Source organism: Streptomyces prunicolor NBRC 13075 (genome assembly GCF_000367365.1).
GTDB lineage: Bacteria > Actinomycetota > Actinomycetes > Streptomycetales > Streptomycetaceae > Streptomyces > Streptomyces prunicolor.
In genome coordinates, this window is the sequence record NZ_BARF01000135.1 from 1 (window position 1) to 49,567 (window position 49,567).

Sequence of the window (49,567 nt, forward strand, 5' to 3'; positions counted from 1 at the left end):
CTCGGGGTGGGGGCGAGTTTCGCGGCGAGCGGTGCGTGAACGGCTGGCGGTGTGTGAACGGTGGGGGCGGTGTTCGCGGGCGGAGCCGTGTTCACAGGGGATGCGGTGTGCACGGGGGATGCGGTGTTCACGGGGGCCGGGGGCGTTGTCGGGCCGGCCGGGGTGTTCACAGCGTTCGGGGTGTTCGGGGCGTTTCGGGCGGCGTGGGTGTTCGGCGTGTTCACAGCCTCCGTGGCGCTTCCCTCCCGCCCCCCGTGAACTCCCCGTCCGCGCACCGCACCGAAGCGCGGCACGATCACCTGCTCCAGCGCGCCGGGCAGCATCGCGGCCATCCGCTCGTCCGAACCGGCGCTCACGTCCAGCCAGACGGTGGGGCGTTCATGGATGAGCAGGAGGGCGCAGCCGGCGTAGACCAGGGCGGTGACCGGGCCCTCGGGGTGGCCGACGAGTTGTTGCCAGACCCGTTCCCGCAGCGGGACTTCGGCGAGTTTCCCCTGCTTGCGCAGCCAGGACTCGACCTCGGTGAGGGCGAAGGCGGGGCTGGTCTCGGTGCCGCCGACCGGTTTGGGGAAGTCCGCGTGGCGGCGGCGCCAGTTGCTGACGGCGGCACGGCCCACACCGGCGAGCCGTGCGATACCGGCGGCGGTCACCTCTGTCGCGTTGTCCTGCACCCGCCCCACTCCTCTCGTCCCGCCGTCCCGCGGACCCCGTTGCGCCTGCTGTCGGCCTGCTGTTCCGTCTGTGACGCCGAGCATACCGACGCACGCAAGATCTACCCCTTCACGGCCGTGTACATGCGAACATGCGTGAACCGTGTTGACTCGGTTCACAGTCTCTGCTCTTATTGACCCAACGAACGAGCGACCGCCGGAGGGAGGCGGTCGCCGCATCGGGGAGGGGACAGCCATGGGGATGAAGGGCAAGGTCGCGCTGGGCGCCATCGTGGGGGTCGTCGTCATCGGGGTCGTGTCGGCGAACGCCGGCGGCAACGGCGGGGACAGCGGTTCGGGCAGCAGCGGCAAGGGCTCTTCGGCGTCCGCGGAACACAAGGACGCCGGGAAGAAGAGCTCGGACAAGAAGGGCTCGACCGAGGCCGTCGAGACCAAGAAGGCCGCGTTCGACGGGGACGGCGACTTCCAGGTCGGCACGGACATCAAGCCCGGCACATATCGCACCAGCGGCAACACCGACGGCATGTGCTACTGGGAGCGGGCCAAGAACGCCTCGGGCGACACGGACTCGCTGCTGGCCAACGACAATGTGAGCGGCGCCAGTTACGTCACTATCAAGTCCACCGACAAGATCTTCAAGTCGAGCGGCTGCAAGGACTGGGAGGCCGTCGACGCGAAGGCGCAGGGCTCCCCCGCCACGAAGTTGGCCGGCGACGGCGGCATGTTCAAGGTCGGCGTCGACATCGCCCCCGGCACCTACAAGTCCACCGGCAACACGGACGACATGTGCTACTGGGAGCGCACGAAGGACGCCGAGCAGGGGCTGGACTCGATCCTCGCGAACGACAACGTGACCGGCACGGCCGTCGTCACGATCAGCGCGAAGGACGCCTACTTCAAGACGACCGGCTGCAAGGACTGGAAGAAGACGGCCTGACGTTCTGACGCTCAGGTCAGGTCAGGTCAACGCTCTCGCGCCGCACCGGCAGAACCGACGGCACCTCTCCGGACCCCGCTTCGGGGCACCCCCCTCATCTCGTCACCGCTCGCCACTTCATCCAAGGAACTGCCATGCGTCGAACCGCACTTGCCGCCCTCTGCCTCACCACCGTGGCCGCCGCGGGACTCACCGGGTGTCTGCCCGGTGAGGACAAGGCGGACAGCAAGCCGAAGGGCCCGTTCGCCGGGCTGACCGGTGGCGAGATCGCCGACCGGTCCCTGACCACCACCACCGCCGCCTCGTCGCTGCGGCTGAAGGGCGACATACCCGACGACGAGAGCGGCGGCACGATCCTGATCGACATGGCGCTGAACAAGAAGGGCGAGTGCGCCGGCACGCTGAGCTTCAAGGGCCAGGGCAAGGCCGACATGGTCAAGACCGGCGACACCATCTACATGAAGTACGACGAGGCGTTCCTGCGTGCGCAGAGCGACGGCGAGTCCAAGGCGGACACCGACGCGGTCGTGGACATGATGGCCGGGAAGTGGACCAAGATGTCCGCGAAGGGCGAGGACGCCAAGGACATAGCCAGCTTCTGCGATCTGAAGTCGATGCTCGGCGGCGCCGAGGACGGCAACTCGGACGCGACGCGCGGGAAGACGACCACCCTCGACGGCACTCCGGCGATCGCCCTGCACGAGAAGGACGGCAAGGACACCTACACGCTCTACGTGGCGACCGAGGGCAAGCCGTATGTGCTGCGCATCGACAGCGTCTCCTCCAAGGACCCCGGGACGCTCACGTTCGGCGAGTACGAGAAGCCGGTGCCGGCGAAGAAGCCCACCGGCAAGATCCTGGACCTGGACGCGCTGGGCAGCTGAGCGACTGGGCAGTTGAGCGGCCGAGCAATTGAACGGCCGAGACCCCAAGTCTCCTGTGGCTACGGCACGTTCACGGGGCGTGCCGTAGCCGCAGGTCAAAGCCGTGTCACCTCAGTTCGCGTGGAACCTGGCCGGCGCGTTCGTCGGGTTGCCCCCGGTCGGCAGGGCCTGCTTCGAGCAGGTGGAGAGGACCCTGACCATCGCGGCCTTCTCCGCCGAGGTGACCCACAGCCCGTACTTCTTCTTCACGGCGACCTGCGCGGCGACATACGTGCACCGGTACGCCTTGTTGGGCGGCACCCAGGTCGCCGTGTCGCCGTCGCCCTTGCTGCGGTTGGCGCTGGCGCCGGCGGCGAGGAGGTTGAGCGGGTCGTTGGCGAGAGCTATGCGCTTGCTGGCGTCCCAGTACTTGGCGCCCTTCTGCCAGGCGTCGGACAGGGCGACCAGGTGGTCGATGTCGACGAGGCTGGCGCCGCGCTTGTATATGACTTCCTTGCCGGAGTAGGGATCGGATTCGAGGACGCCGTACGACACCTTGCAGTCGCCGTCGGTGAACTTCACCTGCTTCAGATCCCGTTTGAGGATGTCGTCCCTGGTGTCACAGCTGTTGGAGTCCGTGTCGGCCCAGGCCGCGCCGAACCGTTCACGGGAGTAACCGGTCTTCGGTGCCCGCCCCTTGACGGTCAGTGACTCGGCGGCGGTCAGGGCCGCGCCCCCGCCGGAGCCCGTGCCGGAGCCTCCGCCTGCCGTCGCCCCGGGCCCGGAGTCGCCCGTTCCCATCGTGTCCTGCTTGCATCCCGCGACGGACAACATGACCAAGGCGGCGATGGCCGCCCCACTCCTCAGACGCATCACGTGCGCCCCTCCCCTTGCTCACCCGGCCCCGCCCCGACAGGGACGGATAGTGACCTGGTGCCCACGTTAGCGGCGGAGATGTTGCGGATATATAGGGCCCGGAGGCACATGGCGCACAAGTAGGGTGTATGGCCGCGACCGAGTTGGCGAAGGCGCCCCTACTTCGCACCCCCTCCCCACACTCCCTCCCCAACACCCGCCTCACGCACCACCGCAGACAGTGCCTCAGGCAGCACTTCGGACACCGCTTCGGACACCACTCCACTCACCGCCTCAGACCTTGCCGATGCCGAGCGTCGACTCCGAGGGCAGCAGCCCGGAGCCCAGTACGGCGACCCAGAACTCCCCCAGCAGGTCGGCGAGTCGGTCGGTGTCGGTCCGGCCGAGGAACTGCCACGGTGCGGCGGCCAGTTGGTCGGTGCGGCGCTCGACCTCCTGACGCAGGTCACGGCCCGCCCTGGTCGCCGTACCCCTGTCGTCTATGACGCCTCGGGCGACCAGGCGTTCGCGGGCGGCCGCCCACTCCTCCGGGCTCCAGCCCCGGCTCTCGAAGCGCTGGACGGAGGCGGCTCCGATCGCGGCGAAGGAGACCAGGGACTCGACGGGGTCGAGGCCGGCGACGAGCAGGGCCGCGAGGTGGCCGTCGCCGCGGTGCTCGCGCAGGATCGTCGCCGCCTGCCACAACTGGAGGTGAGGTTCGGTGGGCCAGGCCAACTCGGCGTTGGCCGCGGCGAGGGGGCGGCCCGCGGTGTTCGCCGCCTCGGCGGCGCGGCGGGCGAGGGCGGCGGCCTCGGCCAACTCCGGGCTGTCGACACGGTCGCCGAATATCGCGCGGTACGCCCGGTCCATACCGCGCAGCCTCGCCTTCAGTACGGCGTCCGGGCTCGCGATGCTCCACGCCGAGTCCATGTGCTCGGCGACCATGCGGGGGCTGAAGCTGTAGAAGGCGGAGGCCACTCGTTCACCGCCGACCGGCCCCAAGGGCGCGGCGCGCAGCGGGAAGTAGCTCGGCCAGCGCTCCTCGGTGTCGTATCCGAGCGCCGCCGCCTCCTCGAAGACCTCCGGCGCGTAATACAGCACCGCGTGGAGGGGTTCGAGCAGGTGCCAGAGCTGACGCACACGGCTCAGCTCCACGGGGGCGGGGCTTTCCGCGAAGGCAGGGCCTCCCGCAGTGGCGCGGCTTTCCGCGGTCTCCACTCCACGCACGTTCTCCGACATGGCGTAACTCCTCGTCGCGTCCCGGCAGTTCCATAACTTGACACTGACAAGATTGCACCAACCGCCCGAACTTGTCAATGCCTAGATTCGGCGTACGCTGCTGACCATGAGCACAGCCAAGACTTTCGGTGACAGCCGCCGCCCGTACCACCACGGCGATCTGCGCCGCGCCATCCTCACCGCCGCGCTCGACGTCATCGCCGCCGACGGCCCGTCCGGGCTGAGCCTGCGGGATCTCGCCCGCCGTGCCGGTGTCTCGCACGCGGCGCCGGCGCATCACTTCAAGGACCGCACCGGGCTGTTGACGGTGATCGCGGCGGAAGGATTCGGGTTGCTGGCCGGCGCGATCGGCGAGGCGGCGGACCTGAAGGACGCGGGCGTGCGGTACGTGCGTTTCGCGCGCGAGCATCCGGCGCACTTCCAAGTGATGTTCGCGCCCGAGCTGTTGCGCGAGGGCGACCTCGAACTCGCCACGGCCCGCGCCCTCGCCACCGATGCCCTGCGCCATGCCGTCTCCGCCGTACCGCCCGAGGGACGTGGCGCCGACGCCCGCCTCGCCGGTGTCGCCGCGTGGTCCCTGGCGCACGGCTTCGCGACGCTGCTGCTGGGTCACAACCTGGACGGGGCGGTGGGTGAGCGGGATCCGGAGGAGGTGTTCCGGGTGCTGGCGTCGATGTTGTTCCGGGTGGCGGCCGACTGAGCGGGCTCGGCTCAGGGAAGCGGTGCCGCCACCGGGTGCCGCGAGGTTCGGACCACGCACCCGGCCCGACGGTCCGATGGCGGCCACATTGCCCCAGGACGGAGGCGCGTGACCTGGGTTTCAGCCTCGTCCTACGACCCCAGGATCGAAGCCAGGAACTCCCCCACCCAGCCCAGCAACTCCCGCCCGACGAGCGGCTTCCCGCCCACTTTGGCCGTCTTCGGGCGCGGTACCAGCACCTGGTGGGCGGCCGGCTTGATGACGGTGCCGGGGTAGAGGCGCTTGAGGCGCAGCTCCTGGGACTCCCTCAACTCCACCGGTGCGAAGCGGATGTTGGTGCCCTGGAGGACGATGTCGCCGACACCGCACGCGCGCGCGAGCATGCGCAGGCCCGCCACCAGCAGCAGGTTCTCCACCGGCTCGGGCAACTTGCCGTAGCGGTCGACGAGTTCCTCGCGTACGGCCTTGATGTCCTCCTCCGTGTTGGCGGAGGCGATGGACCGGTAGGCGGAGAGGCGCAGGCGCTCGCCGGGGGCGTAGTCGTGCGGAACGTGGGCGTCGACCGGGAGCTCGATCTTGACCTCCAGGGGCGGCTCCTCCTCGACACCGCCCTCCAGGGAGGCGCGGTAGTCCGCGACGGCCTCGCCGACCATGCGGACGTACAGGTCGAAGCCGACGCCCGCGATGTGGCCGGACTGTTCGCCGCCCAGGAGGTTTCCGGCGCCTCGGATCTCCAGGTCCTTCATCGCCACGTACATGCCCGCGCCCATCTCCGTGTGCTGGGCGATGGTCGCGAGGCGCTCGTGGGCGGTCTCCGTCAGGGGCTTCTCCGGGGGGTACAGGAAGTACGCGTAGCCGCGTTCGCGGCCACGGCCCACCCTCCCGCGCAGCTGGTGCAGCTGCGACAGACCGAAGTTGTCGCCTCGTTCGACGATCAGCGTGTTCGCGTTGGAGATGTCGATGCCCGACTCGACGATCGTCGTCGACACCAGGACGTCGAACTTCTTCTCCCAGAAGTCGACGACCACCTGCTCCAGGGACTGCTCCGTCATCTGGCCGTGGGCCGTGGCGATGCGCGCCTCCGGGACGATCTCGCGCAGTCGTGCCGCCGCGCGGTCGATCGATTCGACGCGGTTGTGGATGTAGAAGACCTGGCCCTCGCGCAGGAGTTCGCGGCGGATCGCGGCGCCGATCTGCTTCTCCTCGTAGGGGCCGACGAACGTCAGCACAGGGTGACGCTCCTCCGGGGGCGTCGTGATCGTCGACATCTCGCGGATGCCGGTCACCGCCATCTCCAGGGTTCTGGGAATCGGGGTGGCGGACATCGTCAGGACGTCGACGTTCGCGCGCAGCTTCTTCAGCTGCTCCTTGTGCTCGACGCCGAAGCGCTGCTCCTCGTCGACGATGACCAGGCCGAGGTCCTTGAACTTGGTCTCGGAGGAGAACAGACGGTGGGTGCCGATGACGAGATCCACGGAGCCCTCGCGCAGGCCCTCCAGGGTCGCCTTCGCCTCCGTGTCGGTCTGGAAGCGGCTCAACGCCCGTACGTTGACCGGGAATTGCGAGTACCGCTCGGTGAACGTCCCGAAGTGCTGCTGCACGAGCAGGGTCGTCGGAACGAGGACGGCGACCTGCTTGCCGTCCTGTACGGCCTTGAAGGCGGCCCGTACGGCGATCTCGGTCTTGCCGTAGCCGACGTCGCCGCAGACCAGCCGGTCCATCGGGATCGACTTCTCCATGTCGTCCTTGACCTCGGCGATGGTCGTCAACTGGTCGGGCGTCTCCACGTACGGGAAGGCGTCCTCCAGCTCCCGCTGCCAGGGCGTGTCCGCGCCGAACGCGTACCCCGGGGCGGCCATCCGGGCCGAGTACAGCTTGATGAGGTCGGCCGCGATCTCCTTGACGGCCTTCTTGGCGCGCGCCTTGGTCTTCGTCCAGTCGGCGCCGCCCAGGCGGTGCATGGTCGGGGACTCGCCACCGACGTACTTGGTGATCTGCTCCAGCTGGTCGGTGGGGATGTAGAGCCGGTCGCCGGGCTGGCCGCGCTTGGCGGGGGCGTACTCGACGACCAGGTACTCGCGCGTGGCGGTCTGCACCGTGCGCTGCACCATCTCGATGTAGCGGCCCACACCGTGCTGCTCGTGGACGATGTAGTCGCCCGCCTCCAGGGTGAGCGGGTCGATGGTCTTGCGGCGGCGGGCCGGCATCCGGACGCCGTCCTTGCCGGCGGCCTTCTGCCCGGAGAGGTCGGTCTCGGTGAGGACGGCGAGCTTGAGCGCCGTATCGACGAAGCCGTAGTCGATCGAACCGGTCGCCACGTGCACTACGGAGGGGGCGATCTCCCCCAGCTCCGTCTCCAGGCGGGCCGCCACGCCCTCGGTACCGAGGACCTCGACCGTGCGGGCGGCGGGGCCGTGGGCCTCGGTCACGAAGACCGTGCGCCAGCCGTCGGCGAGCCAGCCCTTGGTGTCGGCGAGAGCCTTCGCGGTGTCGCCGCGGTAGGTCTCGGGGGCGTGCATCCCGAGCTTCAGGGTGTCCCCCGCCGCGTCAGCGGCAAATGTCTCCGTCAGCTCTTCGTCGGCCGCGAACGGCGACACCGACCACCACATCATGTCCAGCTCGCGCGCCCGGTCCCGTACGTCCGCGATGGCCCACAGGGAGGCCGCGCCGACGTCGATGGGCGCCTCGCCGCCGCCCGCGGTCGCGGCCCAGGAGGCCTGTAGGAATTCCTGCGAGGTGGCGACGAGATCGGACGCACGCGTGCGTACCCGCTCCGGATCGCATACGACGGTCATCGCGCCCTTGGGGAGCACGTCGAGCAGCAGCTCCATGTCGTCGACGAGCACCGGGGCCAGCGACTCCATGCCCTCTACGGCGATGCCCTCGGCGATCTTGTTGAGCAGCTCGCCCAGTTCGGGGTGCTGTTCGGCGAGGGTACGCGCACGCGTGCGGACGTCTTCCGTCAACAGGAGTTCACGGCACGGGGGTGCCCACAGGCCGTGTTCGGCGACCTCCAGGGAGCGCTGGTCGGCGACCTTGAAGTAGCGGATCTCCTCGACGTCGTCGCCCCAGAACTCGATGCGCAGGGGGTGTTCCTCGGTGGGCGGGAACACGTCCAGGATGCCGCCCCGTACGGCGAACTCGCCGCGCTTCTCGACGAGCTCCACGCGTGCGTACGCGGCGGCGCCGAGCGCGTCCACGATCGCGTTCAGGTCGGCGGTCTGGCCCGTCCTCAGGGCAACCGGCTCCAGGTCTCCGAGACCCTTGACCTGCGGTTGCAGCACGGACCGCACAGGCGCCACGACGACGGAGACCGGGCCCGTCTCCGGGTCGTCCTCCCTGGGGTGGGCCAGGCGGCGCAGGACGGCGAGGCGGCGGCCCACGGTGTCGCTGCGCGGGCTGAGGCGCTCGTGCGGGAGGGTCTCCCAGGACGGGTAGTCCACGACGCCGTCCGGCGGGAGCAGTGAGCGCAGGGCTGCCGCCAGGTCCTCGGCCTCCCTGCCCGTCGCGGTCACCGCGAGGACGGTACGGCCGGTCTCCCTCGCCAGCGCTGCCACGGCGAAGGGGCGCGTCGCCGGGGGGCCCACCAGGTCGACGTGCATGCGGTTGCCGTCGGTCGCGGCGCGGGTGGCTTCCGCGAGGGCGGGGTCCTTGACTACGGCGTCGAGCAGACCGTGCAGGCTCATGGAGGGGCGCTTCCGTCCGGGGGGTGGGCAACACGAAGGGCCCGACGCGGGTAGTGGGCCGGGGGGTATCCAGCGTACGTCGGTGCGCTGCCGTATGCCGGGGCCTGTGGATAACCCTCGCTTCCTTGGCACCCCGCGCTGCCGAAAAAGCCTTTCCAACAGAGAAGTGGACCTCAAAGACAACAGACAAACGACAAGAAAAAACAAGCCCGGCGCCAAGAAGTCCCCCGTGACTTCTCGGCGCCGGGCCTGCCCCCGTTCCCCCGTTGGACAGTGGCTCGGTTGGCTATTCGGTGGCGATCGCGTTCAGGACGTTCATCCGCCCCGCCCGGAACGCCGGGATCAAGGCAGCGAACAGACCCACGAACGCCGACCCGACGAACACCGCGATGATCGTCCCCCAGGGAATCTCCAGGACCTTCAAGCCCTCCAGGGCGAGCAGCTGCTGAGCGGTCGCGCCCCAGCCCATCCCCAGCCCCAGGCCGAGCAACGCTCCGAAGAGGGCGATCACGACCGACTCCATGCGGATCATCCGGCGGAGCTGGCGACGGGACATCCCGATCGCCCGCATCAAACCGATCTCCCGGGTCCGCTCGACGACCGACAGCGCGAGGGTGTTCACGACACCCAGGACCGCCACGATGATCGCCAGAGCCAGCAGCCCGTAGACCATGTTCAGGAGCTGGCCGATCTGGTCCTTCAGTTCCTGCTTGTAGTCGGTCTGGTCGCGCACCTGGTACTGCGGGTACGGAGCCATGGCCTTCTTCAGGGCCGCGTACGCCTGCTTCTCCTGGCCGTCCTTGGCCTTGGCGAACATGATCTCGTTCGGCGGGATCTTGTTCGCGGGGACGTACTTCTGCATCGTGGCGATGCTCGTGTACCGCGCACCCTGGTCGATGGCCACGTCGTCGTCCGTGATCGCCGCGATCTTCAGCTTCGCCGTCTCGCCGCCCTTGAAGGCGACGCTGATCGTGTCGCCGACGTGGACGCCGTGCTTCTTGGCGTACTTGGAGCCCACCGACATCGCGTTGGTCCCGTAGGCGGCGGACAGTTCGCCGGCCGTGGTGGCGCGGCGCAGGTCCTGGGCGTAGGACGGGTCGGCGGCGGTGATGCCGTCGGTGTCCTTCTGTCCGTCGGGCGAGGTGAGGGTGGCGTCGAGGTCCTTGTAGCGGGTGACGTGGACGAGGTCGGGCGACCGTTCCATCGCCTTCTCGGCCTGCGGCACGATCCGCTGGTTGCCCTGGACGATGAAGTCGGCGCCGACGGACTTGTCGAGCTCGCTCGTCGCCGAGGCGACCATCGAGGAGCCGACCACCGACAGACAGGCGACCAGTGCGAGGCCGATCATCAGGGCCGCACCCGTAGCACCCGTACGCCTGGGGTTGCGGAGCGCGTTGCGTTCCGCCAGGCGCCCCACCGGTCCGAAGGCCCGCAGCAGGACCGCACTGATGACCCGTACGACCCCGTTGGCCAGTAGTGGGCCGATGATGACGAAGCCGATCAGGGACAGTACGACACCCGCCCCTAGTACCAGCGAACCGTCCGCCGCCTTCTTCGCGGTCGCCGCCGCGAACAGGGCGGCCACACCGGCACCCGTCAGCACCAGGCCGATCAGACCCCGTACCCAACCCGCCTTGCCGTCGGCCGGTGTACCGGCGTCGCGCAGTGCGGCCATCGGGGAGACCTTGCCGGCGCGGCGGGCCGGGAGGTAGGCGGCCAGGATCGTGACGATGACACCCAGCAGAAGACCGAGCACCGGGGTGGTCCACTTCACCGTCAGGTCCCGGGTCGACAGGTCCATGCCCGCCGCGCTCATCAGCTTCATCAGGCCTACGGCGATGCCGACACCGGCGCCGACACCGAGGATCGAGCCGACGATCCCGAGCAGGGTCGCCTCGACCAGCACCGAGCGGTTGACCTGGCCGCGGGAGGAGCCGACCGCCCTCATCAGGCCTATTTCGCGGGTCCGTTGGGCGACCAGCATCGAGAAGGTGTTGATGATCAGGAAGATGCCCACCAGGAACGCGATCCCGGCGAAGCCGAGCATGGCGTACTTGATGACGTTCATGAACTGGCCGACGCCCTTGCGGTTCTCGTCGGCGTTCTCCTTGGCCGTCTGGATCTTGTACGTCCCCGACGAGGCGAGGGTCTGTGCCACGTTCTGCTTGAGCTGGCTGTCCGTCACACCGCTCGCGGCGGTGACGCCGAGCTGGGTGAACCGGCCGGTGGCGCCCAGGAGTTCACGCTGCGCGGTGGCGGTGTCGAAGTAGACGACGGCCGCACCGGGGTTGGTCACCTTGAAGGTGGCGATGCCGACGATCCTCGCGGTGAAGTCACCGGTCTGCGAGATGGTGCGCAGCGAGTCGCCCATCTTCAGGTGGTGCTTGTCGGCGGTGTCGGCGTCGACCATCGTCTCGGTCGGACCACGCGGGGCGTGGCCTGAGGTGATCTCCATCGAACGCAGGTCGTTCTTCGTCCAGTTGCCCGCGATGGTGGGCGCGCCGGTCGAGGAGCCCATGTTCTTGTTGGCGCTGTTCACGACGGTCACGTTCATCGAACTGACGCCGCCCTCAACGGACTTGACGCCCTGGGCCTTCGCCACCTGCGCGACCGTGGAGGCCGGCAGCGACTCGGGCAGTCCGTTCTGCGGGGTGCTGCCGTCGGCCTTGGCCGCCTTCGGCAGGACCGTCACGTCGGACGCGGTGGCCGTGAAGAGCTTGTCGAACGTCGTGTTCATCGTGTCGGTGAACACCAGCGTGCCGCACACGAACGCCACCGACAGCAGCACGGCTATCGCGGAGAGCGCCATCCGCCCTTTGTGCGCGAAGAAGTTGCGCCTCGATGTCTTCATGACGGTCATGACGTACGCCCCCGCGCGTCGAAGTCCTTCATGCGGTCGAGAACGGTGTCGGCGGTCGGCTTGAACATCTCGTCGACGATTCGGCCGTCCGCGAGATACAGGACACGGTCCGCGTACGACGCGGCCACCGGGTCGTGCGTGACCATCACGATGGTCTGGCCGAGGTCGTCGACGGACCGGCGCAGGAAGCCCAACACCTCAGCGCCCGCACGGGAGTCGAGGTTTCCGGTCGGCTCGTCACCGAAGATGATCTCGGGGCGGGCCGCCAACGCCCGTGCCACGGCGACGCGTTGCTGCTGGCCGCCGGAGAGCTGGTTGGGCCGGTGCTTGAGCCGGCTGGAGAGTCCGACCGTCTCCACGACCTGCTCCAGCCAGCCCTTGTCGGGCTTGCGGCCGGCTATGTCCATGGGGAGGGTGATGTTCTCCAGCGCGTTCAGCGTCGGCAGCAGGTTGTACGCCTGGAAGATGAACCCGATCCGGTCCCGGCGCAGTTGGGTGAGCTTCTTGTCCTTGAGGCCGGTGATCTCGGTCTCGTCCAGGTAGATCTGCCCGGAGGTCACGGTGTCGAGCCCGGCGAGGCAGTGCATGAGCGTGGACTTGCCGGACCCCGAGGGGCCCATGATCGCGGTGAACTGGCCGCGGGCGATGTCCACGTCGACATGGTCGAGGGCGACGACGCGGGTCTCCCCGGCCCCGTAAGCCTTGACGACCTGCCGCGCTCGCGCGGCAACGGCCGTACGCCCTCCAGTGCCCCCGTGCCTGGGAATGGTCACAGCCGATGTCACGGTATGTCTCCTAAGTCGGTCGGCAGATGAGCGTGCCGGTGTCCGGTCGATGCGGTTCACGTGGTTACGACGATGAGTCTGGTGGTGGGAGGGGGTCCGGCGCGCTGGTGCTCAGCGCAGTCTTTCCCGGGGGAAAACCCCACCCTCCTGGGTTCGGCCTGCCGCCCCCCAGCGGCATAAAGCCAGGTTAAGGACAGCCCCCCGCCCTTCTCCTCCTCCGTCGGTACGAACCATCCCCGGGTCGTAGTACGGAGGGACCCCTAGGGGCTCTCCACCGCCGGGTGGAGTCGATCTCGGGGTTCGGTCCACCCAGTGACCCGACCAGGTTCCGCCCTGCCGCTACGTGAGGGTCAAGTGAGAAGCTGGTGCGCGGCAGATAGATGCAAGGGGAAAGGATTCCGGTGGACCAGGGGGACAGGGACAGCGACACCGAGATACGACCCGAGGCGGCCGAGCAGCCCACGCCGGCGCCTCCGGACCAACCCACGCCTCCCGACCGACCTACGCCTCCCGACCAACTCACGCCGGCCCCTCCCGACCGGCGCCGGAAAGCCGTCGTCGCGGCTCTCATGCTCGCGATGGCACTGGCCGCCCTCGACTCCACCATCGTCTCTACCGCCGTACCGCAGATCGTCGGTGACCTCGGCGGCTTCTCCGTCTTCTCCTGGCTGTTCTCCGGCTATCTGCTGGCCGTGACGGTCACCCTGCCCGTCTACGGCAAGCTCTCCGACACCTTCGGCCGCAAGCCGGTGCTGATCACGGGCGCGGTGGTCTTCCTCGCCGGTTCGCTGCTGTGCTCGGTGGCCTGGAGCATGGGCGCGCTGATCGCGTTCCGGGTCGTACAGGGCCTGGGCGGTGGGGCGTTGCAGGGCACCGTGCAGACGCTCGCCGCCGATCTGTACCCGCTGAAGGAACGCCCCAAGATCCAGTCGAAGTTGTCCACGGTGTGGGCGGTGTCGGCGGTCGCGGGCCCTGGTGTGGGCGGACTGCTCGCCGCGTACGCCGGCTGGCGCTGGATCTTCCTCGTCAACCTCCCTGTCGGAGCGGTGGCGTTGTGGCTGATCGTCCGCCACCTCCACGAACCGCAACGCACCCGCACCTCCCGCCCCCGCGTCGACTGGGCGGGCGCACTCGCGGTGTTCGCGTGCGGCGGCGTGCTGATCACCGCGCTGGTGCAGGGTGGAGTCGCCTGGGACTGGCTCTCGGCACCCTCAATGGCCCTGTTCGCTACGGGACTTGGGCTGGCCGGAGTGGTCGTGGCGATCGAACGCCGGGCGGCCGAGCCCATCATCCCGGGGTGGGTGTGGCGGCGCCGTACGATCGCGGCGGTCAACTTGGCCCTGGGCGCACTGGGGTTGCTGATGGTGGCGCCGAGTGTGTTCCTGCCGACGTACGCGCAGTCGGTGCTCGGCCTTGCACCCGTGGCGGCCGGATTCGTGTTGTCCGTCTGGACGTTGAGCTGGCCGGTGTCGGCCGCGCTGAGTCAGCACGTGTACCGGCGGATCGGTTTCCGCAACACGGCGATGATCGGGATCGGGGCGGCGACGCTGATCCTGTTCGCGTTCCCGTTCCTGCCGTATCCGGGCGCGGCCTGGCAGCCGATGGTGCTGATGCTGCTGCTCGGCGCGGCCCTCGGGCTCTTCCAACTCCCGCTGATCGTCGGGGTGCAGTCGACGGTCGGGTGGGAGGAGCGGGGCGTGACGACCGCGTCCGTGCTGTTCTGCCGCCAGACCGGCCAGACCATCGGCGCGTCCGTCTTCGGGGCCGTGGCCAACGGGGTGCTGGCGTCCCGGCTCGGTGGCGCGAGCGACCTGGACTCGGTCACGCGGGGGCTCGATGCGGGGGCCGTGCCGGAAGCGACCCGGCGGGCGATCGCGGACGCGGTGCACGCGGTGTACCTCGGCGCGGGCGTCGCCGCCGGGGTGGCGTTCCTGGTGCTGCTGTTCCTCGCGCCGCGCCGGTTCCCGGTCCTCAAGGAGCAGTGAGGGGCGCTTGGTTCAGGAGACGGTGGCGGCCGGTGGGGTCCAACGGCGGGTGCGCGGAACCGAGTTGGAGACGCCGTAGTCCTTCTTGAGCTGTTCGGGGATGGCGTAGTGCATGACGCGGCCGCGGGTGAGGGAGGACAGCTCCAGGACCGTGACGAGGTGACCGAGGCGGTCCAACGCCCAGGCGCCGAGCGGGGAATGGTCCTCGATGGTCTCCAGGACGCCGAGGAGATGGGGCACGGCCTTGACGACCGTGTCCCACGGAGTGCGCGGCACCTGGAGCCAGTCGGCGCAGGTGTCGCCGATGAGATGGCGGATGAGGGCGGAGACGATCGGGTCGAAGAAGGTCCCGGGGACGACCTCCTCGTAGAGGTCGATGAGTTGGCGGGTCAGGTGCGCGCCCTCCTCGGACGGGCCCATGTGCCGGACCATGTACAGGTCGAGGAACTGCCGTGCTTCCTCAAGGGACTCGGGCACGGCGTCCTGGTCGACGCCGAGCATCGCGCCGACCACGCGCCAGGCGTAGTAGTAGGCCTCCGCGCCCTCCGTCGACATGTGGATGCCGAGCCGGTGCAGGCTGTCCAGCACGAGCATCGAGAAGAACATCTGCCCGCCGATCATGTCCTCTTGGCAGATCGGCGTCCCCAACTCGGCCGTGTCCCAACGCCTTTCGCGGACGAGGTGGTGGCGGATGGAGGCGTGCAGGAGGCGGACCTTCTGCACGGCGGGGATGAAGCGGCTGCCGGCCTCGAAGGCGTCGGGCTGCATCAGATAGACGGTGAACTGCCCTGTCTCCGCCATGCGTTTGGAGGGGTACTTCAGCCCGTGGCTGGCCGACAGGAGTTTCGCGACCGGCGGGACGACGTAGCAGGCGGGCATGGAGGCGAAGGACAGGGCGGTCGAGATGTGCACGTTGTTGTCGATGAAGAACAGCCGGGCCCTCTCCATCTCGCCCCAGTCGACCCAACTCGGCGGCGCGCTGGTGGCGTTGAGGTACTCCAGGGCTACGGCGGGCAGGCCGTCCGGCAGCGGGGCGCCCGCCACGGAGACGTAGCGCATGAGGGTGTTGAACTTGCCCACCTCCCCGCGGTCGAAGAGTGCGGCGACGGTGGCGTCGGCGAGTTCGTCACCGGCCAGGCGCAGGCCGTTCATCGACGTCTCGGTGTAAGTCACTGTGGGCTCCTCGAAGTTCGCGGGCCAGGACGTGCGCGGATCGGGACGTTCGCGGGTCAGGAGAGGCGGACCGTCGCCGAGTGGGCCAGCGCGGTCAGCGCGGCCTCGGCGGGGGCGGGAACATGCAGCTCGTGGAGGGCGTCGAGCGCCTCCTCGACCCGGGCGGCGATCATGCCCTCGACCCGGTCGGGCGCCTTCAGCCGACGCATCGTCTCGCGCACCGTGTCCAACTCGGCTTCGTCCAGACCGCGTTGGCCCATGAGCGTGCGGAGCCGCTCCCGGTCCTCGGCACCGGCGCTGCGCCAGGTCTCGGCCAGGAGGGCGGTGGGCCGGTGGCCGCGCACGTCGTCGGCGTTGGCCTTGCCGGTGTGTTCCGGATCCCCGAACAGGCCGAGGACGTCGTCCCGCAACTGGAAGGCCTCGCCCAGCGGCAGCCCGTACGCCGAGTAGCCGTCCCGCAGCCGCCCGCCGGCCCCGGCGAGCGCGCCGCCGATCAACAGGGGCTGTTCCACGGTGTACTTGGCGGTCTTGTAGCGGATCACCTTCAGGGACGCGGCGGTGTCCGGCTCGGCCCCGGTGCGCAGGATCTCCAGGCACTCACCCGCGATCAACTCCCGTGCCAGCACCGCCCACAGCGGCCGGGCGCGGGCGAGATACGCCCCCGGCAGCCCACTGGTGGCGAACAACTGCCCGGCCATGCCCATCAGTTGGTCGCCCACCAGCATCGCGAGGGACCTGGCGGCCGCGACAGCCCGCGGGCGGCGGCGTACGGCTCCGCGCAGCGCGATGTGGGCGGTGGGGCGGCCGTGCCGCAGCGGGCTGTCGTCGATGAGGTCGTCGTGCACGACCGCGGCGGCGTGCACCAGTTCCATCGAGGCCGCCGCCCGTACCAGCGCGTCGCTGTCAGGCTGCCCCGCCGCGCGCCAGCCCCAGTAACAGAACGCCGCCCGCAGCCTTTTGCCGTCCGCGACCGCGGCCTCCAACTGCCCGGCGACCGGGCTCAGCGCCGGGTCGATCTCCGCGAACCGGTCGGCCTCCTCGGCCACGAACCGATGGAGGACCTGGTCGACACGGCCCTTGAAAGCGGCCGGTTCCCATCGCTCAGACGCCATCGGCGGCGGCCTGTCGGGCGAGTGCGTGCCGGGCGAGGGTCTCCAGATGCGCCGGAGGCACAGCGACATACCGGTCCAGCACCAGGCGCCCGCGCGCCGCCAGATCCGACTCGGCGTCCGCCGCCAACTCCGCGACGTCGGACCGGAACAGCAGCCCCCGTACGACCCCCAGGGCCGAGCCCACCACGGACCCCACCGCCCCCGCCGTGCTCACCGCCAGCTCGGCCGACCCGGCCACCAGCAACAACGCCCGCTCGCCCAGACCCTCGTGCCGATCCGTCGCCCGTGTCATGCCACTCCCACCCGTATCCCACCCGTAGTACTTCCGGGCGACACCGATCACCCGCCCCCCTGTCAGGATCGCGACAGCCAGGGCACACGAGAGGAGAAACTCACGATCGAGTGATCACTTCGCTCGGCCGTACGGACAGCAAGACAGCACAGACAGCAGGGCCAACACCCAAGGTCAGCACCCGGTTGACGCCACAAGCCCACACCGACCGCCCAGTTCGGCGAAAAGCACCCACATCCCCCAACCGGCGAGTAACATGCGTCACCCGCTCCGCCCACTCCCTGCGGTCCGCCGCCACGGACCCGAGCCACGCAAGGAGCACGGGATGTCCTACGACCCGTACCCTCCGCATGATTCACCCGCCCCGCACGACTCGCCCCTACCCCGTCTCACCTACCCCTGGCAGCCGCCCCCGCCCCCGCCCGAACGCCGCCGTCTCCCCCGTCGTCCCGCCCTCGGCAACCACAGCGACCTGCGCATCCTGCGCGGCGCGTACCGCCGTCAGCGACGCGTGGCGACCACCGCCGCGCTCGGCTACTTCTGCCTCTTCCTCGGCCTCTCCGCGTTCGCGCCCTCGCTGATGTCGAGCACCGGCACCGGCGGCGTGCCCACCGGGCTGCTGCTGGCACTGCTCCAACTCCCCGTCACCTGGCTGGCGATAGCGCTCTACGAGCACACGGCCCGCCGTCGCGTCGACCCCCTCGCGGACCGCTTCCGCAAGCAGGCCGAACTGGACGCCAGGCGGGAGGCGGCACGATGACCGCGACGACCACCCTGACCGCGATGACCGGCTTCAGGGACTCCGCACAGACCATGTCGCTGGTGGCCTTCACCTCCGTCGCCACGATCACCCTCCTGCTCTGCGTCATGACGGGCCCAGACCGCGACGACCTCGACGAGTTCTACACGGGCTACGGCTCCCTCTCTCCGCTCCGCAACGGCCTTGCCATAGCCGGTGATTACATCTCCGCGGCGAGCGTGCTGGGCGCGGGCGGGGTGATCGCCCTGTACGGCTACGACGGTGTGGTGCTCGCGCTGAGCACGGCCCTGTCGTTGCTGCTGCTGATGTTCCTGCTGGCCGAACCGCTGCGCAACGCGGGCCGGTTCACGATGGGCGACGCGCTCACCCGCCGGATGCCGGGGCGTTCCGTACGGATCGTCGCGTGCGCGGCGACGATCATCGCGCTGCTGCCGCTGATGCTGGTCCAACTCGCGGGCGCGGGACAGCTGTTGGCGTTCATCCTCGGCTTCTCCAGCGACTTCCTGCAGACCGGCTGCGTCATCGGCCTCGGCGCGCTGATGATCAGCTACGCGGCGATCGGCGGGATGAAGGGCACCGCGCTCATCCAGATCCTGAAGATCGTGATGCTGCTCGGCTCGGGAGCCGTGACAGCCGTACTCCTACTGAACCGTTTCCACTGGGACTTGGGCACGTTCTTCGACACGGCGGCGGAGCGCAGCGGCGCCGGACCGGCGTTCCTGCACTCGGGACTCGAGTTCGCCGGAGGCCCAAGTCCCCGGCTGGACATGATCAGTTCACAGCTGACGGTGGTGATCGGCGGCGCTTGCCTCCCGCACATCACGATGCGCATGTACACCGCGTCGAGCGCCCGGCAGGTGCGGCGGTCGATGTCGTGGGCGGTGTCGAGCGTGACGCTGTTCGTGGTGATCGTGACGGTCGTCGGGTTCGGTGCGACGGCGCTGCTCGGCCGGGCGGCGATCGCGCGGGCCGACCCGCAGGGCAACACGGCGTATCTCCTGGGCTCGCGGGCGGCGTTCGGGGCCGACGTGTCGACGACGGAGGCCCTCCTCTTCACCACCGTCACCACGGCCGTCTTCCTCACCCTGCTCGCCTCGGTCGCCGGGATGATCCTCGCCTGCGCCGACTCCCTTGCCCACGACGTCTTCGCGACCCGTGTCCAGGAGATGCCGGTGCGCCGCGAGATGACGCTGGCCCGCTACTCGGCGCTGGCGGTGGGCGTTCCGGCGATCCTGCTCGCGACGCTGGTCCAGCACCGCAGCCTGCAACCCCTGGTGACCATGTCCTTCTGCCTGGGCGCCTCGGCCATAGCGCCCGCCCTCGTCTACAGCCTCTTCTGGCGCCGCTACACCCGAACAGGCCTGCTCAGCACGCTCGTTGGCGGCACCCTCGCGGTCCTCCTCCTGATGCCGGGCACGAACCTGGTCTCCGGCTCCCCCACCGCCGCGTTCCCGCACGCCGACTTCAACTGGTTCCCGTTCACCACGACGGGCCTGGTCACGATCCCCCTCGGCTTCGCCTTCGGCTGGCTCGGCACGATCGCCTCGGGCCGCCGCGAGGAGGAGGAACAGCGCAGGCGGTACGACGCGATGGAGGGCTGGATCCTGGCGGGGGCGGTACGCAGAGACAGCGGCGAGGCACACGGAGAGACACCGTATGACCGACGCAAAAGCCCCGCATGACCCACGTTGTAGCCGTGCATGACTCGTTCTTTGCCACACCACCACCTCGACTCCCGCTGTTCACCGCCCCTTTCCAGACTCTGCACGTCCGAGCGTGAAGGTCCCTGCATCAGCGGGAGTTGAACATGAGCCACGGCCACAGTCACGGCGACCACGGTCACCACCACCATCACCACCACGGGGACGGCGACACCTCGTCGCTGCCGCCCGCCCTCGACACATCCGTCCCGGACGCCGAGTTGACGCCCAGTCAGCTGTCGCGGAGAGGCATGCTGCGCCGAACGGGTCTGCTGGGCGCGGGACTTGCCGCGGGCGGCGTGCTCGCGGGGGCGGGGGAGGCAGCCGCGTCGGCACAGCAGGCGGCGCAGCAGCAGGCGGCCAAGTCGTCCAAGGGCAACGGCCGTTACCTGTGGCTGGCCGGCGACCACCACATCCACACCCAGTACAGCAGCGACGCGAAGTACCGGGTCATCGACCACGTACGCCAGGCGAACGCGCACGGCCTGGACTGGATGGTCATCACCGACCACGGCAGCGTCGCGCACGCCAAGATCGGTGTGGAGAAGGTCAATCCGGACATCGTCGACGCCCGCGAGAAGACCGACGACACCCTCGTCTTCCAGGGCCTGGAGTGGAACATCCCGGGCGCCGAGCACGGCACGGTCTTCGTGCACCCCGGCTCCAACGAGGTAGCCGTACTCAAGGAGTTCGAGAACTCCTTCGACGGCAGCGTCAAGAACGCGAGCGGCAACTCGCCCGCCAACGAGGCCCTCGCCATCGCGGGCGTCAACTTCCTCGCCGACCAGGTCCGCCGCCGCAAGGTCAAAGACGCGCTGTTCCTCGCCAACCACCCGGCGCGCAAGGGCATCGACTCCCCGCACGAGATCCGCGGCTGGCGCGACGCGCAGCCCTCGATCGCCGTAGGCATGGAGGGCGCCCCCGGCCACCAGGCGGGCGGCATCCCCAAGCCGAACGGCCCCGGCGGCGGACGCGGCATCTACGACGGCAGCCCGAGCGCGGACTCGTTCCCCGGTTACCCGCTGGAGAGTTACCGCACCTGGGGCGGCTTCGACTGGATGACGTCGACGGTCGGCGGCCTGTGGGACAGCCTCCTCGCCGAGGGCAAGCCCTGGTGGATCACCGCCAACTCCGACTCCCACAACGTCTACGCGGACACGGCGGTACGCGGCCCGGGCGGCGACTTCAACGCCAACGGCCGCTACGAGGACCCGGTTTACGGCACCGGCATCAGCCTCACCGACACCGACTTCTGGCCCGGCCAGTACTCCCGCACCCACGTCGGCGCGTCCTCCTTCGCCTACAAGGCGGTCATGGACGGCATCCGCGCGGGCCGCGTCTGGGTCGACCACGGCGGCCTGATCAGCGGCCTCGACGCCCGCCTGTCGTACGGCGGCCGAGAGGTCACCCTCGGCGGCGCGCTGCACGTACGCCGAGGCGCACAGGTGGACCTGACCATCAGGATAAGCCTGTCCAACGGCCCCAACTGGGCCCAGTTCCAACCGACTCTGGCCCGAGTCGACGTCATCCAGGGCGACGTCACAGGCCCGGTCACGGACAAGGACACCTTCGCCACTCCGAAGACAAAGGTCGTCAAGTCCTTCGAGGTCAACAAGTCGACGGGCACCGTCCGCCTCACATACTCCCTCGGCCGCCTCGACAAGCCGGTCTACGTCCGCCTCCGCGGCACCGACGGCAACCGCTCCGCCGTAGGCATCAACGGCGCCGCCGTAGACCCCGTAGGCCCCGCGATGGACGTCCTCGGCGACGCCGACCCGTGGAAGGACCTCTGGTTCTACTCGAATCCGATGTGGGTCCTCCCCGCATGACCACCCCCTACGACCCGTCCGGCGTCCACCCCGTCATCGGGGTGGACGCCGGCACGACCACGCTCCGCGAGGCGGACCACCTGATCCGCGACCTGACGACCACGCTCGGGCTTCCACTGGGGACGGTCGCCTGCACCCACCTGATCCGGACGGAGGGGCGGAGGGGTACGGCGGTTTCCCTTGCCCTGCCGGAGAACGGTTCGGTGGAGGAGGTCTGGCGACGGCTCACGGCAACAGAGATGGGCGCGGCCCTGGACGACCGTAGACACGGTCCCGCCGGGGCGGCTGCCGCGGCCGCGGCCGAGCACGCCGCGCGCCGGTCCGGCCGAGCCGTTCTCTTCCCTGGCTCGGATCAACTCACCGGCACGCTCACGGTGGCCGACCTCCTGCAACTGTCCGCCGTGGACAGAGTGATCGTGGTGGGCGCGACGTCGGGCGACAGCCCCGACCCCGTCATACCCGTACAGACACAGGACCACGTACGCCCCGAATGGCGCGAAGGACAACTGGTCCTGGCTCTGGTACCGGCCGCAGGCAACACCCTGGCCCCGTTCGAGGTCCCCAACCCGACGCCTTGCTGCGCAGATCACCCGTGACTTAGACCGCCGGGCAACCGCGATCTACCTAGGGGCGCGGGGCTGTGTTCAATGTGCGGCTACCGCCGCGTGGGCGCGACCAGCCCCCACCGGGCCGGCACACAACCACAACCGCGCCCCCCGTCACATCACTCCGCCGCAGCCCGCCCAGTAAGCGCAGTCAAACTACTCCGCACATGATCCATATGCGCCTGCACGTCATCCCAAGTCTCCCCATGCTCGCGCAGCACCCGCTCCGTATCCCGAGCAACCCGCTCCGCCCGCACCCGAGCCTCCGCCACCACCTCGGCCGCCCGTTCCGCCGCCTCTTCCTGCCGCCGCCGATCCGACAACTCCGCCTCGGCGAAGGCCTGTTGCGCCTCGGAGAGCGCCGCCTCGGCACGGGCGATCCGCTCGGCGTACTGCGCGTCCAGAGCACCAGCGCGCTCCTCCGCGGAACGCTCCTCCGCAGCCCACCGCTCGTCGTGCTCCTTGGCCTGCTCCCCCAACATCGCCGCGGTCCGCTGCCGCACCTCACGCAACGCGGACAACGCCTCCGTACGCCCCTCCTTCACCTCCCGCCGAGCCCCGATCCGAATGTCGTCGGCCTCGGCACGAGCGGCAAGGAGCCGCTGCCGAGCCCGTTCCTCAACCTCGGCACGGAGCGCGTCAGCGCACTCCCGCGCAGCCTGGCGCACACCCGCGGCGCACGCCTCGGCCTCCGCGACCTGCTCCTCCGCCGCCCGCCGCGCGGACTCCCGTAGCGCCGCGGCCTCCTCCACCCCCAACTGGAACAACCGCTGAGCCCGCTCACCCAACGTCTCGTACGTCTGCGGAGCGAGCCGGGACACGGCGACCCGCATCCGCTCGGCCTCCGCCTCCATGTCCTTGGCCAGTACGGTCAGCCGCGCGGCCCGCTCCCACGCCACATCCCGGTACTGCGAGATCGCCGCCGCGTACGAGTCGACCTGGTCGGGGCGGTAGCCGCGCCCCCGTACGGCCACGAAGCCACGTGGTGACACCGATGCGCTGCTCATCCTGGAACCCCTCTCCATCCGACGGACACGACATGATGATTTGCCGCATATCTTGATGGATCGGGCGTAAGTGTTCATAACGCGACACTCCGCAGACAGGTCACGGGCATCACGCGAACGAGAACGGAAGCGGGAACGACCACCGGCGCACACAAAAGGGCTGGACCCGATCACACGACCGGGTCCAGCCCTTCAATACAGCCTGTTCAGCGGATCGGGGTCACAACAACCCGTCCCACATCTGCTCCAGCAACACCGACCACCAGCTCTCCGGCGACCCCAGCGCCGCCGGATCCAGCGAAGCGAGCTGCGCCTGGAAGTCGACGGTCCAACGGCCCGCCTGCTCCTGGTTCAACCCGTACCGCAGCCGCCACATCCGGCCGAGCAGCGCCAGACAGCGCGCGAACTCGGGCAGCCCCGAGTTCACGAACTGCGGCGGTACGGGAGCACCGCCCGGCCCCGCCTCCACCGGCACGGCGACGATGTTGGCCGTGCCGTACTGGACACAGATCGCGCGGCCGAAGTCGCTGCCCATGACGAGGTACGAACCCGCGTCGGCGGACGGCCGCACCCCGCGCTCCTGCGCGAGTTCGGCCAACGTCGGTACGGGGCGCCCCGGTTGGGCCTGCGCCCAGAAGAACGGGCCCATGTCCATCGGCAGTCCCGCCGCGACCAGCGTGTGCGCGACGACCGGCGGTACGCCCTGCCGGGACACCGCCGCCTGCTCGAACCGGAACACGCCCGGCCCGAACGCGCCCGCCAGTTCCTGCGCGATCGCCTCCGGCGGGATCGGCGGCGTCGGCTGCACCGGCGGCAACGGCGCCCGCACCGGGGCGAGTCGGGCCGGCCCGTCGGCGACCTGGTGCAACTCACCCTGGTGGGCGAGGAGTTCGCGCATCCCCTGCTGCCGGCTCGCGTGATCCGTGCCGTACGGCGCGATGCTCGCGATGCGGGCCTGCGGCCACTGTTCGCGGATCATCCGCGCGCAGTACGCGCCCGGCAGCTCGCAGGACTCCAACTCCGTGTGCAGTTCGAGTACTTGGTCCGGCGGGATGTTCATGCCGCGCAGCTCGTGGAAGATCTGCCACTCCGGGTGCGGCGTCCCCGGCGCGGACCGCCGGATCAGCTGCTGCTCGGACCCGTCCGGCGCGCGGTACCGCAACACGGCCTGATAACCCGGTCCTACGGTCGGCACCCCCTGCTGCGGATAGCCGTAGGCGGGCTGCTGCTGCCCGGGGAACGGCTGCCCCGGCGGCGGCATGGCACCCGGAGGCATCGCACCGGGAGGAACCGCACCCGGCGGCATCGGCTGCGGCGGAGCGCCCTGCGGCATACCGGGGGCGCCCAACGCACCGGGCGCGCCCGGGAATTGCGGCGGCGGAGGCGCACCGGGCCCGCCCACCGGGGGCCCGGCCAGCATGGTCGCCGCGTGGTGCACGGCATCGGGGCCACCGCCCGGCGAACCGGGGGCGCCGGGAGCGCCGGAAGCACCCGGCATCCCGGGAGCGTTCGGCGACGGAGGCACACCATGTCCACCCGGAACACCGGGCGCGTGCGGCACGCCAGGGGCACCCGGCGGCTGCGGAGGCCGCGGCCCCGCTGCCCCAGGCCCACCCTGTCCCGGGTCGGCAAACATCGTCGCCGCATGGTGCACCCCACCCGGAGGCGTACCCCCGGGAGTGTTCGGCGCACCGGGCACACCGGGCGGCTGCGGAGCACCGGGCCCCGCTTGGCTGCCAGGCCCACCCGGACCGCCCAGACCCTCCGGACCGAGCCCCGAGACCATCTGCGTAGCCACGTACCCACCGCCCGGCGCCTGCGGAGGCGGCGGAGGTGAGCCAGGCGGCCGCGCACCCGGCGTCCCCGGAGCACCCGGCGGCGGAGGCGTGGTCGAGCCACCGCCCCGGCGCGGCGGAGGCGCCGCCTTGCTGGTGGCGGCGTCGGCGATGTCCCCGGCGTTGGGCGCGAGCGCCCGCCCCGGCACCCCGGGCTCAGCAGGAGGCTGAGGCACGTTACCGGCCCCGTGGGGATACCCGTACGACGACGAACCCGGCGCACCACCAGGCACCCCAGGCCCAGGCCCCTGCTGCTGCCCCTGACCTACCCCCTGCTGCTGCGAACCCCCAACCCCACCACCGGAGTTGGAATTGGAGTTGGAGTTGGAGTTGGAGTCGTCCAGCGCCGGAGCCGTTGCCGTAGGCGGGAGTTGGCTGCCCCCGGAGATCAGCGCGGTCTTGGCGTCGGGCGGGGTGTTGTCCTCGGGCTCGCTCAACGGCGGCGCGAAAACGGTCGCGGGCAGCGGTACCGAATGGTCCGCGCCGGGATCCGCGTTGGTGTCGGTGCCGGCCCAGGGCGTGGCCCCGGCAGGCACTGCGGGCGAGTCCTGCACCCCGGACCCTCCGGCGTCCGGCCACGCCGAAGCGGCGGGCACCCCGGCCTGAGTCTCCGGAAGCGCCCTCCCCCACGAACCGTGAGCCGAGGAACCCGGAGCGCCAACTCCCGCACCCTCAGCGGGAGTAGAAGGAGAAGCTGCCGCCGAAGCCGAAGCGGACTCCCCCCGCCGATCCGGAATCCCCAGCTTGTCCGCCGCCTCCTGCAACCACTCCGGCGGACTCAACAGGAACGAGGTCTGATTCAGATCCACCCGCGCGGGAGCGACCGGTACCGCGTCGGCGATCTCGTCGGCGCGGCCGTACTCCTCCTCGTACCGGCGGATGACCTCACCCACCGGCAACGCGGGCCACAGCGTGGCCTCGCCGCTGTCGCGGGCGAGCACCAGCCGCTGCGCGCCGCCGTCCGACCGCGGCCCCTCGGCCCGGTCCTCGGCCCAGATCACGAAGCCGAGTTCGAACTCCCGCACCCGCACCTCGCGATGCTGGTACGACGGCACATCGCCGTTGATCCACTCCTCGGCGCGCTCCTGCGCCTGCGCGAAGGTCACCATCGTCTCGCTCACTCCCCCACCGAAGACGCGGAAGACGCAGAAGCCGCGGAAGAGGCCGCCGACACCGGAAGCACCGTCGCGAACCCGCCGTCCACCATCAGATTCGCCACCGTCTCCAACTCCGGGGGATTTCCCGCGAGTCGGGCGAGGAACTGATCGAAGTCGTCCCCGGCGGGCAGCAGCAGCCGTTCCACGCGCAGGGCCGGCGCCCAGGACGGATCGACGTCGCGGGCGTCGTCGTAGGCACAGAACCACACGGAACCGATCCGCTGTCCCTTCACCTTCACCGCGAGCAGGCCGCCCTGGACGAAGCCGACGGCCAGGTAGTCCTTGGTGAGGTGATCGCGCAGGCACTTATTGACATACACAAGGTCGTTGACAGCGGCCTCGTCGCGGACCGTGAAGAACGGCTGGTCGATCAGCAGCCCCAACTCGGCGTCCAGCGCGGTGCCGACGGGCGCGGAGCCGCCGGCCGCCTTGAGGAACGACCGGTAGGCGCCCGGGAGTCGGTAGCCGAGGTCCTCCTCGACGCCCTGCACCTGCGCCTCGGTCACCGCGACCGTCGACTTCGGCAGTCCGAAGTGCGCGGGGCGGGTCTCCTGGAGCGGGCGGGTGCCGCGCTTGTCGTGGGCGACGGCGGCCGTGGCGATCCCGCCGTGGTGGCGCAGCAGCGCCTTCACGTCGACGGGGACGAGTTCGAGGCGCCGGGTGCCGACCACGTGGTGCCAGGTCCAGCCGTGCGGGGTGGCCACCGCGGGCACGGTGTCCCACAGCTCGTGACCGGTCGCGGCGAGCGCCGCGTTCGCCGACACGTAGTCCGTGAGGCGCAGTTCGTCGACGCCGAAGCCCTCCGGGGGCTCGGCGATCTCCGCGACCGCGCGCGCGTACGGCGAGAAGTCGGGGTAGCCGTGCTCGTCCATCCGCACCCCTCTGGGGTGACGGGCCGCCCGGACCGGGTCCGGGAAGTGCACGACCTGCCCGGCGTAGGCCGCGTTCGGTGGCGCGGCTCGCTGCCCGAGCCGACCTGTCGTCATGGCGGTTGCCCCCTGCGGCATTCAGTACGATTCACAGCGGCCGCATGTCCAACTCGCCCCACTGTGCCCCGTATCGACTGTCTCGTCTTCTTGACGTCTTAGTTCGACCGTCTCCCCGCGTGTCTCCACGCGTCGACCGCGTGGATCGCGGTGCGGACAGCCTATGCGGTACGGCGACACGGGTCACCGGCAGCGGTCGGCCGCACCCGCTCACCGCAACCGTCACCGAACGCACCGCACTCGTCACCGAACCCCCACTTCCGTGACCTGACGTCACTCCGTCGTGACAGCCCGCCGAAGCCCTGGCGTGTCGCACCGCCCCAGCTACCGCACCAGCCACGGCATTTGGCACTCTGTGACCCGCCGGGGGATGCTCGGGAGGGGATGACGATCATGAACGCGACGCAGACGGGACCGCACACCGGGGCGCACACCGGACCTTCGGGCGACCCCCGGGTCGGCTGGAGCGCCACCGAGGCACGGCAGGCGCCGGCCCTCAGCCACCGCCGTGACGGCATACTTCCGACCGTCGCCGCCGCCCTCTCCGTGCGCGGCGCCACCACCCTCACCGGCACCGCCGCCCGCGGCGACCAGGCGCCCGCGCTGCACCCGCTCGTGCAGGACTTCCTCGACACCCTCACCAGCGCCCAGCGCGACCGTTTCACCGGCCGCTGCGCCGAGGCGATCCTCATCTCCCGGCACATCACCACCGCCGACGAGGCCCGCAGCAAACGCGCCGCGCGCAAGCCGATGACCAACGGCGAGGCCCGCAAGACCCTCAAGCAGGCCAAGCTCACCGCCCGCCGCATCCGCGAGGACGGCGACCCCCTGCACGGCAGCTTCGCGACCCCCTGCCGGGCCTGCACAGCCCTGAGCGACCATTTCGGCGTCCGAGTAGTGGACCCCGCAACGGAACCCGGCTGACCCCACCCCCGCCACACACAGACGACGGCACAACCACTCCACCGCACAACCGCCCCTGACGCCGACGATCGAAGGCAGATGCAAGCCGACCGCCACTACTCCACGCGCTTCTCCGTACCCGTCGACGCCGCCCTGCGCGACGCCGGCTGGCAGCCCGGCCGCTGGGACATAAAACAGGCCGAGATCTGGGCGGACACCCTGCGCGACCACACCTCGCCCGCAGGACACCAGCACGCCGTGTTCCCGGCGGCGGTGGAGGCCTGGGCCGAGTTCGGCGGCCTGCGCATCACACCCTCCGGCCCAGGCCGCCAGATCTCCCCGGTCGCACTCCACCTGGACCCCCTCCACGGCCTCCACATGGCCCGCACCCTCGGCGACCTGGGCCGAGCCCTGGACACCGACGTCAGCCCCCTGGGCGAGGAGCCGGACACCCAGTCCCTCCTGGCCATCGACGCCGAGGGCCGCGTCTACGCCCTCGACCACACCGGCGACTGGTACCTGGGCCCAACCATCGACCAGGCCCTGGCCACCCTGATCTCAGGCATAGAGCCGGTACGCCTGACGGCGGGCTGACCTGAGCCCAGCGGACGGCAGGCCACGTACGGCGGCAAGGTGTCGTGTCGGGGGGTGTCCGCCCGCAGCGGTCGGCGCTCAACACCGTCGTCCTCTTGAGGAACGTTCCCGCGCCGATCCGAGGACGGAGACCCCCCGGCGCGGCACCGACCGATAACAACGAGGCCGCACCCCCAACTACCCAGGGGCGCGAGGAACTGCGCGACCAGCCCCCACCGGACCCGCACCCGACAACTCAAGCCGCCGGAATCACCGCAGACACCCGAAACCCACCCGCATCCGTAGGCCCCGAAACAAACACCCCACCCAACGCCAGCACCCGCTCCCGCATCCCCACCAGCCCGTTCCCCCCAGAGGGCAACCGCGCCGCCGAAGCAGACGCCAGCTCAGGCGGCGGCTCATTCTCGACCTGCATCGCGATCTCCGACACCCGATGCGCAAGCCGTACATGCGTCTTCGCACCCGCCGCATGCTTGTGGACGTTCGTCAACGCCTCCTGCACCACCCGGTACGCGGTCTGCTCGATCTCCGCCGCGTAAGACCGGGTCTCACCCTCCACGGACAGATCCACAGCCATCCCGGCCGCCGCAGACTGCCCAAGCAACTCGTCCACATCGGACAGACAGGGCCCGTCACCCGGAACCGCACCCGCCCCCTCGTCATCAACGGCCCGCGAAGCCGCAGCCGCAGCAGCCACCCCCACCGCGACCAACGGCACGGCCGCCGCCCGCTCCCGCGCGTCCCGCCCGTCCCCGCTCCTCAACACCCCGAGCATCTCCCGGAGTTCGGTGAGCGCCTGCCGCCCCATGTCCCCCACGAGCGCCGCGTTCTTGACGGCCTTCTCCGGATCCTTCCGAGCCACCGCCTGAAGCGCCGCCGCATGCACGACCATCAGACTCACCCGATGGGCGACGACGTCGTGCATCTCCCGCGCGATCCGGGTCCGCTCCTCACCCCGCGCCCACTCGGCCCGCTCCTCGGCCCGCTCCGCGAGGAGCTGGAGCTCCCGCTCCAGACTGTCCGCACGCTCCCGGAGACTCTCCATCAGCCGGCGCCGGGCGCCCACGTACATCCCGAGCAGCACAGGCGGCGCGGTCATCCCGACCGCGATGGAGATCGAGGCGAACGGGACGAACCAGTCCCCGAGTTCCCACGTCCCCCGCTGCATGTCCTGCCGTACCCGCACGAACATGACGATGAGCATGCCGAGGAAGGACATCCCGGCCAGCGACCCGATGATCCGGCGCGGCAGTTCGGACGCGGCGAGGGTGTAGAGACCGACGATGCCCATCAGGTAGCCCATCTGGGCCGGGGTGATGGCGATGGAGACGAGCACGACCGCGATCGGCCACTTCCGGCGGACGATCAGCGCCGACCCGGCCAGCACCCCGAAGACGACTCCCACCGCGGCCGGAATCCCCGCGTCGTGCGCGAACCGAACGCCTTCCGCCCCGCACTCCACGGCGGACCCCGCCGCGAGCCCCGTGTCCAGCACCGCACTGCGCCACCTGGTCCACCACCCCGGCCCTCCCCGGGCCGTGGCATGGTCTTCCCCCGTCGTGGTCATGCCTCCAGCCTACGGGCGCCGGCGCCCGGTTTTCCGGCGAGTTTCCGTGCACCGACCTCCACCACAGCCCGTAATCGGACAGCCACGAACCCACTCACCCACGACAAGTCCCGTCGCACGGAGGGCATCGCGTACGGCATAGTGTTCTGTGCCCACTCGGCGACCAGGCTAAATGTCCGGTTCTCACGAGTTTGATCCCCCGTGGTGTAATTGGCAGCACCGTGGCTTTTGGTGCCATTTGTCCGGGTTCGAGTCCTGGCGGGGGAGCAAAAACCGATCGCAACTGATCGACATCTGAGCAACCCCCTCTCCCAGCACCCCACTTCGGGCCCTGACAGCACTGTCAGGGCCCACTCTCATGTCCCCCATGAAACGCCCCGGTATCCTGCGAATGTCCACCCCCCAGCATTCCGAAGCCGAAGGGCAAACCCGTGAGCGCCATTCGCCCGGCAGCCGTCGTCGTCCTCGCAGCGGGTGAGGGCACCCGTATGAAGTCGGCCACACCGAAGGTCCTGCACGAGCTCTGCGGCCGGACCCTCGTCGGTCATGTGCTGGCCGCCGCCCGCGAGTTGGAGCCGGAGAACCTGGTCGTCGTCGTGGGCCACGCCCGCGAGCAGGTGACCGCGCACCTCGGCGCGACCGACCCCGGCGTACGGACCGCGGTCCAGGCCGAGCAGAACGGCACCGGGCACGCCGTACGCATGGCGCTCGAAGAGCTCGGCACCGTCGACGGCACCGTGGTCGTCGTCTGCGGCGACACCCCCCTCCTCCGCGGCGAGACCCTGCGCGCCCTCACCGCCAACCACTCCGCCGACGGCAACGCGGTGACCGTCCTGACCGCCGAGGTCCCGGACGCGACCGGCTACGGCCGGATCGTCCGCGACGGCGCCTCCGGTGCCGTCACCGCGATCGTCGAGCACAAGGACGCCTCCGACTCGCAGCGCGCGATCCGCGAGATCAACTCCGGAGTCTTCGCGTTCGACGGGCAGTTGCTCGCCGACGCGCTCGGCAAGGTACGGACCGACAACAGCCAGGGCGAGGAGTACCTCACCGACGTCCTCGGCATCCTGCGCGAGGCCGGGCACCGGGTCGGCGCCTCCGTCGCGGACGACCACCGCGAGATCGCCGGCATCAACAACCGCGTCCAGCTCTCCGAGGCGCGCCGCATCCTGAACGACCGGCTGCTGACCGAGGCCATGCTCGCCGGCGTCACCGTCATCGACCCGGCGACGACCTGGATCGACGTCGACGTCACCTTCGGCCAGGACGCGATCGTCCACCCCGGCACCCAGCTGCACGGCACCACCCACATCGCCGAGGGCGCCGAGGTCGGCCCCAACACCCGCCTGACGGACACCACCGTCGAGGCCGGCGCCCGCGTCGACAACACCGTCGCCGTCAGCTCGCACATCGGCCCGCAGGCGTCCGTCGGCCCGTTCGCCTATCTCCGCCCCGGCACCCGGCTCGGCGCCAAGGGCAAGATCGGGACGTACGTCGAGACGAAGAACGCGACGATCGGCGAGGGCACGAAGGTTCCGCACCTCTCCTATGTCGGGGACGCGACGATCGGCGACTACACCAACATCGGTGCCGCCAGCGTCTTCGTGAACTACGACGGCAAGGACAAACACCACACCACCGTGGGGTCGCACTGCCGCACGGGTTCGGACAATATGTTTGTGGCACCCGTCACGGTCGGGGACGGCAGTTACACCGCCGCCGGCTCCGTGATCACGAAGGACGTACCGCCCGGTTCGCTGGCCGTGGCCCGTGGCCAGCAGCGGAATATCGAGGGTTGGGTGGCCCGCAAGCGTCCGGGCAGCGCGGCGGCGAAGGCCGCGGAAACGGCTTCCCGCCAGGGCGAGAGCGAGAACTGACCGGAAACGGGCGCGTCGAACACGGCGTACCGTGATAAACGCACACCCAGTTGAATGACCTCTGAGGAGACAGTGCTGTGACCGGGATCAAGACGACCGGCGAGAAGAAGATGATGTTCTTCTCCGGCCGCGCCCACCCCGAGCTTGCCAAGGAGGTCGCCCAGCAGCTGGGTGTCGGGGTAGTCCCGACGAAGGCCTTCGACTTCGCGAACGGCGAGATCTACGTCCGCTTCGAGGAGTCGGTGCGCGGTGCGGACTGTTTCGTGATCCAGAGCCACACGGCTCCGATCAACCAGTGGGTCATGGAGCAGCTGATCATGATCGACGCGCTCAAGCGCGCGTCGGCCCGCTCCATCACCGTCATCGTGCCCTTCTACGGCTACGCCCGCCAGGACAAGAAGCACCGCGGCCGCGAGCCGATCTCGGCCCGCCTCATCGCGGACCTGATGAAGACGGCGGGTGCGCACCGCATCCTCACCGTCGACCTGCACACCGACCAGATCCAGGGCTTCTTCGACGGCCCCGTGGATCATCTGTTCGCCCTCCCGCTCCTCGCGGACTATGTGGGCAGCAAGGTCGACCGCAGCAAGCTGACCGTCGTCTCCCCGGACGCCGGCCGCGTACGCGTCGCCGACCGCTGGTGCGACCGCCTGGGCGCGCCCCTCGCGATCGTGCACAAGCGGCGCGACAAGGACGTGGCGAACCAGGTGACCGTCCACGAGGTCGTCGGCGAGGTCAAGGGCCGCGTCTGCGTCCTGGTCGACGACATGATCGACACCGGCGGCACGATCTGCGCCGCCGCGGACGCCCTGTTCGCGCACGGCGCGGAGGACGTCATCGTGACGGCCACCCACGGCGTGCTCTCCGGCCCCGCCGCGGACCGCCTGAAGAACTCCCGCGTCAGCGAGTTCGTCCTCACCGACACCCTCCCCACCCCGGGCGAGGTAGGCGCCGACCTCGACAAGATCACGGTCCTGTCGATCGCCCCGACCATCGCGAGCGCGGTCCGAGAGGTCTTCGAGGACGGCTCGGTCACGAGCCTCTTCGACGAACACTAGGCGCTCCGCTGGAAGGGCCGCGATATGCCGTCGATTGTCTGCGGCTTCGTCGTGGCTGGTCGCGCAGTTCCCCGCGCCCCTTTGGGGCGCTCGTGAACCGGCGCTTCAAGAAGATCGATTTCCGGTACGGCCTCCCTGCCGAGTAAGCTGCCCAAGTTGCTCGGCGAGGGAGGCCGTACCGGTTTTCGGTTACGGCGGTCCGTTATCGACGCGCTCTTCGTAGCAGGCCGATGTTCGGCCGGGTGACCACCTTCCCCGACTGTTCTACGAGGAGTGACCATGGCCGACGTCAAGCTCGCCGCCGAGACCCGCACCGAGTTCGGCAAGGGCGCCGCCCGCCGTATCCGCCGTGACAAGAAGGTCCCCGCCGTGGTCTACGGCCACGGTGTCGACCCGCTGCACATCACCCTGCCGGGCCACGAGCTTCAGCTCGCCCTGCGTACCCCGAACGTCCTGCTCACCCTGGACATCGAGGGCACGACCCAGCTCGCGATCCCGAAGGCCGTCCAGCGTGACGCCATCAAGGGCTACCTCGAGCACGTCGACCTGCTCACCGTGAAGAGCGGCGAGAAGGTCACCGTCGAGGTCTACGTCCACACCGAGGGCGAGCTGGCTCCGGGTTCGTTCCTGCTGGAGCACGTGCTGAGCACGATCACCGTCGAGGCCGAGGCCACGCACATCCCCGAGTCGGTCACCGTGTCCATCGCGGGCCTGGAGGCCGGTGCCGCCATCGCCGCCAAGGACATCCCGCTCCCGGCCGGCACCACCCTGGCGATCGACGAGGACGCGGTCGTCCTCCAGGTCCTGGCCGCCCAGGCGGAGGAGGCGTCCGCGGACGCCGACGCCGAGGCCACCGAGGCCTGATCCTCACCTTCACCGCTGTGTCAGCCGCTGTTCCCACCGGGAGCAGCGGCTGGCGCGTATCAAGGAGATATGGACGTGACGACCGACGCCAATGCCCCCTGGCTGATCGTGGGACTCGGCAACCCCGGCCCCGAGTACGCCAACAACCGGCACAACGTGGGCTTCATGGTGGCCGACCTGCTGGCCGAGCGGATCGGCGGCAAGTTCAAGCGGGCCGGTAAGGCACAGGCGCAGGTCCTGGAGGGCCGGATCGGAGCGCCGGGTCCGGCGAGCCGCCGGGTCGTCCTCGTCAAGCCGACGTCGTTCATGAACCTGTCGGGTGGCCCGGTCAACGCGCTGCGCGACTTCTACAAGGTGCCGCTCGCGAACATCGTCGCCGTCCACGACGAGCTGGACATCGACTACGGCACCCTCCGCCTCAAGCTCGGCGGCGGCGACAACGGCCATAACGGCCTGAAGTCGATGACGAAGGCGATGGGCCCGGACTACCACCGGGTGCGCTTCGGCATCGGACGCCCGCCGGGCCGGATGCAGGTCGCCGACTTCGTACTGAAGGACTTCTCCTCGACGGAGCGCAAGGAACTGGACTTCCTGGTGGACCGGGCGACCGACTCCGTGGAGTGTCTGGTGAGCGAGGGCCTGGAGCGGGCGCAGAGCGCGTACAACTCCTGACTTGACCGACTTGTCAGTCACCGGAGTTGACCGCGTGTACAGGTATGGCCAATGATCCCCGCCATGAACTTCGGACGGCTCGCGGCGATGGGCACGGTCGCCCTGCTGATCCTGATCGCCGGGATCTGGGGTTCCTGGCCGACCGCGCACAACGTGATGCTGACCAAGGGCCGCGAGAGCGGCACGATCGAGGTCACCGCGTGCGGCGACGACACCTGCACCGGCCCGTACGCCCCGGTCTCGACGGGATCGAAGGCCCGCGCCAAGGTCGTCATCGAGCACACGGTCGCGGTGAAGAAGGGCCAGACGTACGCCGTGGTCGTGAAGCCCGGCACCGACGAGGTCATGCGCTCCGGTCCCGCCGGCATCCTCTACGCCTGGGTCCCGCTCGGCGGCGCCCTGTTGCTCGCCTCGGTGGTGGTCGCGGGCGGCCTACGGCTGACCCGGGCCGCGTGGGTGTTGGCCGGGTCGGGGTTCGTGCTGCTGACGGCGGCGTTCCTGGCGCTCTGAACGACGAACGAGGGGTGCCCCCGAGCTTCTACGACAGCTCGGGGGCACCCCTCGTTCGTATCCGGTCAGCCGGTGTTGCGCAGGCCCGCCGCCACACCGTTGACGGTGAGGAGCAGGGCGCGGCTCAGCAGCGGGTCGGGCTCGGCGCCGGCCGCCGCCTCGTCGCGCTGGCGCTTCAGCAGCGTCACCTGGAGGTAGGAGATCGGGTCGAGGTAGGCGTCGCGGATGGTGAACGTCTGCTTCAACACCGGGGTGGCGTCGAGGAGTTCGGTCTCACCGGTGACGCGGAGCACCTCGGCGACGGTCAGATCGTGCTCGGCCCTGATCGTGTCGAAGACGTGCTTCAGCTCGTCCGGGACGAGGGTGTCGACGTAGTGCTGGGCGATCCGCAGGTCCGTCTTCGCGAGGGTCATCTCGACGTTGGAGATGAAGTTGCGGAAGAAGTGCCACTGCTCGTGCATCTCGTCGAGCACGGTGTCGAGACCGGCTTCGCGCAGCGCCTTCAACCCTGAACCCACGCCGTACCAGCCGGGCACGATCTGCCGGGACTGGGTCCAGCCGAACACCCACGGGATGGCGCGCAGTCCGTCGAGCGAGACGCCCGAGCCGGGGCGGCGGGAGGGCCGTGAGCCCAGGTGCAGATCGGCGAGCTGGTCCACCGGCGTGGAGGCGAGGAAGTAGGTCGGCAGGTCCGGGTCCTCGACCAGCCTGCGGTAGGCGGCGTGGGCGGCGTCGCTGACCAGGTCCATGGCCGCGTCCCAGCGGGCGAGGGCCTCGTCGGACTGGCGGGGCGAGGTGTGCAGGGCGGAGGCCTGGAGGGTTGCCGCGACGGTCAACTCCAGGTTCTCGCGGGCCAGTGACGGCACGAGGTACTTGTCGGAGATGACCTCGCCCTGCTCGGTCACCTTGATCTCGCCCTCCAGGGTGCCCCAGGGCTGGGCGAGGATCGCGTCGTGGGACGGACCGCCACCGCGGCCGACCGTGCCACCGCGACCGTGGAACAACCTCAGCCGCACCCCATACCGGTGCGCCACGTCACGCAGCCGCCGCTGCGCCCGGTGGATCTCCCACTGACTCGTCGTAATGCCACCGAACTTGGAGGAGTCGGAGTATCCGAGCATGACCTCCTGGACATCGCCCCGCAGCGCCACGAGCCGCCGGTAGGACGGGTCGGAGAGCATGTCCTCAAGGATCGTGTCGGCGGCCTTGAGCTCGTCCGTGGTCTCAAGGAGCGGCACGATGCCGACCTTCGCCCACCCGGCGTGCAGGTCGATCAGCCCGGCCTCGCGGGCGAGGACGGCGGCCGCGAACACGTCGTCGGCGCCCTGGCACATCGAGATGATGTACGACTCGATGACCTCGGGCCCGAACACGGCGAGGGCCTTCTTGACGGTCTCGAAGACGCCGAGGGTCTTCTCACCGGCCGCGTCGACGGGCGCGGGGGTCGGAGCCAACGGCCTCCTCGACCTGAGCTCCTTGGCGAGCAGCTTGGCGCGGTACTCGCGGGGCATGTCGGCGTACCGCCAGGACTCCTCGCCGAGCCGGTCGAAGAGCTGGCCGAGCGCGTGGTGGTGGGCGTCCGCGTGCTCGCGTACGTCCATGGTGGCGAGCTGGAGGCCGAACGCGCCGAGCGTGCGGATCGTACGGTCCATGCGGCCGTCGGCGAAGAGGCCGCCGCGGTGGGCGCGCAGCGAGGTCTGGATCAGGGTGAGGTCGTGCAGCAGCTCGGCGGTGCCGAGGTAGTCGCGGCCGTCCTCGTGCGGGGTGCCCTTGGCCAGGCGGCTCTTGGTGTTCTCCAGCTTCTGCCGGATGCAGGTGGCCTTGAGGCGGTACGGCTCCTCGGCGTTGAGGCGCTTGTAGCGCGGGCTGATCTCGGGCAGCAGCTCCAGGTCGGTCCGGAGGGACTCCAGCAGCTCCTCCGTCGCGCCCGTGTAGCGGATGGAGTTGGAGAGGAAGCCGCGCAGCTCGTCGATCGTCTCCAGGGCGTCGTTGATGCCGTGCTCGTGCTGGAGGATCAGGACGTCCCAGGTGACCTGCGGGGTCACGTTCGGGTTGCCGTCGCGGTCGCCGCCGATCCAGGTGCCGAAGGTGAGCGGGCGGGTGTCGTCGGGGAGCTTGACGCCGACGCGCTCCAGCTCGGCGGTGAGATCTTCGAGGACGTCTCCGACGGCGCCCGCGTGCAGCTCGTCCAGGTAGTAGATGGCGTTACGGGCTTCGTCGGCGGGCTCCGGACGCACAACGCGCAGCTCATCCGTCTGCCACACCAGGTCGATGTTCTCGGCCAGCCGGGTGTCGTAGCGGCGGCGGTCGGACTCGATGACCGGGGTCTCCAGGAGCGTGGCGATGCGCCGGAGCTTGTTGAGGACCGACCGGCGCGCGGCCTCGGTGGGGTGCGCGGTGAAGACCGGGCGGACGTTCAGGTTCTTGACCGTCTCGCGCAGGTGGTCGGGGTCGGCGTCCTTGAGGCGGTCGGCCGTACGGGCGAGGAGACCGCCCTCGGCGGCACGGCGGGCGCGCAGCTCGCGGCCGCGGTGCACCTGCTCGGTGACGTTGGCCAGGTGGAAGTAGGTGGAGAAGGCGCGGACCAGCTTGGCGGCGGTCTCCAGCTCTATGCCGCGCAGCAGCTCGGCGGCGGCCTCGCCGTCCTCCCGGGTGAGGCGGCGGACCTTCTCGACCAGTTCGAGCAGCTCGGGGCCCTCCTGCCGGACGAGGGTCTCGCCGAGCAGGTCGCCCAGTCGCCGGATGTCGGCGCGCAGCTCATTGTTGGTCGTGGTGGCCTGGTCGTCGGCACTGCTCACAGGTGCGGCTCCTTGCAGTGTTTGAAGCTCGTCTGGAGGGAACCCGGACGGCGGTCCCGCGGCGGCTGCCGCATACAGGACGGACATCCGGGAAGAAAACAGAGCGGACCGCGCTGTCCGACCGACACCCAGGATAGGTGTCCACTCTGACGCGCGGTCTCACGGGCTTCGTCCACCGGTCGGCGCGCTGCCATACTTACGTTGCCGTAGGTTACGGAACCGTAGGGAAGTCCATGCTGAACTGTTGCTGCCCGGCTCCCGCCGTCCGACGCTCCGCCTCCACCTCCGAACCCCACAGGGGACGCCCATGACCACGAGCTCCGATGTGATCGACGACGCCCCGCGGGCGAACGACGACGGCACTCCGCTCCCCGCCGCCACGCTGGGCGGCGAGAAGAAGGGGTCGCTGGAGCAGATCACTCTTCTCCTCTTCATCACCGTCCCGTTCCTGGCCCTGCTCGCGGCGGTGCCGCTGGCGTGGAGCTGGGGCGGGGTGAGCTGGCTGGACCTCGGCCTGCTGGTGTTCTTCTACTACCTGGGCTGCCACGGCGTGACGATCGGCTACCACCGGTACTTCACGCACGGTTCCTTCAAGGCGAAGCGCCCGCTGCGGATCGCCGTCGCGATCGCCGGGTCGATGGCGGTCGAGGGGCCGCTGGTGCGCTGGGTCGCCGACCACCGCAAGCACCACAAGTTCTCCGACGCGGACGGCGACCCGCATTCGCCGTGGCGCTACGGCGAGACCGTGCCGGCGCTGATCAAGGGCCTGTGGTGGGCGCACATCGCGTGGATGTTCGACGAGGAGCGCACTCCGCAGGACAAGTACGCGCCGGATCTGATCAAGGACAAGGCGATCCGGACGATCTCCCGCCACTTCATCTACTGGACGATGCTGTCGCTCGCGCTGCCGGCGCTGATCGGCGGCCTGGCCACCATGTCCTGGTGGGGCGCGTTCACCGGCTTCTTCTGGGGCTCGCTCGTCCGCGTGGCCCTGCTGCACCACGTCACCTGGTCGATCAACTCGATCTGCCACGCGGTCGGCAAGCGCCCCTTCAAGTCCCGTGACCGCTCGGGCAACGTGTGGTGGCTGGCGATCCTGTCCTGCGGCGAGTCCTGGCACAACCTGCACCATGCCGACCCGACGTCCGCGCGGCACGGTGTGGAGCGCGGCCAGCTGGACTCCTCGGCGCGGATCATCCGCTGGTGCGAGCAGCTCGGCTGGGCCTATGACGTGCGCTGGCCGTCACGCTCGCGTATCGATTCGCGCCGTATCTCCGGTACGGACGGCTCTCAGCCCCGGAAGGAGTCGGCGGAGGCGGCATGATTGACGCCGTGGCGACCGATCCCAGCAGCACCCCGAGCAACGAGAAGCCCCGACGCGCGCGCCGCACCCGGATGACGGGAGCGGAACGCCGGGCCCAGCTGCTCGAGGTCGGTCGCACGCTGTTCGCGACGAAGGGCTTCGAGGCCACGTCGGTGGAGGAGATCGCGGCGAAGGCCGGGGTCTCCAAGCCGGTGGTCTACGAGCACTTCGGCGGCAAGGAGGGCCTGTACGCGGTGGTCGTGGACCGCGAGATGCGCCGCCTCCTCGACATGGTGACCAGCTCCCTGACGGCCGGCCACCCCCGCGAACTCTGCGAGCAGGCGGCCTTCGCCCTCCTCGACTACATCGAGGAGTACACGGACGGCTTCCGCATCCTGGTCCGCGACTCCCCCATCCCCCAGTCCACGGGCTCCTTCGCGTCCCTGATCTCGGACATCGCGACCCAGGTCGAGGACATCCTGGGCCGCGAGTTCAAGAGCCGAGGCTTCGACGCCAAGCTGGCCCCCCTCTACGCCCAGGCCCTCGTCGGCATGGTCGCCCTGACCGGCCAGTGGTGGCTGGACGTCCGCCGCCCGAAGAAGGCGGAGGTGGCCGCCCATCTGGTGAACCTGGCGTGGCACGGGCTGGACGGGCTGGAGTCGAAGCCGCATTTGATAGGGCGCCGAAAAAGCTGAACCCGTAGTGCAGCAAGCAAGAGGGGCCCCTGCCGTCCGGCAGGGGCCCCTCACCGCTTCCGGCGTCAGCGCTTGAAGGCGTCCTTGGCCTTCTCCTTGGCCTGCCGAGCGTCACCCTTGGACTTCTCGGCCTGGCCCTTGGCCTTCATCGTCTCGTTGCCCACGGCCCCGCCGACCGTCTCCTTGAGCTTGCCCTTGGCCTGTTCCTTCTTGGCCTTGGCCTTCTCGTCCTTCGCCACGGTTCATCAACTCCCGGTCGGATGGAAACTCGGTACTCGGAACTCGGCGCCACCGACCGGGTAGCCACGAGGGCGAGGGACAAACACCGATCAGACTTCGGGCTCCAGGAACTCCAGCCGGTTCCCCACCGGATCCTCGGAGTAGAAGCGCCGGTACCCCGGCAGGTCCTCGTCCCAAGTGACGGGCACCCCAAGGGACTTCAGCCGGGCCGCGTACGCCTCAATGCCGGTCACCCGCAGCCCGGGATGCGCCTTCTTCGCCGGACGGAAATCCTCCTCCACCCCCAGGTGCAGCTGGACCGCCCCCGCCCCGAACCAGCACCCGCCCCGCGCCGCCAGCACAGGAGGCTTGGGGATCTCGACCATCCCGAGGACGTCGACGTAATACCCCCGCAGCGCACCCTCCGACCCAACCGGAGCCGCCAACTGCACGTGATCCACGGCCGCGAGCACCCCTCACACCCCCTTGCGGGCCACCGCGAACAAGCGCCGGAACGGGAGCACGGTGCCGTAGTCCTTCGTCGGGTACGCCTCGCGGAGCAGGTCGCGGTACTCCGTCACGAAGGCGTCCCGCGCCTCCGGGTCGTCCGCCAGGGCGGTCAGGGCGGGGCGCAGGCCCGTGCCCTTGACCCAGTCGAGGACGGGGTCCTCGCCCGCGAGGATGTGTTGGTACGTCGTCTGCCAGACGTCGGGCGCGCAGCCCAGGCGGGCCAGGTGGTCGAGGTAGACGCCGGGGGTGTGGACCGAGTCCTCGCGGCGCAGCACCTCGCCCAAGCGTCCCTTCCAGCGGGCGGTGGCGGCCAGCTCGCGCATCAGGGCGTGCAGGGGCGCGTCGATGTTGTCCGGCACCTGGAAGGCGAAGGTGCCGCCGGGCGCCAGCGCGGACACCCAGTCGCCGAACCGGTCCAGGTGCCCCGGCACCCACTGCAGCGCCGCGTTCGACACGATCAGGTCGTACGGCTCCGTCGGCGCCCAGTCCGTCGCGTCCGCGTGGGCGAAGTCGAGGCTGCCGCCGCCGGTGGTGGGGCCGGCGTAGGGGGCGGTCTGCGCGAGCATCTCGGGTGAGTTGTCGTAGCCGGTGATGTGCGCGGTGGGCCAGCGGTCGGCGAGGACGGTGGTCACGTTGCCGGGGCCGCAGCCGAGGTCGGCGATCCGGGGCGGGGTGCCGGGTACGTCGGTGACCCGGGCGAGGAGGTCGGTGAAGGGGCGGGCGCGGTGGTCGGCGTGGCGCAGGTACTGCGCGGGGTCCCAAGTCGTCATGCCGTCCACTCTCCCCGCCCACATATCTTGATGTCAAGAGACTCTGAATCAAGAGGCTTGATATCAAGAGACTTCATGTCGACACAACCACTACACTGATCGTCATGGAGGACGAGGTCGATCGGCTTGTCGCAGCGTGGCGCCGGGAGCGCCCCGACCTCGACGTGGAGCCACTTGAGGTGCTCAGCCGGGTGAGCAGACTGGCCCGGCACCTGGACCGGGCCCGCCGGCTGGCGTTCGCCGAGCACAGCCTGGAGCCCTGGGAGTTCGACGTGCTGACGGCGCTCAGGCGCGCGGGCAGCCCCTACCAGCTCTCCCCCGGCCAACTGCTGACGCAGACCCTGGTCACGTCCGGCACGATGACGAACCGTATCGACCGGCTCGCACAGAAGGGCCTGGTCGAGCGGCTCCCCGACCCCAGCGACCGCCGGGGCGTCCTGGTCCGCCTCACCGAGGAGGGCCAGGACCGCGCGGACCAGGCCCTGGCCGGCCTGCTGGCACAGGAGCGCGCGATCCTCGCGGAACTCTCCCGCGCCCAACGGGGCGAACTGGCAGGCCTGCTACGCCAGTTGACCGCCCCGTTCGACAACATCCCCGGCTAGGTCGACCGGACCCACCCCCGCACGCCTCGCCAGCGCGACCGCCGCGAGGGTGGAGTGGACGCCCAGTTTGCCGAGCACGTTTTGCATATGCGTCCGGACTGTGTGCGGGGAAAGGAACAGTCGCTCGGCGACCGCCTTGCGCCCCAGTCCGGCCACCATGCAGCGCAGCACTTCCCGTTCCCTCGGCGTGAGGGACTCCACGAGCCGCTCGCTCTCGGTGCGGTGCTTACGGGCGGCCATCAACTCCCGTAGGACGCCGGTCAGTAGGGCGGGTGGCAGGTGCGTCTCGTCGCGAAGCACCCCTCGGATGACGGTTAAAAGTCTGGACAGCGAGCAGTCCTTGGCGACCCAGCCGGAGGCCCCGGCCTGCAGGGCCAGCGCGGCCCGGCGCGGATCGTCCTTCTCGGCCAGCACGACCATCCGTACGCTCGGCTGGGCCGAACGGACCCCGGCGACCAGGGAGATCCCGTCCACCAGCCCGTCCTCGTTGCCCGCCTGTACAGGCACGGCGGGCCGGACGCCCGGCACGTTGCCGCCCAGATCGGCGTCCACGAGCAGGACGTCGAATCTGCGGCCCTCGGCGTTCGCGCGCTCCATGCAGCGCAGCGCGGCGGGACCACTGCCGGCCGCGGACACGTCGACATCGGGCTCGGCGGCCAGTGCCGCGGCGAGCGACTCGGCGAAGATGCGATGGTCGTCGACGACCAGGACTCGGATGCGAACCACGAAACCCCCTTCCCCAGGCTCCTGGTGGAGCAGGGGATACCTCATCGTCGGGAGACGAAGCGATGATTGCGGGTACGACGCCCGGGAGCGGCCTGAGCCGCACGGCCGCCGCCGTGCAGACACTGCTACCCCCACATCGGGCGTCGTACCCGACTTGTCTCGCCCCCTGAACAGCACCGGCCCCCACCGGTGCTGCTCACAGCGTACGGCTGGGGCGCAGCAGCGGAAGCTAATTTGCAGAACTGACTGTCCGACCCGTTTATGGTGGGCCGCATGTTTCGTATTGAGACGGAAGTCGACAAGGAGCGACGCGATCTGCTCCGCGCCCGGCTGCACGAAACCAACACGGCCGCGTCGCCGATGCTGCGCGCCCTGCGCGGAACCCCTCGCGAACGTGAAGTTCCGCTCCAGATCTGGGCGTTGGACGAGACGGGCGAACTGGCGGGCGGACTGGTCGGCCACACCTGGGCGGACTGGCTGCACGTGACGTACCTGTGGGTGGACGGCCGCCACCGCGGCACGGGCCTCGGCTCCCGCCTCCTCGCCGACGCGGAGCGCATCGCCCGCGACGAGCGCGACTGCGTGGCCGCCCGCCTGGAGACCTGGGACTTCCAGGCACCCGACTTCTACAAGAAGCAGGGGTACGAGGTGGTGTGCGTGATCCCGGACTATCCGCCGGGGGTCACGGAGTACACCCTGACGAAGAGCCTGGTCACAGCTCGCTGAGGGCGTCCAGGCTGATGTCGACGTCGATGTCGTACGGCAGGCTCAGGTCAAGCTTGTCGTGGTGGATGCCGGTCAGGGCGTACGTCTTGTTCACCGGGTCGATTTCGTAGACCCGCACCACCGGGTGCTGGTTGCCCTCAGCCATCTCGACCAGCCAGAAGTACGGGATACCGGCGGCGGCGTACTTGCGGGGCTTGGTGTCGCGGTCGCGAGCCTCGGAGTCCGGGGAGACGACCTCGACGGCGAGCAGGACATCCTCGGCCTGGAAGCAGGTCTGCTCCAAGCCTGTGATGGCTTCGGCACGGACGACACTGAGGTCGGGCTCAGGGCCGTTGCGGCGGTCGAGGACGACAGTCATCTCGCGGCAGACCTTCAGCTCCCCGGGGACCGTACGACGCAGGCCGGCCACCAGAAGGTCGATCATTCGACTATGGAAAATCCTCGGCGGGCTCACGAAGACGAGGCTCCCGTCGATCAGCTCGGTGTGCGGCGGGAGGTCGGGCAGGGTGAACAGGTCATCGACGGTGTACCCGTCGCGCGGTGGTACCGGCCAACGGGTGCCGGGCCCGTCGGCTGACCCGGGCGGCGGCTCGGGGGTCTGCGCGGCGATCGGCTCGGCGGTCATGGTGATTCCTCCCATGGGCGGGATTCTCGGCCTGCGCGTCCACGGTAACCGCCGGAATCCGCGAACGTCATCACAAGGGGTGACCGGCCCTGCCTGGCCGTCCCTCGGTGTCGTCGCCCCACCATCCGACGAGCGGGGGCGACAACGAGCCCGGGATCAGCTCACCCGCCGCGCCCCCGCCGAAGGCACCGCCGGGAACACGCGCGGGGCGGTGTAACCCGCCGCCGCGAACGCCTCCTCGACCGCCTTCGTCACCGTGTCCGTGTCGGCGGCCTCCACCAGGACGACCGCCGAGCCGCCGAAACCGCCGCCCGTCATCCGCGCGCCGAGCGCACCCGCGCCGACCGCCGTGTCGACCACGAGGTCCAACTCCGGGCAGGAGATGCGGAGATCGTCACGGAGGGAGGCGTGGCCCTCGGTCAGGATCGGGCCGATCGCGCGTACGTCTCCCGCGTCCAGGAGGGTGATGACCTGGTCGACCCGGTGATCGTCCGACACCACGTGGCGGACGTAGCGCTGGATCCGCTCGTCCGACAGGCGGGCCAGGGACGATGACAGATCCTCGTACGCCACGTCCCGCAGGAACGGGACGCCCAACTGCCGCGCGCCCTCCTCGCAGCCCTCACGGCGTTCCGCGTACGCGCCGTCGCCCAGCGCGTGCTTCACGCGGCTGTCGACGACCAGCAGCGAGAGGCCCTCGGACGCCAGGTCGAAGGGGATCTGACGGATCGACAGGTCCCGGCAGTCGAGGTGGAGCGCGTGGCCCTCCTCGCAGCAGGCCGAGGCCGTCTGGTCCATGATCCCGCAGGGGACGCCGACGAAGTCGTTCTCCGCGCGCTGCGAGAAACGCGCCAACTCCGGCCCCGACAGGCCCAGTTCGAAGAGGTCGTTCAGGGCCAGGGCCGTGACCACCTCAAGCGCCGCCGACGACGACAGGCCCGCGCCCGTCGGGACGGTGGAGGAGAGGTGGATGTCCGCGCCTGTCACCTCGTGGCCCGCCTCGCGGAGCACCCAGACCACACCCGCGGGATACGCGGCCCAGCTCGTGTTCGTGCGCGGGACCAGCTCGTCCACGTGCAGCTCTACGACCGGGCCCTCGATGTCCGCCGAGTGGAGGCGGAGAACGCCATCCGTACGGCGGGACACCGCCGCCACCGCCGTGTGCGGCAGGGCGAGCGGCATCACGAAGCCCTCGTTGAAGTCGGTGTACTCGCCGATCAGGTTGACCCGGCCCGGCGCGGCCCAGACGCCCTCGGGAGCCGTCCCGTACAGCGCCTCGAAGCCCTCACGTACACCCCGTACACCCACGTGCGATCCCCTAACCCTTCGATCAGTTCGATACGTTCTGTGCGAACGCCCACGCGTCCGCGACGATGCCCGCGAGATCCGCGCGGGTCGGGTTCCAGCCGAGGCGCTCCTTGGCGCGGGTCGCCGAGGCCACCAGGGTCGCCGGGTCGCCGCCGCGGCGCGGGGCCACGACCTCGGGGATCGGGTGCCCGGTGACCTGGCGGACCGTCTCGATGACCTGGCGGACGGAGAAGCCCTCGCCGTTGCCGAGGTTGCAGATCAGGTGCTCACCCGGGGTGGCCGCCTTCAGCGCGAGCAGGTGCGCGTCGGCCAGGTCCGCCACGTGGATGTAGTCACGCACGCAGGTGCCGTCCGGCGTCGGATAGTCGTCGCCGAAGACGGAGATCGCCTCGCGCTTGCCCTGCGCGACCTGGAGGACGAGCGGGATCAGGTGCGACTCGGGCTCGTGCCGCTCGCCACAACTGCCGTACGCACCGGCCACGTTGAAGTAGCGGAGCGACACCGCGCCCAGTCCGTGCGCCGCCGCCTCGCTGGTGATCATGAAGTCGACCGACAGCTTGGAGGCGCCGTACGGGTTCGTCGGGGAGGTGCGGGTGGTCTCGACGATCGGGACCTCGTCCGGCTCGCCGTACGTGGCCGCCGTGGAGGAGAAGACGAGCTTGCGGACGCCGGCCTCGCGCATGGCGGCGAGGAGGGCCATCGAGCCGCCGACGTTGTTCTCCCAGTACTTCTCCGGCTTGACGACCGACTCGCCGACCTGGGAGAACGCGGCGAAGTGCAGGACCGCGTCGTACGAGGAGTCGAGCCACTTGGCGGCGTCGCGGATGTCGCCCTCCACGAACGTGGCACCCGCCGGTACGCCCTCGCGGAAACCCGTCGAGAGGTTGTCCAGGACGGTGACCTCGTGGCCCGCCTCCAGCAGGTGCTGGGCGACCACGCTGCCGACGTATCCCGCGCCGCCCGTGACCAGGTACTTACCGCTCATCAACTCGCTACCTCTCGCAGTCGCTCGGCCGCGCGCTCCGGCGGCACGTCGTTGATGAACACGCTCATGCCGGACTCGGAACCCGCGAGAAACTTCAGCTTGCCGGACGTACGGCGAATGGTGAAAAGCTCGAGGTGGAGCGCGAAGTCGTCCCTGCTCACACCGTCGAACTCCTCCAGTGTGCCGAACGGCGCCTGGTGCCAGGCGGAGATGTACGGCGTCGGAGGCTCGCCCTCACCGAAGATCCGGTCGAAGCGCCTCAAGAGTTCCAGATAGACCTTGGGGAACTCTGTGCGGGCCGCCTCGTCCAGGCCGAGCAGATCGGGCACCCGGCGCTTGGGATACAGGTGGACCTCGTAGGGCCAGTGCGCGGCGTACGGCACGAAGGCCGCCCAGTGTTCACCCTCAAGGACGACCCGCTCACCGGCGAGTTCACGCTCCAGGACCGAGTCGAAGAGGTTCTCACCACCCGTCGCCTCCTTATGAGTTGCGAGTGAACGCAACATCAGCGCGGTGCGCGGGGTGGTGAACGGGTAGGCGTAGATCTGGCCGTGGGGATGACCGAGCGTCACGCCGATCTCTTCGCCGCGGTTCTCGAAACAGAAAACCTGCTCGACGGAGGGAAGATGCGACAGCTCCGACGTCCGGTCGGTCCACGCGTCGAGGACGAGGGCCGCCTGCTCCTCGGTCAGCGAGGCGAAGGACGCGTCGTGGTCGGAGGTGAAGCAGACCACCTCACAGCGCCCGGAGTCGCCGGCCAGCGAGGGGAAACGGTTCTCGAACACGGCGACGTCGTACGACGAGTCCGGGATCTCGCTCAGCCGGTCGCCGGTCGTCGGGCAGAGCGGGCACTGGTCGACCGGCGGATGGTAGATGCGGCCCTGGCGGTGCGAGGCGATCGCCACCGAGTCGCCGAGCAGCACGTCCCGCCGTACCTCCGAAGTGGTGACCGTGCGCTCCAGCGGGCGTCGGTCCACCGCGTCGCGCACGGTGTCGTCCCGCAGGTCGTAGTAGATGAGCTCACGACCGTCGGCCAGCCGGGTCGAGGTCTTCTTCACGCCGGGCTCTCCATCCGTACGTACATCCACGCCGCCATTCAGGCTTCACACAGAACCAAACACCGAACCGAACACATCAAACCACAAACCCCCTCAGCTGTCACCAACAAAATCAAACAAAGAACACCAAACAAGGTGAGCGCTTGATGCAGACCCCCACCTCTCTCGCCGCCGAGCTACGGCTCCCCACCAACGGGCTCGACTACGCGATCCTGGCGATCTACTTCGTGGTCGTCCTGGGTATCGGCCTGGCCGCCCGCAGATCGGTGAAGACGAGCCTCGACTTCTTCCTCTCCGGGCGTTCGCTGCCCGCCTGGATCACCGGACTCGCCTTCATCTCGGCCAACCTGGCCGCCACCGAGATCCTCGGCATGGCCGCCAACAGCGCCCAGTACGGCGCCTACACCGTCCACTGGTACTGGATCGGCGCCATCCCCGCCATGGTCTTCCTCGGCCTGGTGATGATGCCCTTCTACTACGGCTCGAAGGTCCGCTCGGTCCCCGAGTTCCTGCTGCTCCGCTTCGACAAGTGGGCACACCTGCTGAGTTCGATCCTGTTCGCCTTCGCCGCCATCCTGATCGCCGGTGTGAACCTGTACGCCCTCGCGATCGTCGTCGAGGCGCTGCTGGGCTGGCCGCAGTGGGTGGCGATCGTGGTCGCCGGTGCGTTCGTGCTCGCGTACATCACCCTCGGCGGACTGTCGTCGGCGATCTACAACGAAGTGCTGCAGTTCTTCGTGATCCTGGCCGCCCTCATCCCGATCTCCTACCTCGGCCTGAAGAAGGTCGGCGGCTGGGACGGGCTCACCCACAAGCTCGACGCGGCCCACGGCAACAACTTCACCACCGCGTGGGGCGGCACCGGCATCGGCAGCGTCAACCCGCTCGGGGCGAACTGGCTGACCATCGTCCTCGGCCTGGGCTTCGTGCTGTCCTTCGGCTACTGGACGACCAACTTCGCGGAGGTCCAGCGCGCGCTCTCCGCGAAGAACCTGTCGGCCGCTCAGCGCACCCCGCTCATCGCCGCGTATCCGAAGGTCTTCATCGTGTTCCTGGTGATGATCCCGGGGCTGGTCGCCGCGGCGCTCGTCCCGAAGATCGGCACCAGCGGCTCGGATCTGCAGTACAACGACGCGATCCCGTACCTGATGGAACAGCTGCTGCCCAACGGCGTCCTCGGCATCGCGGTCACCGGCCTCCTGGCCGCCTTCATGGCCGGCATGGCGGCCAACGTGTCGTCCTTCAACACGGTGTTCACCAACGACATCTGGGCCAAGTACGTGGTGAAGGACCGCGAGGACGCGTACTACGTGCGCTTCGGCCGCCTGATCACGGTGATCGGCGTAGCGGCGTCGGTGGGCACGGCGTTCCTGGCTTCATCGTTCTCGAACATCATGAGCTACCTCCAAACGCTGTTCTCCTTCTTCAACGTGCCGATGTTCGTCGTCTTCATCGTCGGCATGTTCTGGAAGAAGGCCACCCCGAAGTCCGGCTTTTGGGGCCTGCTCGCGGGCACGGTGACAGCGATGGTCAACTACTTCTGGATCTACAAGCAGGGGATCATCTCCATCCCCTCCGACCAGGGCGCGAACTTCGTCTCCGCGATCGCCGGGTTCGTCGCCGGTGCGGTGGTCATGTTCGTGGTGTCCCTGTTCACCCAGCCGAAGTCGGCGGAACAGCTCCAAGGCCTCGTCTACGGCACGACCAGCCCCGGCATGACCGAGGCACCGGCCGCGGGCGACGACGCGTGGTATCGCCGACCGGCCCTGCTCGGCTGGGGCGCGGTGATCCTGGCCGCCGTCTGCTACATCCCGTTCTCGTTCTAGTCGCGGGAGGATTGAGAAACCATGTCTGAACACTCAGGACACTCAGAGCACGACGTCCAGCGCGAGGTCAGTGAGCTGGAGAGCAAGTCGACGACCGCGTCCCGGCTGTTCGATCTGCGGCTGATCATCGGGGGTTTGTTCGTCGTCTACGGCGTCATCGTCACGATCGCGGGGATCAGTCCTTCGCAGGCGACGCTGGACAAGGCGGAGGGCGTCAACATCAATCTGTGGACCGGGATCGCGATGTTGCTGCTGGGGATTTTCTTCCTCGGGTGGCTGAAGCTGCGGCCCGTACCTCCGGTGGAAGTGACTACGGAGGAGGAAAAGGGGGCTT

Annotated in this window: 42 protein-coding genes, 1 tRNA gene and 1 pseudogene; 22 read left to right on the top strand and 22 right to left on the bottom strand. The window is 69.6% G+C overall.

Features of this window, described 5'->3' with window-relative positions:
• Positions 1–671 (bottom strand): annotated as a pseudogene (locus tag SPR02S_RS65440) (N-6 DNA methylase); the annotation flags it as partial.
• A 235-nt stretch (positions 672–906) separates the two neighbouring features.
• Between SPR02S_RS65440 and SPR02S_RS50075 the strand changes: the two are divergent.
• Complete coding sequence (locus tag SPR02S_RS50075) at positions 907–1,608, top strand: Rv1352/Rv1906c domain-containing protein (protein ID WP_019064612.1); 702 nt, start codon at positions 907–909, stop codon at positions 1,606–1,608.
• A gap of 134 nt (positions 1,609–1,742) precedes the next feature.
• Positions 1,743–2,492 carry a hypothetical protein gene (locus tag SPR02S_RS50080; protein ID WP_019064613.1) on the top strand — a complete coding sequence of 250 codons (750 nt, stop codon included), beginning with the start codon at positions 1,743–1,745 and terminating at the stop codon, positions 2,490–2,492.
• A 111-nt stretch (positions 2,493–2,603) separates the two neighbouring features.
• Here the strand turns inward: SPR02S_RS50080 and SPR02S_RS50085 are convergent, their stop codons facing one another.
• A complete protein-coding gene (locus tag SPR02S_RS50085) occupies positions 2,604–3,344 on the bottom strand; it encodes an HNH endonuclease family protein (RefSeq protein ID WP_078623248.1) in 741 nt (246 codons plus the stop codon).
• Positions 3,345–3,620: 276 nt separating this feature from the next.
• Positions 3,621–4,565 carry an SCO6745 family protein gene (locus SPR02S_RS50090; protein ID WP_019064615.1) on the bottom strand — a complete coding sequence of 315 codons (945 nt, stop codon included), beginning with the start codon at positions 4,563–4,565 and terminating at the stop codon, positions 3,621–3,623.
• Positions 4,566–4,671: 106 nt separating this feature from the next.
• Between SPR02S_RS50090 and SPR02S_RS50095 the strand changes: the two genes are divergently transcribed.
• Entirely contained in the window at positions 4,672–5,265 is a 594-nt protein-coding gene (locus SPR02S_RS50095) for a TetR/AcrR family transcriptional regulator (protein ID WP_019064616.1), read from the top strand.
• A gap of 131 nt (positions 5,266–5,396) precedes the next feature.
• Here the strand turns inward: SPR02S_RS50095 and mfd are convergent, their stop codons facing one another.
• The 3 genes from mfd to SPR02S_RS50110 all read right to left on the bottom strand — a co-directional run bounded on the left by mfd (position 5,397) and on the right by SPR02S_RS50110 (position 12,596).
• Positions 5,397–8,951 (bottom strand): transcription-repair coupling factor, encoded by a 3,555-nt coding sequence (gene mfd, locus SPR02S_RS50100; RefSeq protein WP_019064617.1) that lies wholly within the window; start codon positions 8,949–8,951, stop codon positions 5,397–5,399.
• A gap of 286 nt (positions 8,952–9,237) precedes the next feature.
• A complete protein-coding gene (locus SPR02S_RS50105; protein WP_019064618.1) occupies positions 9,238–11,811 on the bottom strand; it encodes an ABC transporter permease in 2,574 nt (857 codons plus the stop codon).
• Positions 11,808–12,596 (bottom strand): ABC transporter ATP-binding protein, encoded by a 789-nt coding sequence (locus tag SPR02S_RS50110; protein WP_026151633.1) that lies wholly within the window; start codon positions 12,594–12,596, stop codon positions 11,808–11,810. Before SPR02S_RS50110 ends, SPR02S_RS50105 begins: the two co-directional genes overlap by 4 nt.
• A 401-nt stretch (positions 12,597–12,997) precedes the next feature.
• On the opposite strand from SPR02S_RS50110, the gene SPR02S_RS50115 reads away from it, so the two are divergent.
• Entirely contained in the window at positions 12,998–14,581 is a 1,584-nt protein-coding gene (locus tag SPR02S_RS50115; RefSeq protein WP_026151634.1) for an MFS transporter, read from the top strand.
• 12 nt (positions 14,582–14,593) lie between these two features.
• Here SPR02S_RS50115 and SPR02S_RS50120 read toward each other — a convergent pair whose 3' ends face one another.
• Genes SPR02S_RS50120 through SPR02S_RS50130 form a run of 3 tightly spaced genes read right to left on the bottom strand, consistent with a single transcriptional unit; the run spans position 14,594 to position 17,158 of the window.
• A complete protein-coding gene (locus SPR02S_RS50120) occupies positions 14,594–15,754 on the bottom strand; it encodes an oxygenase MpaB family protein (protein ID WP_019064621.1) in 1,161 nt (386 codons plus the stop codon).
• 56 nt (positions 15,755–15,810) lie between these two features.
• Entirely contained in the window at positions 15,811–16,866 is a 1,056-nt protein-coding gene (locus SPR02S_RS50125) for a polyprenyl synthetase family protein (RefSeq protein ID WP_019064622.1), read from the bottom strand.
• A complete protein-coding gene (locus tag SPR02S_RS50130) occupies positions 16,856–17,158 on the bottom strand; it encodes a hypothetical protein (protein WP_019064623.1) in 303 nt (100 codons plus the stop codon). The genes SPR02S_RS50125 and SPR02S_RS50130 overlap by 11 nt, the downstream gene beginning before the upstream one ends.
• A 325-nt stretch (positions 17,159–17,483) precedes the next feature.
• Here SPR02S_RS50130 and SPR02S_RS50135 point away from each other — a divergent pair, with 325 nt between their 5' ends.
• From SPR02S_RS50135 to SPR02S_RS50150, 4 genes are all read left to right on the top strand, one after another.
• Positions 17,484–17,918 (top strand): DUF485 domain-containing protein, encoded by a 435-nt coding sequence (locus SPR02S_RS50135; protein WP_019064624.1) that lies wholly within the window; start codon positions 17,484–17,486, stop codon positions 17,916–17,918.
• 23 nt (positions 17,919–17,941) lie between these two features.
• Positions 17,942–19,600 carry a sodium/solute symporter gene (locus tag SPR02S_RS50140; protein WP_052347198.1) on the top strand — a complete coding sequence of 553 codons (1,659 nt, stop codon included), beginning with the start codon at positions 17,942–17,944 and terminating at the stop codon, positions 19,598–19,600.
• 125 nt (positions 19,601–19,725) lie between these two features.
• Entirely contained in the window at positions 19,726–21,447 is a 1,722-nt protein-coding gene (locus tag SPR02S_RS50145; RefSeq protein WP_019064626.1) for a PHP domain-containing protein, read from the top strand.
• Complete coding sequence (locus tag SPR02S_RS50150) at positions 21,444–22,043, top strand: hypothetical protein (protein WP_019064627.1); 600 nt, start codon at positions 21,444–21,446, stop codon at positions 22,041–22,043. Before SPR02S_RS50145 ends, SPR02S_RS50150 begins: the two co-directional genes overlap by 4 nt.
• A gap of 128 nt (positions 22,044–22,171) precedes the next feature.
• Here the strand turns inward: SPR02S_RS50150 and SPR02S_RS50155 are convergent, their stop codons facing one another.
• The 3 genes from SPR02S_RS50155 to SPR02S_RS50170 all read right to left on the bottom strand — a co-directional run bounded on the left by SPR02S_RS50155 (position 22,172) and on the right by SPR02S_RS50170 (position 27,037).
• Positions 22,172–23,059: a hypothetical protein gene (locus tag SPR02S_RS50155; RefSeq protein WP_026151635.1), complete on the bottom strand. Its 888-nt coding sequence runs from the start codon at positions 23,057–23,059 to the stop codon at positions 22,172–22,174.
• 220 nt (positions 23,060–23,279) lie between these two features.
• The gene (locus SPR02S_RS61330; RefSeq protein ID WP_078623249.1) at positions 23,280–26,003 is read right to left on the bottom strand and encodes an SUKH-4 family immunity protein; all 2,724 of its coding nucleotides are present in this window, start codon (positions 26,001–26,003) and stop codon (positions 23,280–23,282) included.
• 8 nt (positions 26,004–26,011) lie between these two features.
• The gene (locus SPR02S_RS50170; RefSeq protein ID WP_026151637.1) at positions 26,012–27,037 is read right to left on the bottom strand and encodes an SMI1/KNR4 family protein; all 1,026 of its coding nucleotides are present in this window, start codon (positions 27,035–27,037) and stop codon (positions 26,012–26,014) included.
• A gap of 384 nt (positions 27,038–27,421) precedes the next feature.
• Between SPR02S_RS50170 and SPR02S_RS50175 the strand changes: the two genes are divergently transcribed.
• Both SPR02S_RS50175 and SPR02S_RS50180 read left to right on the top strand, forming a co-directional pair.
• The gene (locus tag SPR02S_RS50175; protein ID WP_019064632.1) at positions 27,422–27,961 is read left to right on the top strand and encodes a YwqJ-related putative deaminase; all 540 of its coding nucleotides are present in this window, start codon (positions 27,422–27,424) and stop codon (positions 27,959–27,961) included.
• A gap of 78 nt (positions 27,962–28,039) precedes the next feature.
• Positions 28,040–28,534, top strand: a complete 495-nt coding sequence (locus SPR02S_RS50180; RefSeq protein ID WP_019064633.1) for an SUKH-3 domain-containing protein — start codon at positions 28,040–28,042, stop codon at positions 28,532–28,534.
• 235 nt (positions 28,535–28,769) lie between these two features.
• Here SPR02S_RS50180 and SPR02S_RS50185 read toward each other — a convergent pair whose 3' ends face one another.
• Positions 28,770–30,101 carry a sensor histidine kinase gene (locus SPR02S_RS50185; RefSeq protein ID WP_019064634.1) on the bottom strand — a complete coding sequence of 444 codons (1,332 nt, stop codon included), beginning with the start codon at positions 30,099–30,101 and terminating at the stop codon, positions 28,770–28,772.
• Positions 30,102–30,296: 195 nt separating this feature from the next.
• Between SPR02S_RS50185 and SPR02S_RS50190 the strand changes: the two genes are divergently transcribed.
• The 6 genes from SPR02S_RS50190 to SPR02S_RS50215 all read left to right on the top strand — a co-directional run bounded on the left by SPR02S_RS50190 (position 30,297) and on the right by SPR02S_RS50215 (position 35,082).
• Positions 30,297–30,368, top strand: a tRNA-Gln gene (locus tag SPR02S_RS50190).
• A gap of 164 nt (positions 30,369–30,532) precedes the next feature.
• A complete protein-coding gene (glmU, locus tag SPR02S_RS50195) occupies positions 30,533–31,978 on the top strand; it encodes a bifunctional UDP-N-acetylglucosamine diphosphorylase/glucosamine-1-phosphate N-acetyltransferase GlmU (protein ID WP_026151638.1) in 1,446 nt (481 codons plus the stop codon).
• Between the two features lie 77 nt (positions 31,979–32,055).
• Positions 32,056–33,036 (top strand): ribose-phosphate diphosphokinase, encoded by a 981-nt coding sequence (locus tag SPR02S_RS50200; RefSeq protein WP_019064636.1) that lies wholly within the window; start codon positions 32,056–32,058, stop codon positions 33,034–33,036.
• A 279-nt stretch (positions 33,037–33,315) separates the two neighbouring features.
• Positions 33,316–33,900 (top strand): 50S ribosomal protein L25/general stress protein Ctc, encoded by a 585-nt coding sequence (locus SPR02S_RS50205; protein WP_019064637.1) that lies wholly within the window; start codon positions 33,316–33,318, stop codon positions 33,898–33,900.
• A 69-nt stretch (positions 33,901–33,969) separates the two neighbouring features.
• On the top strand, positions 33,970–34,572 hold the full coding sequence (pth, locus tag SPR02S_RS50210) for an aminoacyl-tRNA hydrolase (protein WP_019064638.1): 603 nt from the start codon (positions 33,970–33,972) through the stop codon (positions 34,570–34,572).
• A 63-nt stretch (positions 34,573–34,635) separates the two neighbouring features.
• Positions 34,636–35,082 (top strand): hypothetical protein, encoded by a 447-nt coding sequence (locus tag SPR02S_RS50215; RefSeq protein ID WP_106437175.1) that lies wholly within the window; start codon positions 34,636–34,638, stop codon positions 35,080–35,082.
• A gap of 65 nt (positions 35,083–35,147) precedes the next feature.
• On the opposite strand, the gene ppc is transcribed toward SPR02S_RS50215, so the two are convergent.
• Positions 35,148–37,880: a phosphoenolpyruvate carboxylase gene (gene ppc, locus SPR02S_RS50220; protein WP_019064640.1), complete on the bottom strand. Its 2,733-nt coding sequence runs from the start codon at positions 37,878–37,880 to the stop codon at positions 35,148–35,150.
• Positions 37,881–38,187: 307 nt separating this feature from the next.
• On the opposite strand from ppc, the gene SPR02S_RS50225 reads away from it, so the two are divergent.
• Positions 38,188–39,204, top strand: coding sequence for an acyl-CoA desaturase (locus tag SPR02S_RS50225; RefSeq protein WP_019064641.1), 1,017 nt, complete (start codon positions 38,188–38,190; stop codon positions 39,202–39,204).
• Positions 39,201–39,878, top strand: coding sequence for a TetR/AcrR family transcriptional regulator (locus SPR02S_RS50230; RefSeq protein WP_019064642.1), 678 nt, complete (start codon positions 39,201–39,203; stop codon positions 39,876–39,878). Before SPR02S_RS50225 ends, SPR02S_RS50230 begins: the two co-directional genes overlap by 4 nt.
• 65 nt (positions 39,879–39,943) lie before the next feature.
• Here the strand turns inward: SPR02S_RS50230 and SPR02S_RS61335 are convergent, their stop codons facing one another.
• The 3 genes from SPR02S_RS61335 to SPR02S_RS50245 form a co-directional block, all read right to left on the bottom strand.
• A complete protein-coding gene (locus SPR02S_RS61335; protein ID WP_019064643.1) occupies positions 39,944–40,117 on the bottom strand; it encodes a CsbD family protein in 174 nt (57 codons plus the stop codon).
• Positions 40,118–40,207: 90 nt separating this feature from the next.
• Positions 40,208–40,570, bottom strand: a complete 363-nt coding sequence (locus tag SPR02S_RS50240; protein ID WP_019064644.1) for a VOC family protein — start codon at positions 40,568–40,570, stop codon at positions 40,208–40,210.
• 3 nt (positions 40,571–40,573) lie between these two features.
• Complete coding sequence (locus SPR02S_RS50245; protein WP_019064645.1) at positions 40,574–41,377, bottom strand: trans-aconitate 2-methyltransferase; 804 nt, start codon at positions 41,375–41,377, stop codon at positions 40,574–40,576.
• Between the two features lie 104 nt (positions 41,378–41,481).
• On the opposite strand from SPR02S_RS50245, the gene SPR02S_RS50250 reads away from it, so the two are divergent.
• Complete coding sequence (locus SPR02S_RS50250; RefSeq protein WP_019064646.1) at positions 41,482–41,979, top strand: MarR family winged helix-turn-helix transcriptional regulator; 498 nt, start codon at positions 41,482–41,484, stop codon at positions 41,977–41,979.
• On the opposite strand, the gene SPR02S_RS50255 is transcribed toward SPR02S_RS50250, so the two are convergent.
• A complete protein-coding gene (locus tag SPR02S_RS50255) occupies positions 41,938–42,705 on the bottom strand; it encodes a LuxR C-terminal-related transcriptional regulator (RefSeq protein ID WP_019064647.1) in 768 nt (255 codons plus the stop codon). The two genes, SPR02S_RS50250 and SPR02S_RS50255, sit on opposite strands and share 42 nt — an antisense overlap.
• Positions 42,706–42,966: 261 nt before the next feature.
• Between SPR02S_RS50255 and SPR02S_RS50260 the strand changes: the two genes are divergently transcribed.
• Positions 42,967–43,431, top strand: a complete 465-nt coding sequence (locus SPR02S_RS50260) for a GNAT family N-acetyltransferase (protein ID WP_020684300.1) — start codon at positions 42,967–42,969, stop codon at positions 43,429–43,431.
• Here the strand turns inward: SPR02S_RS50260 and SPR02S_RS50265 are convergent.
• From SPR02S_RS50265 to galT, 4 genes are all read right to left on the bottom strand, one after another.
• Positions 43,418–44,056: a Uma2 family endonuclease gene (locus SPR02S_RS50265; protein WP_019064649.1), complete on the bottom strand. Its 639-nt coding sequence runs from the start codon at positions 44,054–44,056 to the stop codon at positions 43,418–43,420. The genes SPR02S_RS50260 and SPR02S_RS50265 overlap by 14 nt on opposite strands.
• 156 nt (positions 44,057–44,212) lie before the next feature.
• The gene (galK, locus tag SPR02S_RS50270; protein WP_019064650.1) at positions 44,213–45,364 is read right to left on the bottom strand and encodes a galactokinase; all 1,152 of its coding nucleotides are present in this window, start codon (positions 45,362–45,364) and stop codon (positions 44,213–44,215) included.
• 22 nt (positions 45,365–45,386) lie between these two features.
• A complete protein-coding gene (gene galE / locus SPR02S_RS50275; RefSeq protein WP_019064651.1) occupies positions 45,387–46,349 on the bottom strand; it encodes a UDP-glucose 4-epimerase GalE in 963 nt (320 codons plus the stop codon).
• On the bottom strand, positions 46,349–47,407 hold the full coding sequence (gene galT / locus SPR02S_RS50280) for a galactose-1-phosphate uridylyltransferase (protein WP_019064652.1): 1,059 nt from the start codon (positions 47,405–47,407) through the stop codon (positions 46,349–46,351). Before galT ends, galE begins: the two co-directional genes overlap by 1 nt.
• 146 nt (positions 47,408–47,553) lie before the next feature.
• Between galT and SPR02S_RS50285 the strand changes: the two genes are divergently transcribed.
• Entirely contained in the window at positions 47,554–49,233 is a 1,680-nt protein-coding gene (locus tag SPR02S_RS50285) for a sodium:solute symporter family protein (RefSeq protein ID WP_019064653.1), read from the top strand.
• Positions 49,234–49,254: 21 nt separating this feature from the next.
• Positions 49,255–49,567: hypothetical protein (locus tag SPR02S_RS50290; RefSeq protein ID WP_019064654.1), on the top strand; the 313-nt coding region annotated here is incomplete at its 3' end.

What these genes read in the sequence shown, in the direction of transcription:
- SPR02S_RS50075 (WP_019064612.1), top strand. Translation starts at nt 907, where the DNA reads ATGGGGATGAAGGGCAAGGTCGCGCTGGGCGCCATCGTGGGGGTCGTC.
- SPR02S_RS50080 (WP_019064613.1), top strand. Translation starts at nt 1,743, where the DNA reads ATGCGTCGAACCGCACTTGCCGCCCTCTGCCTCACCACCGTGGCCGCC.
- SPR02S_RS50085 (WP_078623248.1), bottom strand. Translation starts at nt 3,344, where the DNA reads ATGCGTCTGAGGAGTGGGGCGGCCATCGCCGCCTTGGTCATGTTGTCC.
- SPR02S_RS50090 (WP_019064615.1), bottom strand. Translation starts at nt 4,565, where the DNA reads ATGTCGGAGAACGTGCGTGGAGTGGAGACCGCGGAAAGCCGCGCCACT.
- SPR02S_RS50095 (WP_019064616.1), top strand. Translation starts at nt 4,672, where the DNA reads ATGAGCACAGCCAAGACTTTCGGTGACAGCCGCCGCCCGTACCACCAC.
- mfd (WP_019064617.1), bottom strand. Translation starts at nt 8,951, where the DNA reads ATGAGCCTGCACGGTCTGCTCGACGCCGTAGTCAAGGACCCCGCCCTC.
- SPR02S_RS50105 (WP_019064618.1), bottom strand. Translation starts at nt 11,811, where the DNA reads ATGACCGTCATGAAGACATCGAGGCGCAACTTCTTCGCGCACAAAGGG.
- SPR02S_RS50125 (WP_019064622.1), bottom strand. Translation starts at nt 16,866, where the DNA reads ATGGCGTCTGAGCGATGGGAACCGGCCGCTTTCAAGGGCCGTGTCGAC.
- SPR02S_RS50130 (WP_019064623.1), bottom strand. Translation starts at nt 17,158, where the DNA reads ATGACACGGGCGACGGATCGGCACGAGGGTCTGGGCGAGCGGGCGTTG.
- SPR02S_RS50135 (WP_019064624.1), top strand. Translation starts at nt 17,484, where the DNA reads ATGTCCTACGACCCGTACCCTCCGCATGATTCACCCGCCCCGCACGAC.
- SPR02S_RS50140 (WP_052347198.1), top strand. Translation starts at nt 17,942, where the DNA reads ATGACCGGCTTCAGGGACTCCGCACAGACCATGTCGCTGGTGGCCTTC.
- SPR02S_RS50145 (WP_019064626.1), top strand. Translation starts at nt 19,726, where the DNA reads ATGAGCCACGGCCACAGTCACGGCGACCACGGTCACCACCACCATCAC.
- SPR02S_RS50150 (WP_019064627.1), top strand. Translation starts at nt 21,444, where the DNA reads ATGACCACCCCCTACGACCCGTCCGGCGTCCACCCCGTCATCGGGGTG.
- SPR02S_RS50155 (WP_026151635.1), bottom strand. Translation starts at nt 23,059, where the DNA reads ATGAGCAGCGCATCGGTGTCACCACGTGGCTTCGTGGCCGTACGGGGG.
- SPR02S_RS61330 (WP_078623249.1), bottom strand. Translation starts at nt 26,003, where the DNA reads ATGGTGACCTTCGCGCAGGCGCAGGAGCGCGCCGAGGAGTGGATCAAC.
- SPR02S_RS50170 (WP_026151637.1), bottom strand. Translation starts at nt 27,037, where the DNA reads ATGACGACAGGTCGGCTCGGGCAGCGAGCCGCGCCACCGAACGCGGCC.
- SPR02S_RS50175 (WP_019064632.1), top strand. Translation starts at nt 27,422, where the DNA reads ATGACGATCATGAACGCGACGCAGACGGGACCGCACACCGGGGCGCAC.
- SPR02S_RS50180 (WP_019064633.1), top strand. Translation starts at nt 28,040, where the DNA reads ATGCAAGCCGACCGCCACTACTCCACGCGCTTCTCCGTACCCGTCGAC.
- SPR02S_RS50185 (WP_019064634.1), bottom strand. Translation starts at nt 30,101, where the DNA reads ATGACCACGACGGGGGAAGACCATGCCACGGCCCGGGGAGGGCCGGGG.
- SPR02S_RS50205 (WP_019064637.1), top strand. Translation starts at nt 33,316, where the DNA reads ATGGCCGACGTCAAGCTCGCCGCCGAGACCCGCACCGAGTTCGGCAAG.
- pth (WP_019064638.1), top strand. Translation starts at nt 33,970, where the DNA reads ATGGACGTGACGACCGACGCCAATGCCCCCTGGCTGATCGTGGGACTC.
- SPR02S_RS50215 (WP_106437175.1), top strand. Translation starts at nt 34,636, where the DNA reads ATGAACTTCGGACGGCTCGCGGCGATGGGCACGGTCGCCCTGCTGATC.
- SPR02S_RS50225 (WP_019064641.1), top strand. Translation starts at nt 38,188, where the DNA reads ATGACCACGAGCTCCGATGTGATCGACGACGCCCCGCGGGCGAACGAC.
- SPR02S_RS50230 (WP_019064642.1), top strand. Translation starts at nt 39,201, where the DNA reads ATGATTGACGCCGTGGCGACCGATCCCAGCAGCACCCCGAGCAACGAG.
- SPR02S_RS50245 (WP_019064645.1), bottom strand. Translation starts at nt 41,377, where the DNA reads ATGACGACTTGGGACCCCGCGCAGTACCTGCGCCACGCCGACCACCGC.
- SPR02S_RS50250 (WP_019064646.1), top strand. Translation starts at nt 41,482, where the DNA reads ATGGAGGACGAGGTCGATCGGCTTGTCGCAGCGTGGCGCCGGGAGCGC.
- SPR02S_RS50260 (WP_020684300.1), top strand. Translation starts at nt 42,967, where the DNA reads ATGGTGGGCCGCATGTTTCGTATTGAGACGGAAGTCGACAAGGAGCGA.
- SPR02S_RS50265 (WP_019064649.1), bottom strand. Translation starts at nt 44,056, where the DNA reads ATGACCGCCGAGCCGATCGCCGCGCAGACCCCCGAGCCGCCGCCCGGG.
- galE (WP_019064651.1), bottom strand. Translation starts at nt 46,349, where the DNA reads ATGAGCGGTAAGTACCTGGTCACGGGCGGCGCGGGATACGTCGGCAGC.
- SPR02S_RS50285 (WP_019064653.1), top strand. Translation starts at nt 47,554, where the DNA reads ATGCAGACCCCCACCTCTCTCGCCGCCGAGCTACGGCTCCCCACCAAC.